At 66.8% G+C, this 57671-nt stretch carries 54 protein-coding genes and 1 tRNA gene (2 of these 55 cut by a window edge); 44 read left to right on the top strand and 11 right to left on the bottom strand.

Going from position 1 to position 57671, the window contains the following annotated elements:
• A protein-coding gene (locus tag IM543_16895; protein QOY93232.1) for an insulinase family protein crosses the window boundary here: on the bottom strand, nt 1-1030 show its 5' portion. The gene continues 383 nt to the left of window position 1, outside the view; 1030 of the gene's 1413 nt are visible here — the first part of the coding sequence; the start codon lies at nt 1028-1030; the stop codon falls past the left edge of the window.
• 11 nt (nt 1031-1041) lie between these two features.
• Complete coding sequence (locus IM543_16890) at nt 1042-2451, bottom strand: insulinase family protein (GenBank protein QOY93231.1); 1410 nt, start codon at nt 2449-2451, stop codon at nt 1042-1044.
• A 362-nt stretch (nt 2452-2813) separates the two neighbouring features.
• On the opposite strand from IM543_16890, the gene IM543_16885 reads away from it, so the two are divergent.
• Nucleotides 2814-3611, top strand: coding sequence for a DUF2807 domain-containing protein (locus IM543_16885; GenBank protein QOY93230.1), 798 nt, complete (start codon nt 2814-2816; stop codon nt 3609-3611).
• A gap of 81 nt (nt 3612-3692) precedes the next feature.
• Nucleotides 3693-4304, top strand: coding sequence for a sel1 repeat family protein (locus IM543_16880; protein ID QOY93229.1), 612 nt, complete (start codon nt 3693-3695; stop codon nt 4302-4304).
• A gap of 158 nt (nt 4305-4462) precedes the next feature.
• Here the strand turns inward: IM543_16880 and IM543_16875 are convergent, their stop codons facing one another.
• Entirely contained in the window at nt 4463-5809 is a 1347-nt protein-coding gene (locus tag IM543_16875) for an SGNH/GDSL hydrolase family protein (GenBank protein QOY93228.1), read from the bottom strand.
• 284 nt (nt 5810-6093) lie between these two features.
• Between IM543_16875 and IM543_16870 the strand changes: the two genes are divergently transcribed.
• The 32 genes from IM543_16870 to phaP all read left to right on the top strand — a co-directional run bounded on the left by IM543_16870 (nt 6094) and on the right by phaP (nt 34589).
• Nucleotides 6094-8412 (top strand): FdhF/YdeP family oxidoreductase, encoded by a 2319-nt coding sequence (locus IM543_16870; GenBank protein QOY93227.1) that lies wholly within the window; start codon nt 6094-6096, stop codon nt 8410-8412.
• Nucleotides 8409-9239, top strand: a complete 831-nt coding sequence (gene fdhD, locus IM543_16865) for a formate dehydrogenase accessory sulfurtransferase FdhD (protein ID QOY93226.1) — start codon at nt 8409-8411, stop codon at nt 9237-9239. The genes IM543_16870 and fdhD overlap by 4 nt, the downstream gene beginning before the upstream one ends.
• 63 nt (nt 9240-9302) lie before the next feature.
• Complete coding sequence (locus IM543_16860; GenBank protein QOY93225.1) at nt 9303-10289, top strand: MYG1 family protein; 987 nt, start codon at nt 9303-9305, stop codon at nt 10287-10289.
• 77 nt (nt 10290-10366) lie between these two features.
• Nucleotides 10367-10585, top strand: a complete 219-nt coding sequence (locus IM543_16855) for a hypothetical protein (GenBank protein ID QOY93224.1) — start codon at nt 10367-10369, stop codon at nt 10583-10585.
• A gap of 80 nt (nt 10586-10665) precedes the next feature.
• Nucleotides 10666-11646 carry an NAD(P)H-quinone oxidoreductase gene (locus IM543_16850; GenBank protein ID QOY93223.1) on the top strand — a complete coding sequence of 327 codons (981 nt, stop codon included), beginning with the start codon at nt 10666-10668 and terminating at the stop codon, nt 11644-11646.
• 105 nt (nt 11647-11751) lie between these two features.
• Nucleotides 11752-12501: a triose-phosphate isomerase gene (locus IM543_16845; protein ID QOY93222.1), complete on the top strand. Its 750-nt coding sequence runs from the start codon at nt 11752-11754 to the stop codon at nt 12499-12501.
• 157 nt (nt 12502-12658) lie between these two features.
• Entirely contained in the window at nt 12659-13144 is a 486-nt protein-coding gene (gene secG, locus IM543_16840) for a preprotein translocase subunit SecG (GenBank protein ID QOY93221.1), read from the top strand.
• A gap of 226 nt (nt 13145-13370) precedes the next feature.
• Nucleotides 13371-13455: transfer RNA gene (locus IM543_16835), tRNA-Leu, on the top strand.
• Nucleotides 13456-13745: 290 nt separating this feature from the next.
• A complete protein-coding gene (locus tag IM543_16830) occupies nt 13746-14105 on the top strand; it encodes an NADH-quinone oxidoreductase subunit A (GenBank protein ID QOY93220.1) in 360 nt (119 codons plus the stop codon).
• A 3-nt stretch (nt 14106-14108) separates the two neighbouring features.
• A complete protein-coding gene (locus IM543_16825; protein ID QOY93219.1) occupies nt 14109-14585 on the top strand; it encodes an NADH-quinone oxidoreductase subunit B in 477 nt (158 codons plus the stop codon).
• Nucleotides 14586-14600: 15 nt separating this feature from the next.
• Nucleotides 14601-15197, top strand: a complete 597-nt coding sequence (locus IM543_16820; GenBank protein QOY93218.1) for an NADH-quinone oxidoreductase subunit C — start codon at nt 14601-14603, stop codon at nt 15195-15197.
• Nucleotides 15197-16450 carry an NADH-quinone oxidoreductase subunit D gene (locus IM543_16815; protein QOY93217.1) on the top strand — a complete coding sequence of 418 codons (1254 nt, stop codon included), beginning with the start codon at nt 15197-15199 and terminating at the stop codon, nt 16448-16450. Before IM543_16820 ends, IM543_16815 begins: the two co-directional genes overlap by 1 nt.
• A 43-nt stretch (nt 16451-16493) precedes the next feature.
• Nucleotides 16494-16970 carry an NADH-quinone oxidoreductase subunit NuoE gene (gene nuoE, locus IM543_16810; GenBank protein QOY93216.1) on the top strand — a complete coding sequence of 159 codons (477 nt, stop codon included), beginning with the start codon at nt 16494-16496 and terminating at the stop codon, nt 16968-16970.
• Complete coding sequence (gene nuoF, locus IM543_16805) at nt 16967-18262, top strand: NADH-quinone oxidoreductase subunit NuoF (protein ID QOY93215.1); 1296 nt, start codon at nt 16967-16969, stop codon at nt 18260-18262. The genes nuoE and nuoF overlap by 4 nt, the downstream gene beginning before the upstream one ends.
• Before the next feature lie 21 nt (nt 18263-18283).
• Entirely contained in the window at nt 18284-20614 is a 2331-nt protein-coding gene (locus IM543_16800) for an NADH-quinone oxidoreductase subunit G (protein QOY93214.1), read from the top strand.
• The gene (nuoH, locus tag IM543_16795) at nt 20614-21705 is read left to right on the top strand and encodes an NADH-quinone oxidoreductase subunit NuoH (protein ID QOY93213.1); all 1092 of its coding nucleotides are present in this window, start codon (nt 20614-20616) and stop codon (nt 21703-21705) included. Before IM543_16800 ends, nuoH begins: the two co-directional genes overlap by 1 nt.
• Nucleotides 21706-21720: 15 nt before the next feature.
• Nucleotides 21721-22209: an NADH-quinone oxidoreductase subunit NuoI gene (gene nuoI / locus IM543_16790; GenBank protein ID QOY93212.1), complete on the top strand. Its 489-nt coding sequence runs from the start codon at nt 21721-21723 to the stop codon at nt 22207-22209.
• A 17-nt stretch (nt 22210-22226) separates the two neighbouring features.
• Entirely contained in the window at nt 22227-22904 is a 678-nt protein-coding gene (locus IM543_16785; GenBank protein QOY93211.1) for an NADH-quinone oxidoreductase subunit J, read from the top strand.
• A complete protein-coding gene (nuoK, locus tag IM543_16780) occupies nt 22901-23209 on the top strand; it encodes an NADH-quinone oxidoreductase subunit NuoK (protein QOY93210.1) in 309 nt (102 codons plus the stop codon). Before IM543_16785 ends, nuoK begins: the two co-directional genes overlap by 4 nt.
• A 40-nt stretch (nt 23210-23249) precedes the next feature.
• Nucleotides 23250-25322, top strand: a complete 2073-nt coding sequence (nuoL, locus tag IM543_16775; GenBank protein QOY93209.1) for an NADH-quinone oxidoreductase subunit L — start codon at nt 23250-23252, stop codon at nt 25320-25322.
• Nucleotides 25323-25358: 36 nt separating this feature from the next.
• The gene (locus IM543_16770; GenBank protein ID QOY93208.1) at nt 25359-26858 is read left to right on the top strand and encodes an NADH-quinone oxidoreductase subunit M; all 1500 of its coding nucleotides are present in this window, start codon (nt 25359-25361) and stop codon (nt 26856-26858) included.
• Nucleotides 26859-26863: 5 nt separating this feature from the next.
• The gene (gene nuoN, locus IM543_16765) at nt 26864-28378 is read left to right on the top strand and encodes an NADH-quinone oxidoreductase subunit NuoN (protein ID QOY93207.1); all 1515 of its coding nucleotides are present in this window, start codon (nt 26864-26866) and stop codon (nt 28376-28378) included.
• Between the two features lie 13 nt (nt 28379-28391).
• Complete coding sequence (locus tag IM543_16760; GenBank protein ID QOY93206.1) at nt 28392-28727, top strand: DUF2818 family protein; 336 nt, start codon at nt 28392-28394, stop codon at nt 28725-28727.
• A gap of 73 nt (nt 28728-28800) precedes the next feature.
• Nucleotides 28801-29358 (top strand): NUDIX hydrolase, encoded by a 558-nt coding sequence (locus IM543_16755; GenBank protein ID QOY93205.1) that lies wholly within the window; start codon nt 28801-28803, stop codon nt 29356-29358.
• 3 nt (nt 29359-29361) lie between these two features.
• Nucleotides 29362-30069: a hypothetical protein gene (locus IM543_16750; GenBank protein ID QOY93204.1), complete on the top strand. Its 708-nt coding sequence runs from the start codon at nt 29362-29364 to the stop codon at nt 30067-30069.
• Nucleotides 30066-30890: a 2-C-methyl-D-erythritol 4-phosphate cytidylyltransferase gene (locus tag IM543_16745; protein QOY93203.1), complete on the top strand. Its 825-nt coding sequence runs from the start codon at nt 30066-30068 to the stop codon at nt 30888-30890. The genes IM543_16750 and IM543_16745 overlap by 4 nt, the downstream gene beginning before the upstream one ends.
• A gap of 6 nt (nt 30891-30896) precedes the next feature.
• Complete coding sequence (locus IM543_16740) at nt 30897-31406, top strand: 2-C-methyl-D-erythritol 2,4-cyclodiphosphate synthase (GenBank protein QOY96726.1); 510 nt, start codon at nt 30897-30899, stop codon at nt 31404-31406.
• 122 nt (nt 31407-31528) lie between these two features.
• Nucleotides 31529-31837, top strand: coding sequence for a hypothetical protein (locus IM543_16735; GenBank protein ID QOY93202.1), 309 nt, complete (start codon nt 31529-31531; stop codon nt 31835-31837).
• A gap of 129 nt (nt 31838-31966) precedes the next feature.
• Complete coding sequence (locus tag IM543_16730; GenBank protein ID QOY93201.1) at nt 31967-32521, top strand: NAD(P)H-dependent oxidoreductase; 555 nt, start codon at nt 31967-31969, stop codon at nt 32519-32521.
• On the top strand, nt 32511-32948 hold the full coding sequence (locus IM543_16725) for a VOC family protein (GenBank protein ID QOY93200.1): 438 nt from the start codon (nt 32511-32513) through the stop codon (nt 32946-32948). The genes IM543_16730 and IM543_16725 overlap by 11 nt, the downstream gene beginning before the upstream one ends.
• Nucleotides 32945-33847, top strand: coding sequence for an ion transporter (locus IM543_16720; protein QOY93199.1), 903 nt, complete (start codon nt 32945-32947; stop codon nt 33845-33847). The genes IM543_16725 and IM543_16720 overlap by 4 nt, the downstream gene beginning before the upstream one ends.
• 133 nt (nt 33848-33980) lie before the next feature.
• Nucleotides 33981-34589 (top strand): TIGR01841 family phasin, encoded by a 609-nt coding sequence (gene phaP, locus IM543_16715; protein QOY93198.1) that lies wholly within the window; start codon nt 33981-33983, stop codon nt 34587-34589.
• Nucleotides 34590-34625: 36 nt separating this feature from the next.
• On the opposite strand, the gene IM543_16710 is transcribed toward phaP, so the two are convergent.
• The 6 genes from IM543_16710 to ribA all read right to left on the bottom strand — a co-directional run bounded on the left by IM543_16710 (nt 34626) and on the right by ribA (nt 41029).
• Nucleotides 34626-35861, bottom strand: coding sequence for an acyltransferase family protein (locus IM543_16710; GenBank protein QOY93197.1), 1236 nt, complete (start codon nt 35859-35861; stop codon nt 34626-34628).
• Nucleotides 35862-35969: 108 nt separating this feature from the next.
• Nucleotides 35970-36683, bottom strand: a complete 714-nt coding sequence (locus IM543_16705) for a response regulator transcription factor (GenBank protein ID QOY93196.1) — start codon at nt 36681-36683, stop codon at nt 35970-35972.
• Nucleotides 36671-37741, bottom strand: coding sequence for a histidine kinase (locus IM543_16700; GenBank protein ID QOY93195.1), 1071 nt, complete (start codon nt 37739-37741; stop codon nt 36671-36673). The genes IM543_16705 and IM543_16700 overlap by 13 nt, the downstream gene beginning before the upstream one ends.
• 70 nt (nt 37742-37811) lie before the next feature.
• Complete coding sequence (locus tag IM543_16695) at nt 37812-38780, bottom strand: FHA domain-containing protein (GenBank protein QOY93194.1); 969 nt, start codon at nt 38778-38780, stop codon at nt 37812-37814.
• On the bottom strand, nt 38777-40243 hold the full coding sequence (locus IM543_16690; protein QOY93193.1) for a trypsin-like peptidase domain-containing protein: 1467 nt from the start codon (nt 40241-40243) through the stop codon (nt 38777-38779). Before IM543_16690 ends, IM543_16695 begins: the two co-directional genes overlap by 4 nt.
• A 123-nt stretch (nt 40244-40366) precedes the next feature.
• On the bottom strand, nt 40367-41029 hold the full coding sequence (ribA, locus tag IM543_16685; GenBank protein QOY93192.1) for a GTP cyclohydrolase II: 663 nt from the start codon (nt 41027-41029) through the stop codon (nt 40367-40369).
• 132 nt (nt 41030-41161) lie between these two features.
• Here ribA and IM543_16680 point away from each other — a divergent pair, with 132 nt between their 5' ends.
• Nucleotides 41162-43456 carry a PAS domain S-box protein gene (locus tag IM543_16680; GenBank protein ID QOY93191.1) on the top strand — a complete coding sequence of 765 codons (2295 nt, stop codon included), beginning with the start codon at nt 41162-41164 and terminating at the stop codon, nt 43454-43456.
• A 94-nt stretch (nt 43457-43550) separates the two neighbouring features.
• Nucleotides 43551-43949 carry a VOC family protein gene (locus IM543_16675; protein ID QOY93190.1) on the top strand — a complete coding sequence of 133 codons (399 nt, stop codon included), beginning with the start codon at nt 43551-43553 and terminating at the stop codon, nt 43947-43949.
• 12 nt (nt 43950-43961) lie between these two features.
• Here IM543_16675 and IM543_16670 read toward each other — a convergent pair whose 3' ends face one another.
• Together IM543_16670 and IM543_16665 are read right to left on the bottom strand one after the other, a co-directional pair.
• Entirely contained in the window at nt 43962-45275 is a 1314-nt protein-coding gene (locus tag IM543_16670) for a cation:proton antiporter (GenBank protein QOY93189.1), read from the bottom strand.
• A gap of 154 nt (nt 45276-45429) precedes the next feature.
• Complete coding sequence (locus tag IM543_16665; GenBank protein ID QOY93188.1) at nt 45430-45642, bottom strand: DUF3820 family protein; 213 nt, start codon at nt 45640-45642, stop codon at nt 45430-45432.
• A gap of 74 nt (nt 45643-45716) precedes the next feature.
• Between IM543_16665 and IM543_16660 the strand changes: the two genes are divergently transcribed.
• The 8 genes from IM543_16660 to IM543_16625 form a co-directional block, all read left to right on the top strand.
• The gene (locus IM543_16660) at nt 45717-46136 is read left to right on the top strand and encodes a DUF1810 domain-containing protein (protein ID QOY93187.1); all 420 of its coding nucleotides are present in this window, start codon (nt 45717-45719) and stop codon (nt 46134-46136) included.
• A gap of 215 nt (nt 46137-46351) precedes the next feature.
• On the top strand, nt 46352-47830 hold the full coding sequence (locus tag IM543_16655; GenBank protein QOY93186.1) for an NYN domain-containing protein: 1479 nt from the start codon (nt 46352-46354) through the stop codon (nt 47828-47830).
• 159 nt (nt 47831-47989) lie between these two features.
• Nucleotides 47990-48418, top strand: a complete 429-nt coding sequence (locus tag IM543_16650) for a hypothetical protein (protein QOY93185.1) — start codon at nt 47990-47992, stop codon at nt 48416-48418.
• Between the two features lie 197 nt (nt 48419-48615).
• Complete coding sequence (locus tag IM543_16645) at nt 48616-50085, top strand: sodium:solute symporter (GenBank protein QOY93184.1); 1470 nt, start codon at nt 48616-48618, stop codon at nt 50083-50085.
• Between the two features lie 31 nt (nt 50086-50116).
• A complete protein-coding gene (gene sppA / locus IM543_16640) occupies nt 50117-51973 on the top strand; it encodes a signal peptide peptidase SppA (protein QOY93183.1) in 1857 nt (618 codons plus the stop codon).
• A 261-nt stretch (nt 51974-52234) separates the two neighbouring features.
• Nucleotides 52235-53533 carry an efflux RND transporter periplasmic adaptor subunit gene (locus IM543_16635; protein ID QOY93182.1) on the top strand — a complete coding sequence of 433 codons (1299 nt, stop codon included), beginning with the start codon at nt 52235-52237 and terminating at the stop codon, nt 53531-53533.
• 190 nt (nt 53534-53723) lie between these two features.
• Nucleotides 53724-56831, top strand: a complete 3108-nt coding sequence (locus IM543_16630; protein ID QOY93181.1) for an efflux RND transporter permease subunit — start codon at nt 53724-53726, stop codon at nt 56829-56831.
• On the top strand, nt 56828-57671 hold the beginning of the coding sequence (locus tag IM543_16625) for an efflux RND transporter permease subunit (protein QOY93180.1). The gene runs 2399 nt beyond the window's last position; only the first 844 of its 3243 coding nucleotides appear in the window; its start codon is at nt 56828-56830; its stop codon lies off the right edge, out of view. The genes IM543_16630 and IM543_16625 overlap by 4 nt, the downstream gene beginning before the upstream one ends.

The raw sequence follows: 57671 nt of genomic DNA, 5'->3' as shown, positions 1-57671 counted from the left end.
CGATCGCGCCGCCCGCGCGGTTCATGCGCGCGCCGGCCGATGCGCCGTAGGTATAGCCCTTTTCCTCGCGCAGGTTGCTGTTGACGCGGCTCGAGAAGCCGCCGCCCAGGATGGTGCTGGCAAGGCGCAGCGGGATCTGCTCGTCCGCGCTGGCGGCGATGCCGGGAGCGCCCAGGCGCACGGCCGACTGCACGCTGCCGTCACGCTCGAGCAGGATGCGCGCCGGCTTGGCGCTGGCCGGCGCCGCGGCGGTCTGCGGGAGCTGCGGGCCGCTGGCCTTCCAGTCGCCGAAGGCGGCTTCGGCCAGCTTCATTGCCTCGGCCGGCTTCACCGGGCCGGTGATCACCAGCAGGGCGTGGTCCGGACGCATGCGCCTGGCGTGCTCGCTGCGCAGCATGCCCTGGGTCACGGCATTGATCGCCACCACGGTCGGCGTGGTGCGGCTGTACGGATGGTCGCCGTAGATCGCCTTGCTGATCGCACGCTCGGCGCGAAAGCCCGGCTGGGTCTCGGACACGCGCAGCGCCTGCAGCGCATTGGCCTTGGCCAGCGCCACTTCGCCTTCCGGGAACGAGGGCGTGCGGGCGACTTCGGCCAGCAACTGCATCATCGGGCCGGCCTGCGAGGCCAGCGCGTTGGCCGAGACCACGATGCCGTCCGACGAGGCGCCGGCGGCGACCGAGCCGCCCATGCCCTGGGCTGCCTCGGCGATCGCGCGCGAGTCGCGCTTGGCGCTGCCTTCGTTGAGCAGGCCGGCCAGCATGTTGGCGAAGGCCGGGGTTTGCGGCGCGTCGGCCGCGAAGCCGGCGCCGCGCACCGCCAGCACGTAGTCCACGCGCGGCAGGCCGTCGCGCGGCACGACCCAGACGGTCAGGCCGTTGGCCAGGGTCTGCTTGGCGATCGTCGGCACCGGGATCGGCTTGTCCTGGCCATAGGCCGGCATCGGCAGGTCCTTGGCGGCGGCGGGCGCGGCGTAGGCGGCCGGTGCGAATGCCAGTGTCACGGCCATTGCGAGCATCAGTTTCTTCATCGATGCGCTCCTTATTTGTTTGCGCCGGCCGGTGCGGCGGCAGGGGTGGCTGGGGCGGCGGCGGGTGCGGCGAGCATCGCGGCCGGCTTGCGGTCAATGACGGTACGGTTGGTCGGCACCAGGTAGGTGCGCACGGCGCGCTGGATGTCTTCCGAGCTCACCGCGTCGATCCAGCCCGGGATCTTGTTGACCACGTTGGCATCGCCCCACAGCACCTGCATCTTGGCCAGCATGTCGGCGCGGTTGATGAAGCTTTCCAGCTGGTTGTTCCAGTCGGCCAGCATGCTGGTCTTGACCCGCTTGAGCGTGGCTTCGTCGACGCCGTCCTTCGCGACCCTGGCCAGTTCCTCGTCGATGGCCTTGAGCACCGCGTCGGCGCTGCTGTTCGGCTTGTACAGCGCGAACACGGTCAGCAGGGTCGGTCCGTCATACTCGAAGGGCCCGGTCAGGCCGAACAGGGTGTCGACGTTGAGTGCGATCTCGCGACCCTTCACCAGGCCCTGGTAGAGCAGCGAGGCGTCGCCGCCGGCCATCAGCTGGCCCAGCACCGCCATGGCGGCCTGGTCGCGGTGGCCGCGTGGCGGCACCTTCCAGGCGGCGGCGATCGCCGGCACCTGGGCCAGGGCGTCGCTCTGCACCACACGCTTCTCGACGGTGTTCAGGCCTTCGCTGAAGTCGGTCGGCTTCGGCGTGGGCCGGGCCGGGATGCCGCCGAAATACTTCTGCGCCAGCGCGAAGCCCTGGGCAGGGGTGAGGTCGCCGGCGATCGCGATCACGGCGTTGTTCGGACCATAGTAGTCGCGGTGGAAGGCGCGCACGTCTTCCAGGCTGGCGTTCTCGAGGTCCTCGAAGCTGCCGTAGCCGTCATGGTTGTTCTCCCACTTCTGGAAGGCCTGCTGGCCGATGTCGATCCACATGAAACCGCCGTAGGGCTGGTTCTTGACGTTCACGCGGATCTCTTCCTTCACCACGTCCTGCTGGTTCTTCAGCGTGGTCGGGTTGAAGTCGAGGGTCTTCATGCGGTCCGCTTCCAGCCACAGGATCGGCTCCAGCGCCGAACGGGGAGCGGTCTCGATGTAGTTGGTGAAGTCGGGGCGGGTCGAACCGTTGTTGCGGCCGCCGCCGGCGGTGATGGTGGTGTCGAACACGCCCTTCTTGGCGTTCGGCGTGCCCTGGAACATCAGGTGCTCGAACAGGTGGGCGAAACCGGTGCGGTTCTTCGGCTCCAGGCGCATGCCCACGTGATAGACGACCGACACGCCGACGGTCGGCGAGCTATGGTCTTCGGTGACGATGACCGTCAGGCCGTTGTCGAGCTTCTTGACTGCGACCGGCAGGGTCCACTGGTCCGCGGAAGCCGCGAAGGCCGACAGCGAGAACGTGAGCCCGGCCAGCAAAACAGGTAATTGGCGCATGCGCATGGGTGACCTCAAAAATGAACTCGGAAAGATGCGTTTTCAGCTTGCTTGTACTGGCAGCGAGGCTGCCATGCGCTGATCTTAGCGCAATGTCATGCCAATAAGTAATCTTTTTTTGCGGAGAAAATTGCGCTAAGTCTATGCCGGACCTGGTGCAGGGACCCGTGATTTTCCGCTCTGGCCTGCGTTTCCTGCAGTTCATCGCAGATCGATGGGCGGCAGCGGGGCCGGGCGGTATAGTTGCAACATGCTAATACAGCGGAGTAGCGATGCTACTTTGCCCTTACTTGCTGGTAATGTTGCGATAGAACCAAGCCACAAGGCTGGCCACAAGCGACAACCAAGAACATGATTCGGAGAATTTGATGAAACACCTTTCCAAGCTCGGCCTGGTCTTCATGGCCCTCTGCGCCACGCTGTTCACCTCGCTGCTGGCGGTCACGGGCATGGCGCGTGCGGCCACCGAAGTGGTCACCGAAACCCGCCAGGTCGATGCGCGCGTGGTGCGCGTCAAGCTTGACGGCGTGGTGGACCTGAAGATCCGCCAGGGCAGCACGCCGCTGCTGGTGCTGACCGGCGATCCGCGCCTGCTTGCCAAGACCACCACGCTGCAGAGCGGCGACACCCTGAGTATCGGTACCGAAACCCGGGGGATCAGCATCAACCTTGGGCGCAGCATGGGCCTGCACGCCGAGTTGACCCTGCCGAACCTGCGCGAAGTGACGTCCGAAAGCGTGGGCGGCACGTCCGTCACCGGGTTCTCGGGCGACGAGCTCGAGCTGAACCTCGATGGGGCCGGCTCAATGAATGTATCATGTAATTACAAGGTGCTGACGGCGAACCTGGGCGGTGTCGGCAGCATGAAGGTGCATGGCATCAATAGCGAAAGCGTGGAACTGAACCTGAGCGGCGCCGGCTACGTGACCCTGTCGGGGCGCAGCCGCCAGCTCAAGGCGGAACTCGGCGGATTGGGCGGGCTCGATGCCCGGTCCTTTGCGGCCGAGAACGTCACCCTCGAGCTGTCCGGCCTGGGCAATGCCACCGTGAATGCCAGGGAAAGCGCCAACCTGAGCCTGTCGGGCCTGGGTTCGGTGACGGTATACGGCAAGCCGCAGAACCGCAAGGTCAGCGTCGACGGCCTGGGCAAGGTGAACTGGAAATAAGCACGGCGGAACCGACAAGAACAAGGTGAGCCCATCACAAGAACCAAGGGTACGCAGAGATCCTGATTCGATGTACGAGACATGAAAAAACTATTCCTAGCGATCGTATGTGCGCTCGGCCTGCAGGCGGGCGCACATGCGGGCTTCGCGGAAGGGGCCAGCGCCTACAACGCGCGCAACTACGCGGCAGCACTGAAAGAGATCGTCCCGCTCGCCAAGGCCGGTCATGCGGATGCCCAGCATTTGCTGGGCCTGATGTATTACATGGGCCGCGGCGTGACGCGCGACTACAAGCTGGCCTTTGCCTGGCACATCAAGGCGGCCCAGCAGGGCAAGGCCGACGCGCAGTACGTGGTCGGCGCCATGTACTACACCGGCAACGCCGTGCCGCAGGACCAGCGCCATGCGGTCAGCTGGTTCCGCAAGGCGGCCGAGCAGGGCCATGCCGAGGCGCAGCACGCGCTCGGCCTGATGTACCGCTACCACCAGGCCGGCATGCCGCAAGACCTGGTGCTGGCCTACATGCTGTGGAACCTGGCCGCGGCCAGCGGCAACCACAATGCGGTCGACCAGCGCGCCGCGATCTCGCGCCAGATGACCCAGGAGCAGATCGAAGAGGCGCAGTCGCTGTCGCGGCTGTGGCGGCCGGGCCGGCCGCTGCCGACGAGTTCGCGCACGGGGAGCAATTCCTGAGAAAACCGCCGGCCGAGCCCGGCGGTTTGTTTTTGTAGGGTGGACGGCTCTGCCGTCCGCGCGTCCAGGCAAATCAAGAAAGGCCGCACATCCCTGCATGCCGGCTTGAACGCCTGGGCGGGGGAAGCGGCTACGCACCCCGGCCCACCCTACGTACGTCATTTCGCGACGAGCGGCAGCTTGGCCGCACTCCGAAACAGCGCCAAGGGCACCGCATTGCCCATCGCCTGGTAGCCCAGGTCGTTCGGATGCAGGTGGTCGCCGCTGTCGTAGGCCGGCAGCAAACGGCTCGGGTGGACCGGATCGCGGGTAGCGCGGTCGAAGTCGATCACGCCGTCGAACTCGTCGTTGTTGCGGATCCAGTTGTTCAGCGCCTGCCGCACCACTTCCTTCTCGGGCGAGTAGTACGCCGCGCCTTCGAACGGCGTCAGGGTGGCGCCGATCACGCTGATTCCCTTGGCACGCGCACGGTGGATCAGCTGGCGGTAGCCGGCGATCAGGTCTTCGGCGGTGACCGGACTGGTGGCCGAGCTGTTGCCGATGTCGTTGATGCCGATCAGGACGACGAGGTAGCGCACGCCGGCGGTGGCCAGCACGTCGCGGTCGAAGCGCTCCTGGGCGCTGCGTCCGGCCAGCGGGTTCGGCGAATTGCTCAGCAGCCGGTTGCCGCTGATGCCGCGGTTGACGATGCCGAAGCGGGCGTTGATGCCGAGGACCGGGTCGCGCTCGGTCTGCAGGCGGCGCGCCAGCCAGTCGGGCCAGCGCTTGTTGCTGTCCGGCGTGCTGCGGGTGCCGTCCGTGATCGAGTCGCCCAGCGTGACGATGGCCGGACCGGCGCTGTCGACCTCGACTTCGGTGAGGAAGGGCCAGACCTGGATGGTGCGCTGTACCGGCAGGGTCGGGGCGGCCGTGAAGTTGCCGGGCAGGGACACGTAGTTGGTCTGCAGGGCGAGCTGGTGCACGGTGCTCGCCTGCACGGTGCCGGGCAGGTACAGGCTCAGCGCCAGGTCGGACAGTGGCGGCACGTTCAGCTCGACCGGGTCGGACAGGGCCGGCGCGCCGGGCGCAATGGTAACGTAGCTGCGCCCGCCGAAGCTCAGCGCGCGGTCGGTGCCGGCCGCCACGTCGGAACCGCCGGCACGCAGGCCGATGCGCGCCGCGCCGATCGTCAGCGGCGTGCTGCCGATCTCGTTCGACACGCGGATGCGCACGCGGTTGCCGCCGATGCTGGTGTGGACGATCAGCCGGACGGTCTGGTCGGAGAAGGTCTGCAGGCTGGCTTGCGGCGGCGGACCTGCCGACGCCGTGCCCCAGATGCCGGTCCAGTGTTCGGTCGTCCAGGGCTGGGCGCCGGCCGGGTGGGGCTGCAGGGCGATGGCGGCAGCCACTATGGCGCTGCCCAGCAGCAGGTGCCGGCGGGGAGGACTCAAGCGTCTGGTGGACAGGGCGATGCCATCCTTGAGGCGGCGGGCGGCATCGAGCAGGAGGGGAAGGAAGCGTTTCATCGCGTGCTCCTTTGGGTGGTGACCATCGGTAAACTCAGGCTTGTACGCTTGAGTTCGTTTGATCAATGTAGCCACCCCCGCAGCCCTGGACAAGAAGGCAACAAGCGCGCAGCTTGCGCGATGTCGAAGCGTGAAAAGATTAATATTCCTACCAGAATTGTTTCTGATGGCCAAGGAAATCCTGTCCGAAGATTGACCCGTCGTGCTGCCTCCACTGTTCGCAGACGCACCGAGGCGCACCCGAAACAGGACTAGCGTGGCTGTTCCACGGATCAGGAGCCGCCATGAGCAAGCATTCACGCGACCTACGCATCGAGAACCCGACCATGCCGGCCGGCGGCTGGGGCTCGGTGCAGGAAGTCACCACCGTCCTGCTGCACCAGCGGGTACCCCTGAAGGACAGCCGGCTGTTGCTCAGGCAGAACAAGCCGGACGGCTTTGCCTGCGTCAGCTGCGCCTGGGCCAAGCCGGCCAATCCGCATCCTTTCGAATTCTGCGAAAGCGGCGCCAAGGCCACCGCCTGGGAAACCACCAGCAAGGCGATTGGCGCGGATTTCTTCGAACGCCACACGGTCACCGAACTCGAAGCCTGGGACGACCACAGCCTGGAAGACCAGGGCCGCCTGACCGTGCCGCTGCGCTACGACCCGGCCACCGACAAGTACCGCGCGATCGACTGGGATGCCGCGTTCGCCGAGATCGGCGCGGCGCTGCGCGGCATCGACCCGAAGCAGGCGGTGTTCTACAGCTCCGGCCGGGCCTCGCTCGAGACCTCCTACATGTACGCGCTGCTGGCGCGCATGTACGGCAACAACAACCTGCCGGACAGCTCGAACATGTGCCACGAAAGCACCTCGGTCGGCTTGAAGAAGACGCTCGGCGTGCCGGTCGGCACCGCGGCGCTGGACGACTTCGAACACACCGACTGCATCTTCTTCTTCGGCCAGAACGTGGGCGTGAACAGCCCACGCATGCTGCACCAGCTGCAGGAGGCGCGCCGGCGCGGGGTGCCGGTCATCACCTTCAATCCGCTGCGCGAGCGCGGCCTGGTCAGCTTCACCAATCCGCAGTCTCCCGGCGAGATGCTGACCGGTTCCGAGACGGCGATCAGCACCCAGTATCACCAGGTACGGCCGGGCGGCGACACCGCCGCCATCATGGGCCTGTGCAAGGCGATCTTCGCGCAGGACGATGCGGCGCGCGCGGCGGGCGCGGGGCGGGTGCTCGACACCGACTTCCTGCAGGCGCATACCCATGGCCTGGACGCTTTCGAAGCGGCGGTGCGCGCCTGTCCGTGGCAGGACATCGAGCGCGAATCCGGCCTGCGCCGCAGCGCGCTGGAAAGCGCGGCCGCCATCTACTGCGCCTCCAGCGCCGTGATGGCGGTCTACGGCATGGGCCTGACCCAGCACCGCAACGGCGTGCAGAACGTGGCGATGGTGGTCAACCTGCTGCTCCTGCGCGGGAACATCGGCAAGCCCGGCGCCGGCGTGTGCCCGGTGCGCGGCCACTCCAACGTGCAGGGCCAGCGCACCGTGGGCATCACCGAGAAACCCGAGCTGGCGCCGCTCGACAAACTCAAGGAGCAGTACGGTTTCGAGCCGCCGCGCGAGAAGGGCATGAACACGGTCGAGGCCTGCGAAGGCATCCTGGCGCGGCGCGTGCAGGCCTTCATCGGCCTGGGCGGGAATTTCGTGCGCGCGGTGCCCGAGCACGCGCTGATGGAAGCGGCCTGGCGCGAGATTCCGCTGACGGTGCAGGTGTCGACCAAGCTCAATCGCAACCACCTCATCCACGGCAAGGCTTCCTACATCCTGCCTTGCCTGGGCCGGATCGAGATCGACCGCCAGCAGGGCGGCGAGCAGGCGGTGACGGTCGAGGACAGCACCGCCTGCATGCACGGTTCGCGCGGCATGGCCGAGCCGGCGGCCGGCACGCTGCTGTCGGAACCGGCCATCGTGGCCGGCATCGCCAAGGCCACGCTGGCGCCGAATCCGCGGGTCGACTGGGATGCCTGGGTGGCCGACTATGCGCGCGTTCGCGACGCCATCGAAATCACCTATCCGGAAATCTTCCACGATTTCAATGCCCGGATGTGGACGCCGGGCGGCTTTCGCAAGCCGATCGCCGCCACCCGCCGGGTCTGGAACACCGACAGCGGCAAGGCCAACTTCACGGTGCCGGAAGCGCTGGAGGGCGATCCCGACCTGCGGGCAGCAGCGCGCAAGACCGGCCCGGCGACGCTGCGCCTGTTCACGGTGCGCAGCGACGGCCAGTTCAATACCACGATCTACAGTCACGACGACCGCTTCCGCGGCGTCTACGGCAGCCGCATGGTGCTGTTCATGGCGCGCGCCGACATGGCCAGGCATGCCCTGGCGCAGGGCGACCTGGTGGCCCTGCGCTGCGCTGCCGACGATGGCGTCGAACGCCGCGTGGCCGGGCTGGCGGTGGTCCCCTACGACGTGCCGGAAGGCTGCATCGCCGGCTACTTCCCGGAACTCAACCCGCTGATCCCGCTGTGGCACCACGCCAAGGAAAGCAAGGTGCCGGCCGCCAAGGCGATCGATGTCGTCCTCGAGCGCGATGGAGGGACGGCATGAACGCGGGCGAGGGCTTCTTCGCCCCGGCCGGCGCCTGCCGCCTGCCGGCCCGGCGCTGGCGCGACGGCGCGCTGGAAGCCGCCACCGAGGTGGTGGCGGACGAGGTGCCGGTGGCCCTGGTCTACAACGGCATCAGCCACGCGGTGATGCTGGCCTCGCCCCAGGACCTGGAGGACTTCGCGCTCGGCTTCTCGCTGGGCGAGCGCATCGTGCGCGATGCGCGCGACATCCACGACATCGAGGTCGAGCAGGCGCCGAACGGCATCGCGATCGGGATGCGTATCGCCGCCGGCGCCATGATGCGCCTGAAGCAGACGCGCCGGGCCCGCCTGGGGGTGACCGGCTGCGGCCTGTGCGGGGTCGAAAGCCTCGACTGTTTCGACGAGGACGCGTTTGCCGACACGCAGGCGCGCCCGGCCGCGCCTTTCGACCCGGAGGCCCTGCACCGCGCGATGGCGGCGATGGCCGCGCGCCAGGAGCTGCACCATGCGACCGGCGCCGTGCACGCGGCCGGGTGGGCGGATCGGCGCGGGGAACTGCTGTGCGTGCGCGAAGATATCGGCCGCCACAACGCGCTCGACAAGCTGGTGGGCGCACTGGCGCGCGCCGGGGGCGATACGGCCGACGGTTTCGCGCTGGTGACCAGTCGCGCCAGCTTCGAGCTGGTGCAGAAGGCGGCGCGGGCGGGCATGCCGCTGCTGGCCGCGATCTCGGCGCCGACCGCGCTGGCGGTGCAGGTGGCCGAGCGGGCCGGCCTGACCCTGGCCGGCTTCGTGCGGGAAGGGCGGCACGTGCTCTACACCCATCCGCAGCGGCTCGCGCGCTAACGGCAACAGGGCGCGGCAGAAGCGGTATCATGCGTGCCTCGACTACAGCATCCTGGAGTTTTCATGGTCATCGTGACCCACAACGGCAAGTTCCATGCGGACGACGCATGGGCGGTGGCCGTCCTGCATATCCTGTTCCCCGACGCCGAGATCGTCCGGACGCGCGAGCCCGCCATCATCGAGGCTGCCGACTACGTGGTCGACGTGGGCGGCGTCTGGGACCCGGCCGCGGGCCGCTTCGACCACCACCAGAAAGGCTTCGAGGGCGCGCGCGCCAGCGGCGTGCCCTATGCCAGCGCCGGCCTGGTATGGCGCGAGTACGGCGCGCGCTGCGTCGCCGCGCTGGCCCTGGCGCACACCGGCCAGCAGCTCGAAGACGACACCGCGCAGCAGATGGCCTACGCCATCGACGCCGACATCGTCCAGTACCTCGACCTGTCGGACGTGGGCGCGGCCAGGAACGCGCCGGGCGGCTACGGCATGTCGGCCGTGGTCTCGGGATTCAATCCGAACTGGCTGGACGAGCAGCGCCTGGGCTACGGCGCGCAGGCCGAAGCCTACCGCCTGGCCCAGTTCCGCAAGGCGATGGCCTTCCTCGCCGATGTCATCGTCAATTCGGTGAAGTACCGCGTCGGCGCCATTCTCGCGCTGGCCCAGGTGCGCCAGGCCGAGACCATGGAAAATGGCCGCCTGCTGTTCCTGAAGAACGCGGCGCTGCCCTGGAGTTCGGTGGTGCGCAAGGAAATGCCGAAGGTGCTGTTCGTGCTCAGCCACAGCCTGTCGGAAGACCGCTACATGCTGCACACCGTGCCGGCCACGACCGACACCTTCGATGCCCGCGCCGACCTGCCGGAAAGCTGGGCCGGCCTGCGCGACGCCGACCTGGCGGCGGTGACGGGCGTGGCGGACGCGAAGTTCTGCCACAACGGCCGCTTTATCGCTGCCGCCAAATCTTACCAAGGCGCCTTGGCGATGGCGAAACAGGCGCTGCAGGCGGTGGATGCGGGCCGCACGCCCATGTTCGTGGCGCGCGAACCGGTCGCGCCCTGAATCGCATCAGCGTTAGGTAAGGAACGGTCGGAGGCGCGCCGACGGCTTATCTTGGTCCCATGGCCAAGATTGTATCGATGAAAAAGCTGTACGCGATGCAGCGCATGTCGGCCGCCTTGAACCGGGCCTCTGCGGCCCGGCCTTTCGGACCGGAGACCGACCGGGCGCTGCGCTGGGCCGCGGCCTGGGGCATGGCGGCCGGGATCCGCAGCCCGCATACCCGGGTGCGCCTGCGCCGCGATACCCTGGTGGGTGTCTGCGCGACGCAGGCGGCGGACCGCCATCTGCGCTCCTGAGCCCGGCGGGGAACGATTCCGGGCGCGCAGCTTTTCTCCCACTCCCGTACAATTGTGGTTTTTTCAACACGGGAGCTTCCATGCGCGCCATCGAAATCACGCAGCCGGGCAAGCCGGACGTCCTGCAACTGTGCGAACGCCCCAGCCCTGCGCCCAAGGCCGGTGAGGTGTTGATCAAGGTACACGCCGCCGGCATCAATCGCCCGGACGTGCTGCAACGCCTCGGCAAGTATCCGGTGCCGCCGGGGGCATCCGATCTGCCGGGCCTGGAAGTGGCGGGCGAGATCGTCGGCGGCGATTATGCCGCGGCCGGCTTTGCCAGGGGCGACCTGGTCTGCGCACTGGTGCAGGGCGGCGGCTATGCCGAATACTGCACCGCGCCCGCCGAGCAGTGCCTGCCCATTCCCCACGGGCTGAGTCCGATCGAAGCCGCCTCGCTGCCGGAGACGTTTTTTACCGTTTGGTCAAATATCTTCGACCGCGCCGCGCTGGCGCCGGGCGAAACCCTGCTGGTGCAGGGCGGCAGCTCGGGCATCGGCGTCACCGCGATCCAGCTGGCCAGCGCGCTGGGCCACCGCGTGTTCGCCACCGCCGGCTCGGATGAGAAATGCCGCGCCTGCGAGGGGCTCGGGGCCGAACGCGGCATCAACTATCGCAGCGAGGATTTCGCCGCCGTGGTCAAGGAGCTGACGGGCGGGAAGGGCGTCGACGTGATCCTCGACATGGTGGCCGGCGACTATATCCCGCGCGAGATCGACTGCCTGGCCGACGACGGCCGCATCGCCCTGATCGCGCTGCTGGGCGGCGCCAGGGCCGAGATCGACCTCGGCCAGGTGCTGCGCCGCCGCCTCTCCATCAGCGGCTCGACCCTGCGCCCGCGCCCGGTCGCTTTCAAGGCGGCGATCGCGCGCAGCTTGCGCGAGCGCGTCTGGCCACTGTTCGAGCAGGGCCGACTCAAGCCCGTCATCCACCGCCGCTTCCCGCTGGCCGAGGCCGCGCAGGCGCATGCGCTGATGGAGTCGAGTACGCACGTTGGCAAGATCGTATTGGAAGTGGTCTAACAGATTGAATCAAAAGGGAAGTGAGGGTCGGCAGTGGCCCAGCCATTGTTTGACCGCCACATATTCGACCGCTAGAATAGCGGGTTAATTTAATGATGGGGTACTATGCGTCCCAAACTCGTCGTAGGTAACTGGAAAATGAACGGCAGCCGCGCGGCCAACGCCACGCTGCTGACCGGCATTCTTGAAGGACTGGGCAATGCCCGGGCCGCCGTCGCGGTCTGCGTGCCGGCACCATACCTGTACCAGTGCGAAGAACTTCTCAAGGGCACGCCGGTCGCATGGGGTGCGCAGGACGTTTCCTGCCACCCGGTCGGCGCCTATACCGGTGAAGTGTGCATGTCGATGCTGCAGGATTTCGGCTGCCGCTACGTGATCGTCGGCCACTCCGAGCGCCGCGCCTATCACGGCGAGGCGGACGCGCAGGTGGCCAGGAAGGCCAAGGCCGCGCTCGAGGCCGGCCTGACCCCGATCGTCTGCGTGGGCGAGACCCTGGCGCAGCGCGAAGCGGGCCAGACCATGGCCGTTGTCGGCGCCCAGCTCGATGCCGTGCTGGAAGCGGTCGGCGCCGATGCCGTCGACAAGATCGTGCTGGCCTACGAGCCGGTGTGGGCAATCGGCACCGGCAAGACCGCCACCCCGGCCATGGCCCAGGAAGTGCATGCCGCCCTGCGTGAAAAGCTGCGCGCGTGCAACGCCGGCGCCGCCGAAAACACGCTGGTGCTGTACGGCGGCAGCATGAAGCCGGATAATGCGGCGGACCTGATGGCGCAGCCGGACATCGACGGCGGCCTGATCGGCGGCGCGGCGCTGAAGGCGGCCGATTTCCTCGGCATCATTCGCGCGGCACCATAAGAATTAAGAGCGCCTGACAAAACCCATGGGGCAAGGCGCATCGTCGCGGACAGTACGCAAGTACGGCAAGACGATGCAACGCAGACATAGGGGAATTGTCAGGCGCTCTCGGAAGCAGCAGCATTTAAAACGTCGTTAACTTGGGAATGGAATTGCAATGAGCACCGTGTTCAATCTGATTATTGTTGTGCAGGTTATTTCGGCCCTGGCCATCATCGGCCTGGTGCTGGTCCAGCACGGCAAGGGCGCCGACATGGGCGCGGCCTTCGGTTCGGGCGCCTCGGGCAGCCTGTTCGGCGCCTCCGGTTCGTCGAACTTCCTGTCGAAGTCGACCGCCGTCGCGGCCGCGGTGTTCTTTGCATCGACCCTGGCGCTGGCCTGGGCCAGTAACGGCCGCACCGCCGCCGGCACCGACGGCGGCGTGATGGAGCGCGTGACCGTGCCGTCGTCGAAGGCGCCGGCCACGGGCATTCCGAGCGACGTGCCGGGCGCCGGTCCGAACGCCGGCCCGACCACGGTCGTGCCCGCGAACGACATTCCGCAAACCCCGGGCGTGGCCATCCCGGCAGCGCCGGGCCAGGCGGCACCGGCGCCGGCCACCGCCGCACCGGCGGCGCCGGCTCCAGCGGCGCCGGCCAAGTAAATCGGGGCGGGCCTGCACGCCTGTTCCGGTTTCGGAGTAGAATGCGGCACGTCTTTCGGGGCGTGTTGCAAGTAGTAAGGGGTGAAAGCCCATTCAATGCTGCCGAGTCTGCCCTCAAGTTTGGCTGGCCTCAAAAGAAATGTTGAGTAATTGCGAAAATTCCTTGTGATGGCGCAATTTGTGCATTGAAAAGTAGTGCTAAAGCAGGGTAAAATACTGGTCTCCAGCCGACGTGGTGAAATTGGTAGACACGCTATCTTGAGGGGGTAGTGGCGCAAGCTGTGCGAGTTCGAGTCTCGCCGTCGGCACCAAGATATGAAAGAGCCAGCAAGGGCGCATGAGCGAACGCTCTCCTGCCTGAGCTGGCTTTTTTACGAGGATCAATCGTACGATCCTGGTTGCAATCTTCGGACGGCCTTGCAGACCGTAGCGAGCGGCGGCAATGCCGGTCGAGAAGCAGCGCCGTACGGGCAGTACGGCGAGCATCGCAGACCGGCAGTGCAACGCGCAGTAGGTTTGCAAGGCCATCCGGCCAGGTTCGCGCGATTCGGCGCTGCAGCCCTGCAGTGTTTCATTAACCGATCGTTCAAATAGGCTTCACGTGAACCTCGAAAATTACCTTCCCGTTCTTCTCTTTATCCTGGTCGGCATCGGCGTCGGTGTCGCTCCGCAGGTGCTCGGCCGTCTGCTCGGCCCGCATCGCCCCGACGCGGCCAAGCTGTCCCCCTATGAATGCGGCTTCGAAGCCTTCGAAGACGCGCGCATGAAGTTCGACGTTCGCTACTACCTGGTGGCGATCCTGTTTATTTTGTTTGATCTGGAAACGGCATTCTTCTTCCCATGGGGCGTCTCGATGCGCGAACTGGGCTGGACCGGTTTCATCACGATGATGGTGTTCATCGCCGAATTCGTCGTGGGCTTCTGGTACATCTGGAAGAAAGGTGCCCTTGATTGGGAATAAGCCATGGCAATTGAAGGCGTATTAAACGAAGGTTTCATTACCACCACAGCCGACAAGCTGATCAACTGGGCGCGCACCGGGTCGATGTTCCCGATGACGTTCGGTCTGGCATGCTGCGCGGTCGAGATGATGCATGTGGGCGCCGCCCGCTACGATCTCGACCGTTTTGGCATTGTGTTCCGCCCGTCGCCGCGCCAGTCCGACGTGATGATCGTCGCCGGCACGCTGTGCAACAAGATGGCTCCCGCCCTGCGCAAGGTGTACGACCAGATGGCCGAACCGCGCTGGGTGATCTCGATGGGGTCCTGCGCCAACGGCGGCGGCTATTACCACTACTCGTACTCGGTGGTGCGCGGTTGCGACCGCATCGTCCCTGTCGACGTCTACGTGCCGGGTTGCCCGCCGACCGCGGAAGCCCTGCTGTACGGCATCATGCAGCTGCAGAACAAGATCAAGCGCACCAACACCATCGCGCGCTAAGAACAGCGAAACACCATGACGACGAAACTCGAAACCCTTGAACTCGCCCTGAAAAACGCACTGGGCGAGGGCGCAGCAATTAGTTCGGCGCTGGGTGAAGTGACTGTGGTGGTCAAGGCCGCCGACTACATCCGCTCGATGCAGGCGCTGCGCGACACTCCGGCGCTTGCCTTCGAACAAATGATCGACCTGTGCGGCGTCGACTATTCCCAATACGGTGAAGGCACCTGGGAAGGTCCGCGCTTCGCGGTCGTGGTGCACCTGCTGTCGGTGCAGCACAACTGGCGCGTGCGCGTGCGCGTGTTCTGCCCGGACGACGACATGCCGCTGGTCGAATCGATCACCGGCATCTGGCGCGCCGCCAACTGGTTCGAGCGCGAAGCCTTCGACCTGTTCGGCATCCTGTTCGACGGCCACGGCGACCTGCGCCGCATCCTGACCGACTACGGCTTCATCGGCCACCCGTTCCGCAAGGACTTCCCGATCACGGGCTATGTCGAGATGCGTTACGACCCTGAACAGAAACGCGTGATCTACCAACCGGTGACGATCGAACCGCGCGAGAACATCCCGCGCGTGATCCGCGAAGAAACCTACGGGACATCGAAATAATGGCTGAGCTTAAGAATTACACCCTGAACTTTGGTCCGCAGCACCCGGCGGCGCACGGCGTGCTGCGCCTGGTGCTGGAGCTGGACGGCGAAGTGATCCAGCGCGCCGACCCGCACATCGGCCTGCTGCACCGCGGCACCGAGAAGCTGGCCGAAACCCGCACCTACCTGCAGTCGGTCCCGTACATGGACCGCCTGGACTACGTGTCGATGATGTGCAACGAGCACGGCTATGTGCTGGCGATCGAAAAGCTGCTCGGCATCGAGGCGCCGATCCGTGCGCAGTACATCCGCACCATGTTCGACGAGATCACCCGCCTGCTGAACCACCTGATGTGGCTGGGCGCGCACGCGCTCGACATCGGCGCCATGGGTCCGTTCCTGTACGCCTTCCGTGACCGCGAAGACCTGTTCGACGTGTACGAGGCGGTCTCGGGCGCGCGCATGCACGCGGCCTACTACCGTCCGGGCGGCGTCTACCGCGACCTGCCGGACCGCATGCCGCAGCACAAGGAATCGCCGATCCGCTCGAAGAAGGCGATCGACGAGCTGAACCGCGACCGCCAGGGTTCGGTGCTCGATTTTATCGCTGCCTTCACGGAGCGCTTCGACGGCTATGTCGACGAGTACGAGACGCTGCTGACCGATAATCGTATCTGGAAGCAACGTACCGTCGGCATCGGCGTGGTGTCGCCGGAAGACGCGCTGGCGATGGGCTTCACCGGCCCGATGCTGCGCGGCTCGGGCATCGCCTGGGACCTGCGCAAGACCCAGCCCTACGCGGCCTACGACAAGGTCGAGTTCGACATCCCGGTCGGTACCAACGGCGACTCCTACGACCGCTACCTGGTGCGTATCGAAGAAATGCGCCAGTCGAACCGCATCATCAAGCAGTGCATCGCCTGGCTGCGCGTGAACGGGGGCCCGGTCATGATCGACAACCACAAGATCGTGCCGCCGAACCGCATGGACATGAAGTCCAACATGGAATCGCTGATCCACCACTTCAAGCTGTTCACCGAAGGCTTCCACGTGCCGGAAGGCGAGGCCTATGCGGCGATCGAGCACCCGAAGGGCGAGTTCGGCATCTACATCGTGTCGGATGGCGCCAACAAGCCTTACCGCCTGAAGATCCGTACCCCGGATTATGTCCACCTGCAGAGCCTCGACGAAATGTCGCGCGGCCACATGATCGCAGACGCCGTGGCCATCATCGGCACCCAGGACATCGTGTTCGGCAGTATCGATAGGTGATGCTCACGTCCGCTAGGCGGACCCAGGTAAGAGGACAGAGAAAATGTTATCGCAGGAATGCTACAAGAAAATCGATCGTGAGCTGGCCAAGTACCCAGCCGATCAACGCCAGTCGGCCGTGATGGCCTCGCTGGCCCACGCCCAGGTGGAACTGGGCTGGCTGTCGCCGGACACCATGCAGGAAATCGCCGACTACATCGGCATGCCGGCCATCGCCGTGCAGGAAGTGGCGACCTTCTACAACATGTACAACCTGAAGCCGGTCGGCCAGTCCAAGATCACGGTCTGCACCAACCTGCCGTGCGCCCTGTCGGGCGGCGAGCGCGCCGCCCAGCGCATCAAGGACGCCCTCGGCATCGACTACCGCGAGACCACCGCGGACGGCAAGTTCACGCTGATGGAAGGCGAGTGCATGGGCGCCTGCGGCGACGCGCCGGTGATGCTGGTGAATAACCACCGCATGTGCTCGTTCATGAGCGACGAGAAGATCGACGCCCTGCTTGAGGAACTGAACAAATGACCAGCCTGCACGACCGTCACATCAATCCGCTGATCCTCAAGGACCTGAACGGCGACAACTGGCACCTGGCCGACTACGTCAAGCGTGGCGGCTATTCGGCGCTGCGCCGTATCATCGAAGAGAATATCTCGCCGGAACAGATCATCGCCGACCTGAAGGCCTCGGGCCTGCGCGGCCGCGGCGGCGCCGGTTTTCCGACCGGCCTGAAGTGGAGCTTCATGCCGCGCCAGTACCCGGGCCAGAAATACCTCGTCTGCAATACCGACGAAGGCGAGCCGGGCACCTTCAAGGACCGCGACATCATCCGCTACAACCCGCACGCGCTGATCGAGGGCATGGCCATCGGCGCCTACGCGATGGGCATCACCGTGGGCTACAACTACATCCACGGCGAGATCTTCCAGGAATACCTGCGCTTCGAGGAAGCGCTGGAAGAGGCGCGCGCCGCCGGCTTCCTGGGCGATAACATCATGGGCTCGCAGTTCAGCTTCCAGCTGCACGCGCACCACGGCTACGGCGCCTACATCTGCGGCGAAGAAACCGCGCTGCTGGAGTCGCTCGAAGGCAAGAAGGGCCAGCCGCGCTTCAAGCCGCCGTTCCCGGCCTCGTTCGGCCTGTACGGCAAGCCGACCACGATCAACAACACCGAGACCTTCGCGGCCGTCCCGTTCCTGCTGAACATCGGCCCGGAAAACTACATGGGTCTCGGCAAGCCGAACAACGGCGGCACCAAGATCTTCTCGATCTCGGGCGACGTCGAGCTTCCAGGCAACTACGAAGTCCCGCTGGGCACCCCGTTCGCCAAGCTGATGGAGCTGGCCGGCGGCATGCGCGGCGGCAAGAAGATCAAGGCGGTCATTCCGGGCGGCTCGTCGGCGCCGGTGATCCGCGGCGAGGTCATGATGGATACCGACCTCGACTACGACTCGATCGCCAAGGCCGGCTCGATGCTCGGTTCGGGCGCCGTGATCGTCATGGACGAGACCCGCTGCATGGTCAAGTCGCTGCTGCGCCTGTCGTACTTCTACTACGAGGAATCCTGCGGCCAGTGCACCCCGTGCCGTGAAGGCACCGGCTGGATGTACCGCATGGTCCACCGCATCGAGCACGGCAAGGGCCGTCCGGAAGACATGGACCTGCTCAACAACATCGCCTTCAACATCAAGGGCCGCACCATTTGCGCCCTGGGCGACGCCGCCGCGATGCCCGTTGAAGCCATGATCAAGAACTTCCGCGAGGAATTCGAATATCACATCGAGCACAAGCACTGCCTCGTGCCCGCATACCTTTAAACCAGGTCAGGTAACGATCAAATGGTTGAAATTGAATTAGACGGCAAAAAAGTCGAAGTCGCACCAGGTTCCATGGTGATGGACGCCGCAAACAAACTCGGGACCTACATCCCGCACTTCTGCTATCACAAGAAATTGTCGATCGCCGCCAACTGCCGCATGTGCCTGGTCGAAGTCGAGAAGGCGCCCAAGCCGCTGCCGGCCTGCGCCACCCCGGTCTCGCCGGGCATGATCGTGCGCACCCACAGCGACAAGGCGGTGCAGGCACAGAAGTCGGTGATGGAGTTCCTGCTCATTAACCACCCGCTGGACTGCCCGATCTGCGACCAGGGCGGCGAATGCCAGCTGCAGGATCTGGCGGTCGGCTACGGCAAGAGCAATTCGCGCTACGACGAAGAGAAGCGCGTGGTGGCCCCGAAAGAGGCCGGCCCGCTGATCTCGATGGAAGAGATGACGCGCTGCATCCAGTGCACCCGCTGCGTGCGCTTCGGCCAGGAAGTGGCCGGCGTGATGGAATTCGGCATGGTCGGTCGCGGCGAGCACTCGGAAATCACCACCTTCGTGGGCAAGACCGTCGACTCGGAAGTCTCGGGCAACATGATCGACCTGTGCCCGGTCGGCGCCTTGACTTCCAAGCCGTTCCGCTACTCGGCGCGTCCGTGGGAACTGCAGCGTCGCAAGTCGATCGCCCCGCACGATTCGCTCGGCTCGAACCTGATCGTCCAGGTCAAGGGCGGCAAGGTCATGCGCGTGCTGCCGCTGGAAAACGAAGCCATCAACGAATGCTGGCTGTCGGACAAGGACCGCTTCTCGTACGAGGCGCTGGACAATGCCGACCGCCTGACCGGCCCGATGATCAAGCAGGACGGCAAGTGGATCGACACCGACTGGCAGACCGCGCTGGAATACGTGGCCCATGGCCTGCGTAACATCCGTCATGAACACGGCGCCGACAGCATCGCCGCCGTCGCCACGCCGCACTCGACCCTGGAAGAGCTGTACCTGCTCAACAAGATGACCCGCGGCCTTGGCTCGGACAACATCGAGTTCCGCCTGCGCCAGAGCGACTTCGCGCTGGACGGCCAGGTCACCCCGTGGCTGGGCATGCCGATCGCGAACTTCTCGCAACTCAAGCGCGCCTTCGTCATCGGCTCCAGGCTGCGCAAGGACCATCCGCTGGTGGCGACCCGCCTGCGCACCGCCACCAAGGGCGGCGCCAAGCTGTCGCTGCTGGGCGCGAGCGACGACGACCTGTTGATGCCGGTCGCACATAAACTGATCGCCGCCCCGGGCGACTGGCTGGCCGCGCTGTCGGAAGTCGTGTCGGCCGTCGCCGCCGCCAAGGGCGTCAGCGCCCCGGCCGGTTTCGAAGGCGTCGAAGCGGGCGAAGCCGCCAAGGGCATCGCCGCCACCCTGGTCGGCCAGGAGAGCCCGGGCGCCGTGCTGCTGGGTAATGCTGCCTCGTACCACCCGCAAGCGTCGAAGATCCACGCTTGCGCCCAATGGATCGCCGAGCAGACCGGCTGCTCCTTCGGCTACCTGGTCGACGCCGCCAATACGGTCGGCGGCCACGTCGTCGGCGCGACGGGCAAGGGCGAGGCTGTGTTCGCCACCCCGAAGAAAGCCTACGTGCTGCTGAACGCGGAACCCGAGCTGGATGCGGCCAACCCGCAGCAGGCCCGCGCCGCGCTCGATGGCGCCGAGATGGTGGTCGCGATGTCGGCCTTCAAGCACGGCATGGACTTCGCCGACGTGCTGCTGCCGATCTCGCCGTTCAGCGAAACCGCCGGCACGTTCGTGAACTGCGAAGGCCGCGCCCAGAGCTTCAACGGCACCGTGCGTCCGCTGGGCGAGACCCGTCCGGCCTGGAAAGTCCTGCGCGTGCTGGGCAACCTGCTGGGCCTGTCGGGCTTCGACTACGAGACCTCGGAGTCGATCCGCGACGAAGCCATCGGCAAGGGCGTGACCGACCTGTCGGCCAAGCTGAACAACGTCGCGCGCCTTCTGCCTTCCGCGGGCCAGACCGCCCCGGCCGGCCAGCTCGAGCGCGTCGCCGACCTGCCGATCTATTTCACCGACGCGCTGGCGCGCCGTTCGGAGCCGCTGCAGCGCACCATGGATGCGAATGCGCCGCTGGTGACCCTGTCAAAGGCCGTCGCCGAGCAGCTCGGCGTGGCGTCGGGCGAGCTGGTGCGCGTGTCGCAGGGGACGGGCAGCGCGGTCCTGGTGGCCGACGTCGATGCACGCCTGCCGTCGAACGCGGTGCGCGTGGCCGCCGGCCACCCGGCCGTGGCGACCCTGGGCCCGATGTTTGGTCAGATCAATGTTGAAAAAGCAGGGGAGGGCAAGTAATGGCAACGCCCGGTTTTATCGATAGTTTTTATGAAATGGGCGCCGCCAGCCCGATCGCACCGGCCTGGCCACTGGTCTGGACCCTGATCAAGATCGTGGTGGTGCTGCTGCCGCTGATGGGCCTGGTCGCCTACCTGACCCTGTGGGAGCGCAAGCTGATCGGCTGGATCCAGATCCGCGTCGGCCCGAACCGCGTCGGTCCCGGCGGCCTGCTGCAGCCGATCGCCGATGCGGTCAAGCTGCTGCTCAAGGAAATCGTCATCCCGACCAAGGCCAACCGCAGCATGTTCGTGATCGGTCCGATCATGACCATCATGCCGGCACTGGCCGCCTGGGCGGTGGTTCCCTTCGGTCCGCAGGCGGCCCTGGCCAACGTCAACGCCGGCCTGCTGTTCCTGATGGCAATTACTTCGATGGAAGTCTACGGCATCATCATCGCCGGCTGGGCCTCGAACTCGAAGTACTCGTTCCTGGGCGCGATGCGCGCCTCGGCCCAGATGATCTCGTACGAGATCCCGATCGGTTTCGTGCTGGTGGTGGTGCTGATGGTCACCGGCAGCCTGAACCTGTCGGACATCGTGTTCAGCCAGCAGATCGGTACTTTCGCCGACATGGGCCTGAACTTCCTGTCGTGGAACTGGCTGCCGCTGCTGCCGCTGTTCGTGATCTACTTCGTGTCCGGCCTGGCCGAGTGCAACCGTCACCCGTTCGACGTGGTGGAAGGAGAGTCGGAGATCGTCGCCGGCCACATGGTCGAGTACTCGGGCATGTCCTACGCGATGTTCATGCTGGCCGAATACGCCAACATGATCCTGATCGCCACCCTGGCCTCGATCCTGTTCCTGGGCGGCTGGTCGGCACCGTTCGGCTTCCTGGAATTCGGCCCGATCGGCGGCTTCTTCTGGCTGTTCCTGAAGATGTTCGTGATGGTCTCGCTGATGATCTGGGTCCGCGGCACCTTCCCGCGCTACCGCTATGACCAGATCATGCGCCTGGGCTGGAAAGTATTCATCCCGCTGACGCTGTTCTGGCTGGTCGTGGTCGCCGTCTGGATGCACTCGCCCCTGAACATCTGGACTGCTGTGAAGTAAGGAAGCAAACACAAAATGAATCGGATTAAAGAAATTGTCGGCAGCCTGATGCTGTCCGAACTCTTCAAGGGCCTGGCCCTGACCGGCAAGTACGCGCTGTCGCGCAAGATCACGGTCCAGTACCCGGAAGAGAAGACCCCGATGTCGAACCGCTTCCGCGGCCTGCACGCCCTGCGTCGCTACCCCAACGGGGAAGAGCGCTGCATCGCCTGCAAGCTGTGCGAGGCAGTGTGCCCGGCAATGGCGATCACGATCGAGTCGGCGCAGCGCGAGGACGGCACCCGCCGCACCACGCGCTACGACATCGACCTGACCAAGTGCATCTTCTGCGGTTTCTGCGAAGAGTCCTGCCCGGTCGACTCGATCGTCGAAACCCATGTGCTGGAATACCACGGCGAAAAGCGCGGCGATCTCTACTACACCAAAGAGATGCTGCTGGCCGTGGGTGACCGCTACGAAAACGACATCGCCAGCGCCCGCGAGGCGGACGCGAAGTACCGATAAGAAGAGGCTGTCAATTCATGGAATTCACCACTTTCCTGTTCTACGCGTTCGCGGCCATCACGGTGCTGGCAAGCCTGCGCGTCATTACCACCAAGAACCCGGTTCACGCCGCGCTGTTCCTGGTGCTTGCTTTCTTCAACGTGGCCGGCATCTGGCTGCTGCTGAAGGCCGAGTTCCTGGCCATCGTGCTGGTGCTGGTCTACGTCGGCGCCGTGATGGTGCTGTTCCTGTTCGTTGTCATGATGCTCGACATTAATATCGACCGCATGCGCGAGGGCTTCTGGGGCTACCTGCCGGTCGCCTCCGGTATCGGCGCCCTGATCGTGCTCGAGATGGCCGCCGTGCTGTACCGTTCGTACAGCCAGACCGACCTGTCGGCCGAGGCCGCCGCCCTGAACATCGGTGGCACCAAGGAATTGGGCCTCTTGATCTACACCAAGTACATCTACGGCTTCGAGATCGCCGCCGTGATCCTGCTGGTGGCGATCATCGCCGCAGTCGCCCTGACCCTGCGCAAGCGCAAGGACAGCAAAGCAATCGACCCGGGCGCCGCCGTCCGCGTCAAGCGTAACGACCGCCTGCGCATCGTCAAGATGGACGCGGTCAACCAGCGCGCCATCGATGCCGCCGCCGCCGAACGCGCAGCAGCAGCAACGGCCGCGGTATCGACCGAAGCACCGAAGGAGGCACCATGACCCTGTCGCTCGCACACTACCTGATCCTGGGCGCGATCCTGTTCGCGATCTCGGTGATCGGCATCTTCCTGAACCGGAAGAACATCATCATCCTGCTGATGGCCGTCGAACTGATGCTGCTGGCGGTGAACCTGAACTTCGTCGCGTTCTCGCACTACCTCGGAGACGCGGCGGGGCAGATCTTCGTGTTCTTCATTCTGACCGTCGCGGCCGCCGAATCGGCGATCGGCCTGGCGATCCTGGTGGTCCTGTTCCGTAACCTGGACACGATCAATGTGGAAGACCTCGACAGCCTGAAGGGCTGATCCGGTCTCGGTTGATAAACAATAACGATTAAGGTTCAACATGGCGGGGCAACTCTCTTCCTCAATGTTACTGGCGGTGCCTCTGGCGCCGCTGGCGGGCTCGGCGATTGCCGGCCTGCTCGGCACCAAGTTCTTCGGCAATGTGGTCGGCCGCAAGGTGTCGCACACGGCGACCATCCTGGGTGTGCTGATCGCACTGATCATCTCGGTGCAAACCCTGATGGCGGTGCTCGGCGGCGCCGAGGTCTTCAATGAAGACATCTACACCTGGATGACCGTCGGCACGCTCAAGCTGGCCGTCGGCTTCCAGATCGACGCGCTGTCGGCAATGATGATGTGCGTGGTGACTTCGGTGTCGCTGATGGTCCACATCTACACGATCGGCTACATGGCCGAGGACGAAGGCTACAACCGCTTCTTCTCGTACATCTCGCTGTTCACCTTCGCGATGCTGATGCTGGTCATGTCCAACAACTTCCTGCAGCTGTTCTTCGGCTGGGAAGCGGTGGGCCTGGTCTCCTACCTCCTGATCGGCTTCTGGTACACCCGTCCGACCGCGATCTTCGCCAACATGAAGGCCTTCCTGGTCAACCGCGTCGGCGACTTCGGCTTCATCCTGGGCATCGGCCTGCTGCTGGCCGCCGCGGGTTCGATGCAGTACACCGACGTGTTCGCCAAGGCCGACCAGCTGTCGCAAATGACCGTGCCGGGCATCGGCTGGCCGCTGCTGACCGCCGCCTGCATCTGCCTGTTCATCGGCGCGATGGGCAAGTCGGCGCAGTTCCCGCTGCACGTCTGGCTGCCGGACTCGATGGAAGGTCCGACCCCGATCTCGGCGCTGATCCACGCGGCAACCATGGTTACCGCCGGCATCTTCATGGTGGCGCGCATGTCGCCGCTGTTCGAACTGTCGGACGGCGCGCTGAGCTTCATCATCGTGATCGGCTCGATCACCGCGCTGTTCATGGGCTTCCTGGGCATCATCCAGAACGACATCAAGCGCGTCGTGGCGTATTCCACGCTGTCCCAGCTGGGCTACATGACCGTCGCGCTGGGCGCCTCGGCCTACTCGGTGGCGGTGTTCCACCTGATGACCCACGCGTTCTTCAAGGCGCTGCTGTTCCTGGGCGCGGGTTCGGTCATCATCGGCATGCACCACGACCAGGACATGCGCAACATGGGCGGCCTGCGCAAGTACATGCCGATCACCTGGATCACCTCGCTGATCGGTTCGCTGGCCCTGATCGGCACCCCGTTCTTCGCGGGCTTCTACTCGAAGGATTCGATCATCGAGGCCGTGCACGCGACCAACATCCCGGGCGCCGGCTTCGCCAACTTCGCGGTGCTGGCAGGCGTCTTCGTGACCGCCTTCTACTCGTTCCGCATGTACTTCCTGGTGTTCCATGGCGAATCGCGCTGGAATCATCCGGTGAAGCACAGCGAAGGCCACGATTCGGACGCGCATCACGAAGAAGACGCGCATGACGACCATGGCGACGATCACCACCACCATGGCCTGCAGCCGGGCGACAAGCCGCACGAGTCGCCGTGGGTCGTGACCCTGCCGCTGGTCCTGCTGGCGATCCCGTCGGTCATCATCGGCTACCTGGCGATCGGCCCGATGCTGCACGGCGATTTCTTCAAGGACGTGATCTTTGTCGGCGAGAACCATACCGCGATGGAAACCCTGCGCGAAGAGTTCCACGGCGCCACCGCGATGGCGATCCATGGCCTGCAGACCATGCCGTTCTGGCTGGCCCTGGCCGGCGTCGTGACCGCCTACTACTGCTACATGGTCAACCCGCGCGTCCCGGCCTGGTTCTATGCCAAGTTCAAGCCGCTGCACACCCTGCTGGACAACAAGTACTACATGGACAAGTTCAACCAGGTAGTCTTCGCCGGCGGCGCGCGCGCCATCGGCGGCGGCCTGTGGAAAGTGGGCGACCGCGGCCTGATCGACGGCCTGCTGGTCAACGGCTCCGCCAAGCTGGTCGGGTGGTTCTCGACGATCACCCGTACCTTCCAGACCGGCTACATCTATCACTACGCATTCGTGATGATCGTCGCCGTGCTGGCAACCCTGCTGTGGTTCGTCCCGTTCTGGCGCGCTTGATCGGGTCAGATAAGAGAAAAAAGCGAAAAGCCAAAAATGATGCAGTCAATTTCTACATTTCCTCCTTACCTGAGCCTGTCGATCTGGCTCCCGATCCTGTTCGGCCTGATCGTGCTGGCCGTGGGCCGCGACAAGAACGCCGGCTTCGTGCGCCTGCTGGCCCTGGCCGGTGCCGTGGTCAGCTTCCTGCCGACCTTGCCGCTCATCATGAACTTCGACAATGCCGCCCACGGCATGCAGTTCTATGAGGCGGCCGCCTGGATCGAACGCTTCAACGTCTTCTACAAGCTGGGCGTCGACGGCCTGTCGCTGTGGTTCGTGCCGCTGACCGCCTTCATCACCATCATCGTGGTGCTGGCGGCGTGGCAGGTGATCGAAGAGCGTATCGGCCAGTACATGGGTTCCTTCCTGATCCTGTCGGGCCTGATGATCGGCGTGTTCACCTCGCTGGACGGCCTGCTGTTCTACTTCTTCTTCGAAGCCACCCTGATCCCGATGTACATCATCATCGGCGTGTTCGGCGGCCCGAATCGCGTGTATGCGGCATTCAAGTTCTTCCTGTACACGTTCTTCGGCTCGCTGCTGACCCTGGTCGCGATCATCTACCTGTACAACATGTCGGGTTCCTTCGACATCCTCGAATGGCACCGCCTGCCATTGAGCATGCACGAGCAGATCCTGATCTTCGGCGCCTTCTTCATGGCCTTCGCCGTGAAGGTCCCGATGTGGCCGGTGCACACCTGGCTGCCGGACGCCCACGTGGAAGCGCCGACCGGCGGTTCGGTGGTGCTGGCCGCGATCATGCTGAAGCTGGGCGCCTACGGTTTCCTGCGTTTTTCGCTGCCGATCACGCCGGATGCCTCGCAGTACCTGGCCCCGGGCGTCATCGCCCTGTCCCTGGTCGCGGTGATCTACATCGGCCTGGTGGCCCTGGTGCAGAAGGACATGAAGAAACTGGTCGCCTACTCGTCGATCGCCCACATGGGCTTCGTCACCCTCGGCTTCTTCATGTTCAACGACATGGGCGTGCAGGGCGGCCTGATGCAGTCGATCTCGCACGGCTTCGTGTCGGGCGCGATGTTCCTGTGCATCGGCGTGCTGTACGACCGCGTCCACTCGCGTGAAATCGCGGATTACGGTGGCGTGGTCAACACGATGCCGAAGTTCGCCGCCTTCGCCGTGCTGTTCTCGATGGCCAACGCCGGCCTGCCGGCCACCTCGGGCTTCATCGGCGAATTCATGGTGATCCTGGGCGCCGTCGAGTTCAACTTCTGGACCGGCCTGGCCTCGGGCACCGCCCTGATCCTGGGCGCCGCCTATTCGCTGTGGATGGTCAAGCGCGTGGTGTTCGGACCGATCGGCAACAAGCACGTCGCCGAACTGACCGACCTGAACGGCCGTGAGTTCGCCATCCTGGGCGTGCTGGCCATCGCCACCCTGTGGATGGGCCTGTATCCGGCGCCGATCGCCGAAACCCTGCAGGTGTCGGTCACCGACCTGCTGCAGCACGTCGCAGCCGGCAAATTGCCTCAATAAAAGCCATGAACGAAATGAACTCCACAATGCTAGCGGCAACCGACGCCAACCTGGCGCCGGTGTATGCCGAAATCTTCCTGCTGATCACCGCCTCCGCGATCCTGCTGATCGACATGTACCTGAAGGCCGGCAAGCGCAACCTGACCTATGCGCTGAGCCTGCTGGCGATTGCCGGTTGCGGCGTGCTGACCTTCGCCGACATGAGCGCCGGCGCCACCGTGTACACCTTCAACGGCATGTTCGTGGCGGACCCGATGTCGAACCTGCTCAAGCTGGTGACCTACGTGGCCACTGCCATGACCATCGTGTACTCGCGCCAGTATGCGCAAGACCGCGACATGTTGTCCGGCAACCTGGGCGGCGAGTTCTACGTGCTCGCGCTGTTCTCGATGCTGGGCCAGATGATCGTGATCTCGGGTAACAGCCTGCTGTCGATCTACCTGGGCGTCGAACTGATGTCGCTGTCGCTGTACGCGCTGGTTGCGCTGCGCCGCGACCACGCCGTCTCGACCGAAGCCGCGATGAAGTACTTCATCCTGGGCGCGCTGTCCTCGGGCTTCCTGCTGTACGGCATGTCGATGATCTACGGCGCCACCGGCTCGCTCGACCTGAACGCCATCAACCTGGCCAGCAGCGCCGTCGATGCCAACCGCACCATCCTGGTGTTCGGCCTGGTGTTCGTGGTTGCCGGCCTGGCCTTCAAGCTGGGCGTGGTCCCGTTCCACATGTGGGTGCCGGACGTGGTGCAGGGCGCCCCGACCGCCGTCACCCTGCTGCTGGGCGGCGCGCCGAAGCTGGCCACCTTCGCCATGGTGATCCGCCTGCTGGTGGAAGGCTTGCCGGCGATGGCCTTCGACTGGCAGCAGATGCTGCTGGTGCTGGGCGTGCTGTCGCTGGCCGTGGGTAACATCACCGCGATCGCGCAGACCAACGTCAAGCGCATGCTGGCCTACTCGACCATCGCCCAGATGGGCTTCGTGGTGCTGGGCCTGATGACCGGCGTGGTCGACGGCGACGCCAGCCGCGCCGCCGCCTCGTACAGCGCCGCGATGTACTACACCATCACCTATGTCCTGACGACGGTCGGCAGCTTCGGCCTGATCATGATGCTGGCGCGCGCCGGCCATGAAGCCGAGACCATTGCCGACTTCAAGGGCCTGGGCAAGCGCGCACCGTGGTTCGCGGTCGTGATGACCATCCTGATGTTCTCGCTGGCCGGCGTGCCGCCGATGGTCGGCTTCATGGCCAAGTGGGCCGTGCTGCAGGCGGTGGCCAACGCGGGCATGGTGTGGCTGGCGGTGGTGGCCGTGCTGTTCTCGCTGGTGGGCGCGTTCTACTACCTGCGCATCGTCAAGACCATCTGGTTCGACGAAGCCGCGGATACTGCCGCCATCCACACCCCGGCCGACATGCGCGTCGTGATGTCGCTCAACGGCCTGGCCGTGGTCGTGCTGGGTATCGTCCCGGGCTGGCTGCTGGCGGTGTGCTACACCGCGATGCAGGCAACCCTGCTCAAGTAAGCAGGCCGCCGAGGTGGATTCCTCCCTCGCCGCCTGGCTGGTCGTCGCGATCTCGATCGCGGCCGCCAACCTGCCTTTCCTCACCGAGCGCGTGTTCGGTGTCATTCGACTGGCACCGAAGCGCGCCGGCGACGGCGCGCCGTCCGGCGGCACCAAGTCCCTCCCGCTGCGCCTGCTCGAGTTAATTGTTTTATACTTCGTCGTCGGCTTCCTGGCGCGCATGCTGGAATCCCGGATCGGCGGCGTGTTCGCGCAGAACTGGGAGTTCTACGCGGTCACCGGCTGCCTGTTCCTGGTGCTGGCCTTTCCCGGTTTCGTCCTGCGTTACCTGCGCAAGCAGCGCCGTTGAACCGTGGGGGGCGGCAAGCCGTGATCGGCCTGGCCGACCAAGCCCCCCACGAAAACCTGTCAACGGAGCGTGCATGACGGTCAACCTGCAAGAAACCCGCCTCGCCGGCGGCGTGGTCTACGATGGCCCCTTCCTGAAAGTCGAGCGCGACCAGATTCGCTTGCCCGACGGTTCCACCTCCCACCGCGAATTCATCCGCCACCCCGGCGCGGTCGTGATCCTGCCGCTGCTCCCTGACGGCCGGGTGCTGCTCGAGCGCCAGTTCCGTTATCCGAACGGCCAGGTCTTCATTGAATTCCCGGCCGGGAAGATCGATCCGGGCGAGGACCACCTGGCCTGCGCCAGGCGCGAGCTGGAAGAAGAGACCGGCTACACCGCCGCCACATGGCGCTTCGTGTGCACCATCCACAACGCCATCGCCTATTCGGACGAGCACCTGGAACTGTTCCTGGCGGAAGACCTTACCGCCGGCGAGCAGAAACTCGACGAGGGCGAGTTCCTCGAAACCTTCAGCGCCACGCTGCCAGAGCTGCTCGAGATGGTCAGGCGCGGCGAGATCACCGACGTCAAGACCATCATCGGTGCGTTCTGGCTCGAGAAGATCCTGTCCGGCGCGTGGAGCCCGGCCTGAGCCATGCTTCGGTTGCCCGTGCTCGCCATCCTGTGCTGGGCGGCGCTCGCCGTGCCGGGTGCCCGGTCGGCTGAGCGCACGCCGTTCCAGGCGCAATGCGAGGACAGCATCGCCGACTCGCTGACGGTGCTGACCGGCACCCGGAACGGTTTCCGTGTCGACAATACGGTCGGCTTTCGCGCGCTGACGGCGATGAAAGGGCGGGCCCGTCCCGGGCAGGTGGTGCTCGGCCTGACCCGCACCGAGTCGATCGTCAGCATCAATGCCGGCGGGCGCCTGCTGAGCGATCCGGCCAGCGGCTACGAATGCATCGCGCCGCATATCGAGATCAAGCTCGACTATCCGCCGATCGTGGTCTACATCGGCCGCGAATTCCGGCCGGGATCCTGTGCCTACGAAGAATTGCTGGCCCACGAGATGCGCCATCTGAACGCCTACCTCGACTACCTGCCCAAGGCCGAGGCGCGGGTGCGCCTGGCGCTCGCGCGGCGCTTCGCCGACAAACCCCTGTACGCCCGCATCGGGCAGGCGCAGCGTCTGCTCCAGCGCGAAATCGACCGCGGCTGGATGCCCTATATTAAGCGTGAAATGGCGAAAGTCGAAGCCCTGCAGGCGGCGATCGATTCGCCGCGGGAGTATGCCCGCCTCGGCAAGGTTTGCGCAGGTGAGGTACAGTCGCTGATTCGACCTGTACAAAAACGCAAGACATGAGTGATTACACAGCAGCACCGCGCCCGGCAGCCAGGTATGTCGCCCTGATCCCGGCCGCCGGGGTCGGCGCCCGCATGGCGGCCGGCAGTCCCAAGCAGTACCTGCAGATCGGCGGCAAGCCCATGCTGCGCCACGCCCTCGACGCCTTCCGGGCGAGTGCGCTGATCGCACACACCTATGTCGTGGTGAGCCCGGACGACCCCTGCATCGACGCCATCGTCCCGTCCGATGGCGTGAGCGTGCTGCGCTGCGGCGGCGCCACCCGCATGGAGTCGATCCGCAACGGCCTGCACGCGCTGCGGCAGGGCGTCTCGGGCGACGACTGGATCCTGGTCCACGATGCCGCGCGGCCGGGACTGGACGCGGAACTGATCGCGCGCCTGATCGTCGAAACGGGTGAGCACCCTGCCGGCGGGCTGCTCGCGCTGCCGGTGGTCGACACCGTCAAGCGCAGCGTGGCAGGCGAGACGACGACAAGCGGATGCACCATCGCCCGCGACGGCCTGTGGCTGGCCCAGACGCCGCAGATGTTCCGCTACGCGCTGCTGGTGCGGGCACTTGCCGCCGTGACCGATCCGGCGGCGATCACCGACGACGCCAGCGCGGTTGAAGCGCTGGGACTGGCCCCCAGGTTGGTGGAAGGGCATCCCCGTAACCTCAAGGTGACGCTGCCGGCCGACATCCGGATCGCCGAGATGTACCTGGCGGCCTTCCGCGCCGCATCGACACACCACGCATCGACACATGACGCATCGACCCACGACGCATCGACACACAACGCATCGACACACAACGCATCGACATATCACGAACCGAGCTGAATGATTATGGTACAAGCATCCTTCAATCCTACTCCGCCGTTCCGCATCGGAACCGGCTATGACTGCCACGCGCTGGTCGAGGGGCGCAAGCTCATCGTCGGCGGGGTGACCATCCCGCACCGTCTCGGCCTGCTCGGCCATTCGGACGCCGACGTGCTGCTGCACGCGATCATCGATTCCTTGCTGGGCGCCGCGGCGCTGGGCGACATCGGCAAGCACTTCCCGGACACCGACCCGATGTTCGCCGGCGCCGATTCGCGGACCCTGCTGCGCGAGGTGGCGCACCGGGTCGTGGCCACCGGCTACACCATCGGCAACATCGACGCGACCATCATCGCCCAGCAGCCGAAGATGGCGCCGCACATCCCGCACATGGTGTCGCGCATCGCCGAAGACCTGGGCGTCTCGCCGCAGCAGGTCAACATCAAGGCCAAGACCAACGAAAAGCTGGGTTTCCTCGGGCGCGAGGAAGGGATGGCGGCGGAAGCGGTGTCGCTGCTGCTGCGCGCCGCCTGATGCAGCGCCGCCGGCGGGCGTCCAGCCATCCGCGAGCAAGGAAGCGCAGCATGCACACCCCGAATCCCCTGACGCCAGGCAGGTCCTGGAAGTCGCCTCCCGCCGCGGCCGGGGGCTGAGCCATGGCACGCGAAGCCTGGGCCTACCGCGAGGTCGCGGTCGAATCCTTCCTGGACCCGCGTAGCGGACAGCCGCGCATCCGTCCGGTCTCCGGCCAGGCCTACGCGACCTCGCTGCGGGTGCAGTGCGCGCGTCGGCTGTGCGACCCGGAGCGCTATCCGGTCGGCACCCGCTTCCTGATTCGCGCCAAGTTGACCGACCGCCAGGGCGGCGAGCCTTACCTGTACGCCTGGCATGGCGATCCGGTGGCGGTGTTGAGCAAGGCGGCGCTCAAGCGCTTCGTGGAAGAACGCAGGCGCCTGCGAATCTGAACACCTGTCGCGATAGGGTTGCGCCGCCACCAATGTACATGGATTTCTTGCCATGTATTTCGCGGGTGCAGCGCAATATTGTGAAAATGGTTACTATCGGGTTTTGAGACCGAACCCGAAAGGAATACCATGGCCACACGGAACATCGCCGTCCTCGTCGGCAGCCTGCGCAAGGACTCGTTCACCCGCAAGGTGGCGCAATCGATGATCGAACTGGCGCCCGCCGGGCTGAACATGGAAATCGTCGAGATTCGTGACTTGCCGCTGTACAACCAGGATGACGAGACCGACGATCCGCCGGCCGCTTTCACGGCGTTTCGCGCGCGCATCCGCCAGGCCGACGGTATCCTGTTCTGCACGCCCGAATACAACCGCTCGGTACCCGGCGCCCTGAAGAATGCGATCGACGTCGGGTCGCGCCCCTACGGCAAGGCGGCCTTCGCCGACAAGCCTTGCGCGGTCGTCAGCGTGTCGCCCGGCGCGCTGGGCGGCTTCGGCGCCAACCACCACCTGCGCCAGATGCTGCCCTTCCTGAACATGCCCTGCATGCCCGCGCCGGAAGCCTATGTCGGCATGGTGGCCGGCAAGTACGAAGGCGAGCGCCTGGTCAACGATGCCTCGCGCGATTTCTTCCAGGCCTTCATCGACAGCTTTGCCGCCTGGGTCGAGCGTCATGCGAAATGATCAAGGCGTCCGGCCGCAGCCGATCGCGGTGCGCGGAATCGACCACATCGTGCTGCGCGTGGCCGACCTCGACGTCATGATCGCCTTCTACGGCAAGGTGCTCGGTTGCCATGTGGAGCGCCGCGTCGAAGAGATCGGCCTGATCCAGCTGCGCGCCGGCCACGCCCTGATCGACCTGGTGCCCGTCAGTAGCAAGCTCGGGCGCGAAGGCGGCGCGGCGCCGGGCGTGGGCGGGCGCAACCTCGATCACCTGTGCCTGCGGGTCGAGCCGTTCGACGAGGCGGCGATCCGGCGTCACCTGGACGCGCATGGCGTCGCCGCCGGCCCGGTCGAGTCGCGCTATGGCGCCGAAGGCGAGGGACCGTCGATCTATCTGCTCGATCCCGAGCGCAACACTGTCGAGCTCAAGGGGCCGCCGTACCAATGACGCAGCAGACGCAGCAGAAGCGCAAGCGCGACTCGTTCACCCCGGCGGATTACGCCGGCCCTCCCGGCGGATGGCGCGCGCGGCTGCACGAGGTCATCTTCGGCATCGACACGCGGGCCGGACGGGCCTTCGACATCGGGCTGGTGGTGGCGATCCTGCTCAGCATCCTGGTCGTCGTCCTCGACAGCGTGGCGGAGATCCGTGCCCGCCACGGCGCGCTCATGCACGTGCTCGAGTGGGTGTTCACCCTGATGTTCACCGTCGAGTACCTGGCGCGCCTGGCGACGGTGCGCCATCCCTTGCGCTACGCGCTGAGTTTCTACGGGCTGATCGACCTGTTGTCCGTGCTGCCATCCTATGTGTCCCTGCTGGTGCCGGGCAGCAAAGCCCTGCTCGACATCCGGATCCTGCGCCTGCTGCGCGTGTTCCGTATCTTCAAGCTGACGCTGTATATCGAGGAATACACCCGACTTGGGGAGGCGCTGGGCGCCAGCCGGCGCAAGATCATGGTGTTTCTCTCGGTAGTGCTGATGGCGGTGCTGATCCTCGGAACGATCATGTACGTGGTGGAAGGGCCGAAGCACGGTTACACCAGCATCCCGACCGCCATGTATTGGGCAATCGTCACCATGACCACGGTCGGCTACGGCGACATCACCCCGCAGACCCAGCTCGGCAAGGGCATCGCCTCGTTCATGATGCTGCTTGGCTGGGGCATCCTGGCGGTGCCCACCGGCATCGTGACCGCCGAGATGACGGCGCGTCGCAGCGACCGCCGGCATGGGCTGCCGCGCGCCCTGTTCGCCTGCGCGGAGTGCGGCGCGACCGGCCATGATGCCGACGCGCGTTTCTGCAAGAATTGCGGGGCCGAACTGCCTGCGGCCACGACGGGGCGCTGAACGCGGGCACGCGCACGTTTGGCCCATATCAAATCTGCGCATGATCGCGTGGTTAGCCTTCTAGCTTCGTGCCGCGTCCCGCCCAAGCGGGCCGTGGCGGCCCTTCTTTTCCATAACGCAACGAGGTCAAGGCATGTTTCCCTTTTCGCAAACCGCGGCGGTGCGCACCCACATGGACGCGCAGACCGCCTTCATCAACGACGTGTCCAGATCGATGTTCCGGTCCTTCCAGCAGATATGGGACCTGAACATCCAGCTGGTCCAGACCCTGGTCGAGGAAAGTACGCTGGCCGGCCAGCAGATGCTGAGCGCCGACCGCCGGGGGACCGAGCTGTTCACTGCCGCCTCGGCGCGGGCCCAGCCCACCACCGAGAAGCTGCGCGCCTACCAGCACCACATCGCGCGCCTGGCCGCCGACGCCCAGGTCGAACTGGCGCGGGTGGCCGAGCAGCACGTGCAGAACACGAGCCGCACCGCCCGGGCCCTGGCCGACGAGGTGGCACGCAGCGCCGCCGAGGAAACCGAGCGCAGCATCCGCAACCAGCAGGAAGCGATGCGCAGCGCCGCCGATCCGTTCGTGCGCCCGAATGGCGACGCCCGCGCCTCGGCCGGCAGCGCGGCGGCGAGCGGCGGCGGCGGCAGCGGCAGCGGCGAAGCTTCGCGCGGCCAGCAGGGGGCAGGGCAGGGGGCGCAGCAGTCGGGCGGCCAGGGGGCGCGCCCCGCAGGCGCCCAGACACACTGAACGCACTGAGCGCACTGTCGAACCATTGCCTGCCGCTCAGACCTGCGCGATGGCGCCGGGGTGCCGGTCCGGCGCGGCCGCCGGCAAATCGCCCGGCACCTGCGCGCGACGCAGCGGGCCAAGCCCGAACAGCGGCCGCAGCCGGCGGACGCGCCGCACCATGTCGAACAATCCGAAGCTCAGGGTCACCGTCAGCACGACCAGCAGCACCGCCTCCAGACCCGGCGCGATGCGCAGCGGCTGCATCGCGTGCGCCATCGTGACGATCAGGGTCTGGTGCAGGATGTACACCGGGAAGACGGCCTCGTTCAGGTAGCGCCTGGCCGGCCCGTCGCGGTTCAGGTGGCGCGCAGCGAAACCGCAGGCGGCCACCATGGCGCTCCAGGCCAGCAGCGCGTACATGGCGAGCATGAAAGGCCGCAGCACCGCCACCACCGGGCGCGGAATCACCTCGTAGGTCACCGCATCCCACATGACGAGCAGCGTCCAGCCGGTGGCGGCAATGCCGAGCGCGTGCCAGCGCAGCGGCGGCAGCCGCGCCCAGAAGCCCGGGACGCGCGCCACCAGGGCGCCCAGCAGCAAGGGAAGGAAGGACATCGCATGGTTGTACCAGTCGCCGACCACGCTGTGATTGGTCGGGAAGTGGTCCACCAGCGCGAGGCGCGCAGCCGCCAGCACGGCCGCCGGCAGGACGATGATCCGCCAGCCTTGCAGCAATGCGCCCAGCTGCGCCGCGATCCGGTCGAAGCGCGCGCCCAGCGCGGCGACCAGGCCGCCCAGCAGCATCGTGTAGATCCACAGGTAGGCGACGAACCACAGGTGGTTCCAGGTCGGCAGGTCGAGGCAATCTTCCCGGCAGAAACCGTGATAGGCCTGCAGGTAGCGCTGCATGAAGGCGCCGTAGCCATCGGCATAGGCGAGCTTCTCGACCACTTCGAAATAGGGCTGCGGCGGCACGATCACCAGCATCCCGAATACCAGCGGCAGCAGCAGGCGCGTACTGCGCCGGCGCAGGAACGTGGCCGCGCCGGTCTTGCGCAGCATGAGGCTCGCGCCGGCGCCGGCGACGAAGAACAGCAGGCCGAGGCGCCATGGCGAGGAAAGCATCATGAAGGCTTCGGGACCGGTGCCGGCGAACGGACTCTTCACGTGCCAGTCCCAGGTGACGTAATACATGCCGACGTGGTAAAGGATCAAGATAAAGAAGACAATGATGCGCACCCAGTCGAGGAAGTACAGGCGTGCATTGGGGGAGGGGAGATCACGGGTCATGGCGCACTTTCGTTGACGACGATGGCGCCAGCATGGCGCGCAGGGCCGCATGGCACGAGCGTTTTGTGGCGAAGCGGGTCCACGCCGGGGCGGACCGGAACGCCTGCGCTAGGCGGGATCGAGCGTGGCCATGAGCGCGGCGCGGTACTGGCGGCTGCAGGGCACGCGTGCGCCGCTGCGCAGCAGCAGCTCGCAGTCGCCCTTGTCGAGCGGGACGATGCGTTCGATGGCTGCGGGCCGCACCGCGGCGCGCCGGTGGCAGCGAACGAAACCCGGCCCGAGCTGCTCCAGCAGGCCGGACAGGGTCTGGCGCAGCAGCGGCGCTCCTTGCGCCATGTGCAGCACCACGTAGTTGTCGGCGGTCTCGAGCCACTCGATGTCGGCCACCTGCACCACCCGCGTGGCGCCGCGCTCGGTGACGAGCAGGCGGCGCGGCGGCAGCCCGCGCATTGGCGCCGCCGGCTGGGCCGCGAGGCGTTCGCGCAGGCGTTCCAGCGCCCGCCGCAGGCGGGCCTGGTCGAAGGGCTTGAGCAGGTAATCGATGGCGTTGGCATCGAAAGCGCGCAAGGCGTAGGCGTCGTAGGCGGTCACGAATACCACCAGCGGCGCCGGCTGCGGCAGCGATGCGGCCAGGTCGATGCCCGAGAGCTCGGGCATCTCGATGTCGAGCAGCAGTGCGTGCGGCTGGAACTGCTGCAGGCAGCGCAGGGCCTGGTGGCCGTCGGCGGCTTCTTCGACGGCCTCGATGCCGGGTTCCAGCGCGAGCATGCGGCGCAAGCGTTCACGCGCAGGAAGTTCGTCGTCGACGATCAGGATGCGCACGGAATCCTCAACTGTGCGCGCACCCCGGCAGGGGCCAGTTGAACCAGCGACAGGCTGGCATCGCTTCCATGCAGCGCGGCCAGGCGTGCGCGCAGGTTGGCCAGGCCGAGGCCGGAACTGGAACCGGCGCCCGCCGGATCCGGGCCGAGTGCGCCGCGGTCGTCCTCGATGCCCAGCACCAGGTCGGCGCCTTCGCGCGCCGCGCTGACCGTGATGCGGGTCGGTCCGCGCTGGCGTTCGACGGTGTGCTTGAACACGTTTTCCAGCAGGGGCTGCACGCTCATCGCGGGCAACTGCACGCCCAGCAGGTCCTCGTCGATGCGCCATGCGAGCTGGGCGCGGCCGTCGAAGCGCTGCGCCATGACGCCCGCATAGGCGCGCGCCAGGCGCAGCTCCTGGGCGAGCGTGGCCTGGGGCTGCTCGCCCAGGGCCAGCGCCGCGCGCAGCAGGTCGGCCAGTTGCACCAGGGTGGCGTCGGCACGCGCCACGTCGGTATGCATCAGCGAAGAAATGGTGTTGAGCGCATTGAACAGGAAGTGCGGCTGCATCTGCCGCGCCAGCGACTGCAGCTGGGCTTCGCGCAGCAGCGCGTGGGCCTGCTCGGCCCGCATGCGGGCGCCAAGCAGCTCGCGGTAGGACAGCAGGCCGAAACCGATGACGGTAAACAGGCCGGCGAACACCGTGATCTTCAGCGACTCGTAGACGAAGACCTCGGGCCAGGCTTCGTGCTCGTAGCTGGCGCCGGCCAGCGCGTACACGGCGTGGCGGATGCCGAATACCAGCGGCACGAACACGATCCAGTACACGGGCAGCATGCGCGCCTGCAGCGCGAACCAGCGCCGGGGCGTGGCGACCAGGTGATCGTGGCGCGCATGAAGGCGGCGTTGCAGGAACAGCAGCCCACTGGCGACCAGCGCCGACGAGCTCTCCCACAGCACCGGCTGCCAGTAGGCGGTGCCGCCGTCGCGCCGGTAGTCCTCCAGCGCGACCAGCACCATCAGGATCCAGAACAGGAGCCAGGCGATGGCGAAGGCGGTCTTGCTGCGGGACGGGTTCATGCGGCACCGGCGGTTGGGATGCCCGATCATCCTGCATCCGGCGGCGCTTGTCAAAGCACCATGGATGGCCTCAGTTGGCGCCCGACGCCGACGCCGGCGCCGCGCCGCGCTCGGCGTCCAGCTGCGCGCGCATCTGCTCGACGTCGGCCATGTAGTCGGCCACCGTCGCGTCGGGGCTGGCGCGCAGTTCCGGCGGGAGCAGCACCGCCATGTACAGTTCGTCCGCGAGGCGGCCGTGGCGCTGCTGGTTGACGATCAGCACCAGGCTCGATGCCAGCAGGGCAGCCATCGTGCACAGGGCGCGCAGGCGCCGCCGCGAGGACGGCTTGATGGTGGCCAGGTGGAAGTAGATGATGCCGGCCACCGTCGCCACCGCCACGTGCGAGCCGTAGCGGGTGAGCCACTCCAGCGAGTAGGCGTAGGCGACGACGGCCGCCAGCAGGCGAAAACCCACCAGGGCCGCCAGGCCGCAGCCGAAGATGAACAGGTGCCGGCCCAGGCGTGCATAGCGCCCGAACAGGCGGTTCAGGAAGGCCCACAGGCTGCTCCACAGCAGCGCCGCACCGATGCCCGCGGCCGGCGCCAGCACGTAGTTCAGCAGCTCGAACGGCTGGGCGTCGAGCAGCCAGGTCACCAGCAGGGCCACCAGCGCCGCCAGCAGCACGCCGATGATGCCGGGCAGCAGCCCCTCCCAGCCGTGCATGGTGCGGTCGCGCAGTTCGGCCGGGACCGGGAAGTCGGCGGCGCGCACCCGCAGCGAAGTGTGGCCCATGCGCACCACGGTGTCGCCGCTGAGCGCAATCTGCTGTACCCGCTTGCGCCGATGGTTGATGCCGTTGCGCGTGCCGAGGTCGCGCATCAGGAGCCCGCCGTCGGGGCCTTCCTCGATCAGCGCGTGGTGCGCAGCCGCGTATTCGTCGTCGAGGATGAAGTCGTTGTCGTAGGCGCGTCCGACCCGGATCGGCAGGCCGGCCGCCCGGTGCCGGTGCAGCACCTCGCCGTTGCGGGCCAGAATCTCGACGGTCCAGGGGCCGCTCATGGCGGACTCCCCGCAGCCGGCGGGCGCCGCACGCTGCGCCCGAACGAGCCGAGGAAGGCGCGGGTGACGCGCATGCCGTTGTCGTACGATACGCCGGAGACGTCCAGGCGGCTCTGCAGGCTCGATTCGGCGGCGTTGGTGCTGGCCGTCAGCAGCGTGAAGTTGTACAGGCCTTCGAACTTGCGGTAGGCGCGCACGCAGGTCACCGCGCGCAGCGGCAGGGTGCGGGTGTGCACGAAGCGCTCGGTGCACATCGGCTTGGTCAGGCGCCGGTCGTTCGCGCCGCCCCGCTGGCCGGCCGCGAACAGGCGGCTGGCCAGGGCCGCGAAGGGCAGCCGGGCCAGGTTGTCGGAACGGATGTAGCGGTGCGACATCGACACGTGCCCGGTCTGCTGCGAGGCCGAGACGTAGATGGCGGTCTCCATCGCGCAACTCATCGCATCCAGGGTGTAGGCGGTTTCCGCCTTCACGTTGGAGCGCCCCCAGCAGCGCAGCTGGCCGGATTCGCGCACCGGCACCAGGTAGGGGCCCATGCTCTTGATCGCCAGCGGCTCGTCGAGCAGGCGGTCGACCATGGCGCGCTGGTGCGCCAGCAGCTGGGCCGCGATCAGCGGGTTGAAATCCTTCGGCGGCGCCGGCTGGCTGTCCACCTTGCGCAGCAGTTCCTGCACATACTTCACCGGCACCAGGAAGCTGACCGATTCGCCGTCGCGCCGCTTGGACACGTTCACGCCGGCCACGGTGCCCTTGCCGGTGACGCTGGGCCCGCCGCTCATGCCGGAATTGATCGGACCGCCGAACATGAGCTGGTCGTAGAAGCTGCGCGTGACCACGCCGTTGTAGGCGCCTTCCGAAATCGCAAAGCCGAGGTCGAGCGGATTGCCGAGCGAGTACAGGCGCTGGCCCTGGGTCAGGCGTACCGGGCGCTCGGGCACCTTGAAGAAGCCGCTGCCTTCGCGGTCGACGCGCACCACCGCCAGGTCGTGCAGCACGTCGACCGCCAACAGCTCTACCGGGCCGCTGTTGCCGTCGGTGTCGACGAACTCGGCGGTGTAGACGTCGGGGTCGAGCGCCATCTGCGACACCACGTGATAATTGGTCACGACCAGCTTGCCGGTGCCGACCAGGAAGCCCGATCCGACGGTGGACTGGGTACGGCCGTTCTTGAGCAGCATGCGGATCTGCAACAGGTCGCCGCGCGCCGCCGCGTACAGGTCCTGCGCGGCCGAGGAGGGGGGCGGCAGGGCGTCCTGGGCGTCGACTTCACCCGGCGCGGGGGCGGGCGGCGTCGTGCCGGGTGACGCAGATGGTGGCAACTGAGGTGACAACTGCGGCGCCAGTTGCGCAGGCGCGGCCGGGACGGCGCCGGCACGCGCCGTCGCGGCCGCCTGGTCGGGTGGCGGCGCCGTGGCGGCGCCCGCCGTCAGGCAGAAGAGCAGCAAGGCGGCGGCAGTCCGTTTCATGCAATTCGATCATGGCAAGAGGGAATCACTATCTTGCCACCGGACGGGGTGTCCGTGCGCGCGTTTGCCCGGCGCCTGCTCAGCGGGTGCTCAGTGGATGCTCAGTCGATGCTCAGTCGATGCTCAGCGGGTGCCGGGTTCCGCCAGCATGTCGGCGGCGGCGGAATCCGCCGACCCCATCATGTGGCCCAGCTTGGCCTGCTTGGTGTTCAGGTAGCTGTTGTTGAAGGCATTGCGGTTGACCAGCAGCGGCACGCGTTCGGCCACCGCGATCCCGAGGCGGGTCATGGCGTCGATCTTGCGCGGGTTGTTGGTCATCAGGCGCAGCGTGCCCACGCCGAACTGCTCCAGCATCGGCTTGCACAGTTCGTAATTGCGGGCGTCGGCATGGAAGCCCAGTTGCAGGTTGGCTTCGACCGTGTCGGCGCCGGCTTCCTGCAGGCGGTAGGCGCGGATCTTGTTGACCAGGCCGATGCCGCGTCCTTCCTGGCGCAGGTACAGCAGGATGCCGCGCCCTTCCTCGGCGATGCGCCGCAGCGCCCCTTCGAGCTGGGCGCCGCAGTCGCAACGCTGCGAGAACAGCACATCGCCGGTCAGGCATTCGGAGTGCACGCGCGCCAGCACCGGTTCGCCGTCCGCGAGGTCGCCCAGCACCATCGCCAGGTGCTCCTTGCCGGTGCCGTGCTCGACGAAGGCATGCAAGGTGAATTGCGCCCAGGGGGTCGGCAGGGCGCACGAGGTGACGTAGTCGAGCAACTGCTCGCCGGCAGCGGATGTGGTGGGCATGGCGTTTCTCTTGGTTAAAGCATATTGCAGTAGCCGGATAGTTTACCGGAAATCCCACACTGCCGTGCGGCCGGCCCAGCCCGAAGCCTAAAAAAGTTACCCTGGTGTAATTGTTTCGGGTACGATTCGAGCATGGACACTTTTCCCCTTTCTTCCGGCCGCGCCCGCCGGCGCGGCCTCGGGGCCTGGCTGGCGGGGGCGTTTTCCTTGCTGAGCGTGGTCCTGACCCTGCTGTTGGTCGGGGTCGTCGAGCAGTCGTCCACCGAGCAGGTCAAGGACAGCATCGGCCACGGCCTGGAAGAGATGGCGCGCCAGACCGCGGACAAGCTCGACGGCGGCATGGCCGAGCGTTACCGCGAGGTGAGCCTGATGGTGCGCCGGCGCACGCTGCGCGATGCCGGCCTGCCGCTGGCGGAGCGCCGCCAGGTCTTGCGCGACATGCGCGAGAGCTACGGTTACTACGACTGGATCGGCTTGACCGGCCTGGACGGCAAGGTGATCGTCGAGGCGCGCGGCCTGCTCGAAGGTGTCGACGTGTCAAGCCGTCCGTGGTTCACGCAGGCCCTGCGGGGCGTGCACGTCGGCGACGTGCACGAGGCGGTCAAGCTGGCCAGGCTGCTGCCGCGCGAAAGCGGCGAGCCGCGCCGCTTCGTCGACGTCGCCTTCCCCTATGCCGACCTGTCCGGCGCGACCGCCGGCGTGCTCGGCGTGCACCTGTCCTGGCAATGGGCGCGCGAGGTCGAGCGCTCGATCATCGCGCCGGTGGAGGAGCGCGGCCGGGTCCAGGCGCTGATCGTCAGCCGCCAGGGCGTGGTCCTGCTCGGGCCGCCCGGCCTGCAGGGCAAGACGATCGCGCCAGAGAGCCTGCGCCTGGCGCAGCAGCATCGCAGCGGCTACCGGGTCGAGGCGTGGCCCGACGGGCAGTCCTACCTGGTCGGCTACGGCGCCACGCTTGGACGCGGCCAGTACCCGGGCCTGGGCTGGACGGTGCTGGTGCGCCAGAACGTCGAGGATGCCTACGCGCCGGTGCGGCGCCTGCGCGAGCAGGCCTTGTGGAGCGGCGCCGCGCTGGCGGTGCTGTTCTCGGTGGCCGGCGTGCTGGTGGCGCGCCGCATCACCCGCCCGCTCGGGGCGCTGGCCGAGTCGGCCGAGCGGCTGGGACGCGGCGAAGCCGTCCAGCTGGTGCCGAACCAGAAAGACTACTTCGAGGTGCAGGCGCTGTCCGGCACCCTGAACCGGCTGGTGACCGACCTGGTGCGAAAGCAGGCCGAACTGCGCGACCTGAACGCCACGCTCGAACAACGGGTCGAGCAACGTACCCGCGAACTGGAGCGGGCCCTGGTGGCGGTGCAGGCCAACGAACAGCGCATCAATGCGATCGTGGAAGCGGCCCAGGATGCCTTCATCGCGGTCGACCGGCGCGGCATCGTCCTCGACTGGAACGGCGCCGCGGAGCGCATGTTCGGCTGGCGCCGCAACGAGGCGGTGGGCTGGCCCCTGGGCGAGCTGGTGTTGCCGGAACGCTACCGCGCCAGCCTGGGCCGGGCCTTGCATGCGTTCCGCCAGACCGGTCGCCTGGACATGCTCGACGGGCGCATCGAGCGCGTGGTGGCGGACCGCGAGGGTCACGAATTCACCATCGAGATGACCGCCGGCCTGGCCGGCCGCGGCGAAGACGCCTTCTTCAGCGTCTTCCTGCACGATATCTCGGAACGCAAGCGCGTCGAGCAGATGAAGAACGAATTCGTCGCGACCGTCTCGCACGAACTGCGCACGCCGCTGACCGCGATCCAGGCCACGCTGGCGATGTTGGCGGACGGCATGGCCGGCGAGCTGCCGCCGGAGGCGGCGCGCTTGGCCGCCACCGCCGGCCAGAGCAGCGAACGCCTGGTGCGCATGGTGAACGACCTGCTCGACATCCGGAAGATCGAGGCCGGCGCCATGCATGTCGCACGCTCGCCCCAGCCCCTGCTGCCGGTGGCCGAGCGCGCGCGCGCCGCGATGGAAGGACACGCGCGCCAGGCCGGTGTAGTGCTGCGCACCGATTGGGCGGCGGACGCGGCGCAGCTCGCGGCCAGCATCGACCGCGACCGCATGGAACAGCTGCTGGCCAGGCTGCTGTCGAACGCCATCGAGTTCACGCCACGCGGAAAAACCGTCACGCTGGGGCTGGCGCAGTTGCCCGGCAGGGTGCGCCTGTCGGTCGCCGACGAGGGACCCGGCATTGCGCCGGAATTCCAGCAGCGGCTGTTCCAGTGCTTCGCCCAGGCCGGCGGGGTCGATTCGCGCGCGCGCGGCGGCGCCGGGCTGGGCCTGGCGATCTGCAAGGCCATCATCGACGCGCACGGCGGCACGATCGGCTTTGCCACCGCGCCCGGCCAGGGCACGCGCTTCGTGGTGGAGCTGCCGGCCGTGACGCCGGCATGAAGGGAGCGTTGCGCGCGCCTGTCGATATCGGGCCGCCCCGTTCGTCGTCCGGGTGCACGATCAGCACCCCACCACCATGTCACGCGAGGATGTCATGAAGAAGCAAATCATTGTTAACCTGGCGGTCAGCGACCTGGAGCGGTCGCGGGCTTTCTTCAGCGCGCTCGGCTTCGGCTTCGATCCGCGCTTCAGCAGCGAGAACAGCGCCTTCATGGTCATCGCGGAGGACAGCATCCACGTCATGCTGATGAGCGAAGCCCTGTTCGCCTCGCTCATCGACAAGCCGCTGGTCCAGGCGAAGAAAGGCAACGAGGCCATCCTGTGCCTGAGCTGCGACAGCCGAGACGAAGTGGACAGCCTGGTCGCGCGGGCCGTCGCCGCCGGCGGCCGCACCCCGCACCCGCCCGAAGACCATGGCTTCATGTACGACCAGGGCTTCGAGGATCTCGACGGCCACCTGTGGAACCTGGTCTGGACGGCGCCCTCCGCTTGACGCTGCGGCGGCTCAGCCCGGCTTCTCGTCGCGCTTGTGCTTGCGCCTCCAGAAACGGTTCAGCAGCGGTGTGACGCTGGTGCCGTGCAGGAAGATCGAGCCGATGATGACCGCCAGGGTGGCGTTCACCAGCTCGCGTGCGATCGGCGGCGGTACGCCGTGGTTGATCGCATAGGTCAGATAATAGATCGACCCGATGCCGCGTACGCCGAACCAGGCGCAGATGGCGGTGGCGCGCCCGCCGATGCCGGCGCCGGCCATGCTGACCAGGACGCTGAACGGGCGCACCAGGAAGAACAGGAACACGGCCAGGGCCCAGGGTTTCCAGTCGAGCAGGTACCAGGAGGCCGCGCCGCCGAGCAGCAGGACCAGCGTCAGTTCGGACAGCCGTTCCAGGTGTTCCTTGAAGACCAGCGAACCGCCGCTGACCGTCGGTTCGGCCGGCACCGCGGCCGGCGCCTCGTCCTTGTCGATCTCCGGCTCGAGCAGGCCCGCGCGGTTGGTGCGCGCGCCGATCAGGCGCATCTCGGTCTGGCGCAGGGCGACCCCGGCCGCGAAGACCGCCAGGAAACCATAGGTATGCAGGGACAGGGCGATCCCGTAGGACAGGCCGATCAGGCCCAGGCCCAGCAGGTCGTCGAGCACCTCGTGCTTGGCGAAGCGGGCGTGCATGGCGACGCCGATCCAGGCCAGCGCGGCGCCGCAGGCGGCGCCGACGCCGGTCCCGCCCAGGGTCGCCCAGGCCACGTCGACCAGCAGCCAGCGCGAACCGCCCGGGCCGATCTCGTGCAGGCCGAGCAGGCCCAGTCCGAGCATGATGAACGGAAAGGCGCTGCCGTCGTTCAGGCCCGCTTCGCAGGTCAGGGTGAAGCGCAATGGGTCGTCGTCGCCGGCATACCGGACCTGGACGTCGGTCGCGAGCACGGGGTCGGTCGGGGCCAGGACCGCGCCCAGCAGGATCGCCGCGCCGGCAGGCAAGCCCAGCACCAGCCAGCCGAACGCCGCAATCAGCCCCACCGACAGCGCCATCGCCAGCCAGGCCAGCCGAACGGCGGGCATCCAGCGACGCAGAGAAAAGGGTACCGGCATCTTGATGCCGGCGGAAAACAGCGAGATCAGGACGGCGATCTCGGCGACCGGTTCGATCACCTTGGCTCCATCGAGCGGGTCGAAGCTGAACAGGCCGAGGAACAGCGGTCCCAGCAGCAAGCCGACGGCGAGGTAGATCATTGCCGACGTGAACGGCAGCTTGGCGATGGTCTGCCCCCACAGGCCGCGCACCAGCATCAGGCCGCCGACCAGCATAAACCACTGAAAATTCTCCACTACACGCTCCTGGTTCCGGTTGGGCCAGCCTGATCCCAAGGCGGACCGGCAGGGGTCGATTCTAGCGAGGACGGCGCTGGCGCTGTGTTGAGTGACGCACGCATCCGCGCAGCCGGCAGCACCGCGGTCGTGCCCGGCGTGGCGCGGCACCCGGTCAGCGGGTCCGTAGCGGATCGAGCAGGGAGCGCAGATTGTTGTGGTCGAGTTCGTACATCAGGGCCAGTAACTGGCCCAGTTCCCCATGGGGAAAGCCTTCCCGGGCGAACCAGCCCAGGTAGTGGCCGGGCAGGTCGGCGATTTTCCGGCCTTTATATTTGCGATACGGCATGTCACGCATGAGCAACAGGGAGAGGTGATTGGTGTCCATTGGTGCGTCCTATGGAACGCACTTTAGCAAACAATCTCAAAGTTGTAGCATGGATGCCAGCAGGAGGATGGAATATGGACAATGAATTCGACCTCGAGCGTTTCATCCGGGCCCAGGAGCCGGTGTACGCCACGGTGCTCGCCGAACTGCGCGCGGGCCGCAAGCACAGCCACTGGATGTGGTTCGTTTTTCCGCAGGTCGCCGGGCTCGGCCGCAGCGACATGGCGCGGCGCTATGCGATCGCCTCCGCCGACGAAGCGGCGGCCTACCTGGCGCACCCGGTGCTCGGTGCGCGCCTGCGCGAATGCGCTTCGATCGTGGCGGCGCTCGACGGTCCGTCGGCCGACGAGATTTTCGGTCAACCCGACGCGCTCAAGTTCCGTTCGTCGATGACCCTGTTCGCCGACGTCGCGCCCGACGAAGCGGTATTCCAGGCATGCATCGACAAGTATTTCGACGGACAGGCGGACGAGGCCACGCTGGCGCGGCTCTGAATCGGCAATGCTGCCGCCTGGCGAGTCCTGGCATCGCCTGCCTGCCGGGCCTGTTCGGCACGCAAGCCGTTTCCAGTCGGCGCTGATCCGGTACGCCACCTGGCTGGCCGTGTTCGAGCGGCGCACCGGCTTTGCGCGGCGCGTGCCGCCCGGGAGCGGCGGGTTGCGTATAATCGCGGTCAGTTTGTCCCTTTATTATCTGAAAGCAATAGCTCATGGCTTCTTCCGACAACATCAGCATGGCGGTGTTCTGCGACTTCGAAAACGTCGCGCTCGGCGTGCGCGACGCCAACTACGAAAAATTCGATATCAAGCCGGTGCTGGAGCGCCTGCTGCTCAAGGGCAGCATCGTGGTCAAGAAAGCGTATTGCGACTGGGACCGCTACAAGGCTTTCAAGGCCCCGATGCACGAGGCGAATTTCGAGCTGATCGAGATCCCGCATGTGCGCCAGTCGGGCAAGAACTCGGCCGACATCCGGCTGGTGGTCGATGCACTCGACCTGTGCTACACCAAGTCGCACGTCGATACCTTCGTCATCATCTCGGGCGACTCCGACTTTTCGCCGCTGGTATCGAAGTTGCGCGAGAATGCCAAGCGCGTGATCGGGGTGGGCGTCAAGCAGTCCACCTCCGACCTGCTGGTGGCCAATTGCGACGAATTCATCTTCTACGACGACCTGGTGCGTGAAGTGCGCCGCGCCGCCGCCAAGCGCAAGGAAGAACTCGACGCGCGCCGCGGCCAGCCGGCGACCCGGCGCCCGAGCGACGACAAGCGCCGCGAAGAACTGGAAGCGCGCAAGGCCCAGGCCCTCGAAATGGTCGTCGAGACCTTCGATGCGCTGGTGTCCGAGCGCGGCGACACCGGCAAGATCTGGGCTTCGCTGCTGAAGGACACCCTGAAGCGCCGCCGTCCCGACTTCTCCGAGACCTATTACGGCTACCGCACCTTCGGCAACCTGCTCGAAGAAGCGCAGAGCCGCGGCCTGTTCGAATTCGGCCGCGATGAAAAGTCCGGCACCTATGTGTACCGCAGCGCCGCCGCGCCGGTGACGATGCCGGCGCCTGAACTGGTGGTGATGCCCGAGGCGCCGGAGAACGAGGAAGCGGCGACCGAGGAGCCGGGCGGCGAGGAAGCGCCGGCGCTCGAGGCCAAGCCGGAACGCAGCCGCCGCGGCCGCGGCGGACGCCGGGGCGGGGGGCGCGATGCGGCGCCGGCCGTGCCCGAGCTGACCGCAACGGACGCGGACCTGGCCGTGCCGCCGCCTGCGGTGGACGAAGCGGCGGTGCCGGCGGCGCCGGAAGCGCCCGAGGCGTCCACTGCGGCCGAGCCGGCGCAAGCGGTGGCCGAGGAAACCGTGGCCGAGCCGGCGCCGGCGCCGGTCAAGGAACGCCGCCGCGCGCCGCGCAAGCCGGCTGCCAAGAAGGCGCCAGCGCCGGCAGCGGTCGTGGAAGCGCCGGCCGAGTTGCCGGCGCCGGCCGGGTCGCCGGACAGTGCTGCGGACACGGCGCCGCCGGCGCCGGCGGTGGGGCCGGATAGCGATGCCGTGGCCGGCGAGGCGCCCGCCGAAACCGATGCGGACGCGAAAACGGCCCGCAAGCCGGGCGCGCGCCCGGCCCACAAGGCGCCGGCCCGCAAGGCCGCGCCGCGCAGCCGCCGTCCGGCCAAGCCGAAGACCACGCCCGAGAACGGCTGAGGCAAGTACCGCAGGCTGGGCGGGTTCCCCGCCCAGCCTGCGCCACCCGTGGCGGCGCGTGCGCCGCGCGCGCGCCGCCCCTGCAATAATGGCATCGTCCGCATGGGCGGGCCTGCCGCGGCGCCCGCCCGGCTGTCGCGACGTGCGAAGGAGCCTGCCATGCGTGTGCCTGCCGCGGTGTTGACTGGGGCCTTGCTGATCTCCCTATTGCCCGGCGCGCAGGCGGCGCCGCCGGCCGCCCATCCCATCCTCGGTATCTGGAAGCTGAGCCTGCCCGATCTGGGTTGCTCGGAAACCTACCGCTTCCGCGCCGACGGTACCACCCTGGTCACCAGCGCCCAGGAAGTGTCGGAAAGCGAATACCGCATCCCCGCCAAGCCCAGCGCCAAGGGCTTCTACCGGCTGGACGACCGCATCGTCAAGGACAACGGCAAGAAGGATTGCTCGGGCGCCATCATGAAGGTGGGCACCACCGTGACCAACTTCATCCGCTTCCACCCGTCCGGCGCGCTGTTCCTGATGTGCGCGGACGAGAGCATGAACACCTGTATCGGGCCGTTCGAGCGGGTGCAGGGCGAGGAGGCGTAACGCGCCTGACAGTGCTTCGATGACTGTTTTGCATGCGCGCGCGGGTCCCGCTGCGGCGAGCCTTCCTGCCCGGGAAGTTCGTCGCTCGTGCCGCCGGGGCATAACCAGGACTCATGTGCGGTGCCGTTTACCGGCGTTCACGCTCGCAACGCTTCAGTGTATATTGCTGGGCGAAACGACAACCGCATTGGAATTTCATGTCCCCGGCACTCCTCTTCGCAATCCTCATCGGCTATTTCGCGCTCCTGCTCGGCGTGGCCTGGGCCACCTCCCGCAACGCCAACAACGACAGCTTCTTCATCGGTAACAAGAGCAGCAACTGGATGCTGGTCGCGTTCGGCATGGTCGGCACCACGCTGTCCGGCGCCACCTTCATCAGCGTGCCCGGCGCGGTAGGAAACGACGCCTTCGGCTACGCCCAGATCCTGATCGGCTACGTGATCGGCTACATCGCCGTGGCCTACATCCTGCTGCCGCTGTACTACCGGCTCCAGCTGACCTCGATCTACCACTACCTCGACGTGCGCCTCGGGCGCCGCTCGTACCAGAGCGGGGCGGGCTTCTTCATCATCTCGCGCCTGCTCGGCGCCACCGCGCGGCTCTACCTGGTGGTGAACATCCTGCAGGCGATCATCCTCGACAGCCTGGGAATCCCGTTCTGGATCACGACCCTGGTCATCCTCGGCATGATCCTGATGTACACCTACCAGGGCGGCGTCAAGACCATCGTCTGGACCGATACCCTGCAGACCACCTGCATGCTGTTCGGCCTGTTCGCCTGCGTCTGGTTCCTGCTGGGCGAGCTGGGCATGTCGGTCCCCGACAGCCTGAACGCGATGCAGTCGCAGGGCCTGGCGCGCATCTTCACGACCGACTTCGACAGCCCCAACTTCTTCCTCAAGCAGATCGTGGCCGGCATCTTCATCGTGCTGACCATGACCGGCATGGACCAGGAGATGATGCAGAAGACGATTTCCGTCAAGACCCTCAAGGATTCGCAGAAGAACCTGCTGAGCCTGACCGCCGTGCTGGTGGTGGTCCTGATGAGCTTCCTGTTCCTGGGTGGCCTGCTCTACCTGTACGCGCCGATCGCCGGCGTGAGCGCCACCGGCGACAAGATCTTCCCGGCCGTGGTCATGGGCCATCTGCCTGCCACGGTGCAGATCATCTTCCTGATCGCCCTGATCTCGGCCCTGTTCCCCAGCGCGGACGGCGCGATCACGGCGCTGACATCCTCGTTCTGCATCGACATCCTCGGCATCAAGCGCCGCAACGACCTGACGGAAGCGGGCAAGGAAAGCCTGCGCCGCCGCGTGCACCTGGGCTTCGCCGGGCTGTTCCTGTTCCTGGTGCTGGGCTTCAAGGCGGCCGACAACCCGAGCATGATCGTGGTCATCCTCAAGCTGGCGGCCTACACCTACGGTCCGCTGCTGGGCCTGTTCGGCTTCGGCATGCTGACGCGACGCATGCCGACCGACCGCCTGGTGCCGTTCGTTACGATCGGCGCGCCGATTCTTTGCGCACTCCTTGAGTACAATCAGGAACACCTGCTCGGTTCTTACCGCCTCGGGCTGGAATTGCTCATGGTAAATGGCATACTCGTGTTTGCCGGCCTGTTCGCGATCTCGCACAAGGAGCGGACCGGCGCCGCGACGATCGCGGCCTGAGCCCCTGTACTTATTGACTGACGGAGTTTCGATGGCTTTCAAACCCCTGAGTGCGCTGCGCCGCGGCGCCGGCATGCTGTGGCGCGCGGTCGACGCTTCGCGTCGCACCGTCATGAACCTGCTGTTCCTGCTGATCGTGATCCTCATCGTCATGGCCGTGTCGTCGGGCGGCGTCAAGCCGATCGGCGACAAGACCGCCCTGGTGCTGGAACTGAGGGGCGACCTGGTCGAGCAGTACCAGTCGAGCTTCCAGGACACGCTGCTCGATACCGTCGGCGGCGACAGCAAGCGCAGCGTGCGCCTGCGCGACCTGCTCACCGTGCTCGATGCGGCCAGCAAGGACAAGAGCATCAGCACCGTCGTGCTGCTGCTCGACCGGATGGACGGCGGCGGCCTGGCCCAGCTGCGCGAGGTCGGCGCCGGCATCGACCGCGTCAAGGCCGCCGGCAAGCGCGTGATCGCCTGGGGCGGCATGTACGACCAGAAGCGCTACCTGCTGGCCTCGCACGCCGACGAAGTCTATGTGCACCCGATGGGCATGGTGATGATCGAAGGCTTCGGCGGGCGCCGCAACTACTACCGCGATGCGCTCGACAAGCTGGGCGTGACCGTCAACCTGATCAAGGTCGGCACCTACAAGAGCTTCGCCGAACCCTACATCGCCAACGGACCTTCCGAGGCGGCCCAGGAAGCCGACAGCTTCCTGTACAACGGCTTGTGGCAGGACTACACCAGCCAGGTCGAGAACAACCGCAAGCTCCCGGCCGGCAGCGTGGCGAAGTGGATCGAGACCCTGCCGCAGCAGATGGAAGCGGCGGGCGGCAGCGCGGCCAGGGTGGCCCAGGCGGGCAAGCTGGTGGACGGGCTCAAGACCCAGGACGAGGTGCGCGCGCTGCTGGTCAAGCGCGGCGTCTGGGAAGAGCGCATCAAGTCCTTCCGCCAGATCGGCTTCCACGATTACCTGGGGCGCCACCAGCAGAGACCCTTCGGCGACGCGGTCGGCGTGATCACCGCTTCCGGCAATATCGTCGACGGCACCAGCGGCCCGGACACGGTCGGCGGCATCACCACCGCCAACCTGATCCGCCAGGCGCGCGAGGACCAACACATCAAGGCCGTGGTGCTGCGCGTCGATTCGCCCGGCGGCAGCGCCTACGCGTCGGAGCTGATCCGGCGCGAGCTGGAGCTGACGCGCGCGGCCGGCAAGCCGGTGGTGGTCTCGATGGGCAACGTGGCCGCCTCCGGCGGCTACTGGATCTCGATGGCGGCCGACGAAGTGATCGCCGATCCGGCCACCATCACCGGCTCGATCGGCGTGTTTACCATCCTGCCGACCGCCGAGAAGGTGAGCGACAAGCTCGGCATCCACACCGGCGGCTACACCACCACCTGGCTGGCCGACGCCTACAACCCGCTGCGCCCGATCGATCCGCGCTTCTCGCGGCTGGTTCAGAGCAGCATCAACCACGTGTACAGCGAGTTCACCACCAAGGCCGCGGCCGCGCGCAACACCACCGCCGCCAGGATCGACGAAGTGGGCCAGGGCCGCGTCTGGACCGGCAGCCAGGCCAAGGAACGCGGCCTGGTCGACCGCCTGGGCAACTACCGCGACGCGCTGGCCTCGGCCGCCAGGCGCGCCAGGCTCGATGCGGATTACCGCGTGGCCTATATCGAGCGTCCGGTCAGCCGCATCGAGCGCTTCCTGAACCTGATGGGCGCCTCGACCGCGCAAGCGATCAATATCCAGGTCAAGCTCGGCCTGATGGAAGCGGCCCTGCCGGCCGGCCCGATCACCCAGGTAGCCGAGGACATGGCTTGGCTGAAAGATGTTGCCGAGGGTCGCACACCGTTCGCCGCGGTCACGCACTGCATGTGCGCAACGCCATGAGGACAGGTGGAGATTTGTAGCAGTTTTGTAACTGACTGCGACAAGGGGAAGACGGGTGCGGAAGCGATTTCGCACCCGTTTTCCGTTTACCGGGCGTAAATGTCGGGCAACGGTGTAAATCGGTGTTAAGCCTGTCCCGCCCATGTAACAGGATCGAGAGCGCAATGTACGTTACGAAACATATCAGGCCGGGAGCGCATGCTAACCTTTTCGGCACAACGTTAGCTGAATAACACTCTGGCCACAATAACAAGGTTGAGCATGGACCCGCATTCGCCTCCGACTTCCGCCCCGACGAGCCCACCGCCGTCCTCTCCCCAGACCAGGCGCCGCAAGCGACTGATCGGCACCGTGATCGCCGTGCTGGCGATGATCGGGCTGGCCGCGCTGGTCTGGCACCTGACCCATCGCCCGGCCGGCGGTCCGGGCGGGGAGCGCGCCCAGGGCGGCGGCGGATCCGGCGGCGGCGCGGGCCGGGGCGGGCGCGGCAGGCCGGCGACGACGGTCGGCGTGGCCACGGCCGAGCAGGCCGACATTCCGGTCAACATCGATGCCCTCGGCACCGTGGTGGCGGCGGCAACGGCTACCGTGCGGCCGCAGGTCGCGGGCGTGGTCCAGAAGATCCTGTTTACCGAGGGGCAGATGGTCAAGCAGGGCCAGGTGCTGGCGACCATCGATCCGCGTCCCTTCGAGATGGCGCTGTTGCAGGCGCGCGGCCAGCGTCAGCGCGACGAAGCCCAGCTGGAAAACGCGCGTCTGACGCTGAGCCGCTACCGCACCCTGCTCGAGCAGGAATCGATCGCGCGCCAGGAAGTCGATACCCAGGCGGCGCTGGTCAAGCAGCTTGAAGGCACCGTGATGACCGACCGCGCATCGGAAGGCGTCGCCCAGCTCAATGTCGGCTACACCAAGGTCAAGGCGCCGATCGCCGGCCGGGTGGGCCTGCGCACCGTCGATATCGGTAACCTGGTCAGTACCGGCGACGCCAATGGCGTCGCGGTGATCACCCAGCTGGCGCCGATCGACGTCGAGTTCACGGTCCCGCAGGACGGGGTGCCGGCCCTCCAGCAGCGTATCGCGCAGGGCGCGAAGCTGCCTGCCACCGCGCTGGACCGCACCCGCACCGATACCCTGGCGACCGGCAGCTTCATCGCGCTCGACAACCAGGTCGACGTGCAGACCGGCACCGTGCGTGCCAAGGCGCGCTTCGCCAACAGCGACAACAAGCTGTTCCCGAGCCAGTTCGTCAACCTGCGCCTGGTCCTGGACACCATCGAGGACGCGGTCGTGGTGCCGGTGACGGCGCTGCGCCACGGCGCCGACGGCGATTTCGTGTACGTACTGAACGCGCAGGACAAGACCGTGTCGCAGCGCGCTGTGACGCGCGGCCAGGCCACCGTCGACAAGGTGCAGATCACCTCCGGCCTGAAGCCCGGCGAGCAGGTGATCACCGAGGGAGCGGACCGGCTGCGCGATGGCGCCACGGTGACGCTGCCCGGCGACCGGCCGCGGGGCGCGCGCGGCCAGGGCCAGGGCCGGCGCCAGGGAGCGCAGCAATGACGAGCGTGTGCAGGACGCGTGGGCGGCAACGCCGCCCACGCTACGATGAATTCGGTCCCGCAGGGTGGGCGGGAATTGCGCCGGGAATTGCGCCGGGTCTTGCGCCGGGTCTTGCGCCGGGTCTTGCGCCGGATCTCGCGCCCGCGCGTTCAGACCGCGCTTGCGTCGACGCGCCCCGAGGGAGCGCTTGATGAGCCCCTCCGCGCCGTTCATCCGCCGCCCGGTCGCCACGGCCCTGCTGATGCTGGCCATCGTGCTGGCCGGCCTGGTCGGCTACCGCTTCCTGCCGTTGTCTGCGCTGCCGCAGGTCGACTTCCCGACCATCCAGGTGCAGACCCTGTATCCGGGCGCGAGTCCGGAAGTCATGGCGCGCACCGTCACCGCGCCGCTGGAACGCCAGTTCGGCGAGATGTCCGGCCTGACCCGCATGAGTTCCACCAGCGCGGCCGGGGTCTCGGTGATCACCCTGCAGTTCGGGCTCGGCCAGACCCTGGACGTCGCCGAGCAGGAAGTGCAGGCCGCGATCAATGCCGGCGGCTCGCTGTTGCCGACGGACCTGCCGGCGCCGCCGGTCTACGCCAAGGTCAATCCGGCCGACGCGCCGGTGCTGACCCTGGCCATCACCTCCGATACGCTGCCGCTCACCGAAGTGCAGAACCTGGTCAACACCCGCCTGGCGCTGAAGATCAGCCAGGTCTCGGGCGTGGGCCTGGTGACCCTGTCCGGCGGCCAGCGTCCGGCGGTGCGCATCCAGGCCGATACCGGGGCGCTGGCCTCGTACGGTCTGGGCCTGGACACCCTGCGCAGCGCCATCGCGGGCGCCAACGCCAACAGCGCCAAGGGCAATTTCGACGGGCCGACCCGTTCCTACGCGATCAACGCCAACGACCAGCTGCTGGCCGTCGAAGACTACAGGAACCTGATCGTCTCCTACCGTAACGGCGCGCCGGTACGCCTGGGGGAGGTGGCGCGCGTGGTCGACAGCGCCGAAAACGTGCGCATCGGCGCCTGGGCCAACCTGAAGCCGGCCATCATCCTGAACGTCCAGCGCCAGCCCGGGGCCAACGTGATCGCCACCGTGGACGGTATTCGCGAGCGCCTGCCCGAACTGCAGGCCGGCCTGCCTGCCTCGGTGCGCATGGACGTGCTGAGCGACCGCACCGCCGGCATCCGGGCCTCGGTCGAGCACGTGCAAATGGAACTGGTGCTGGCCGTGGTGCTGGTGGTGCTGGTGATCTTCGCCTTCCTGCACAGCCTGCGCGCCACCGTGATCGCGAGCCTGTCGGTGCCGATCTCGCTGATCGGCAGCTTCGGCGTCATGTACCTGATGGGCTACAGCCTGAACAACCTGTCGCTGATGGCGCTGACGATCGCCACCGGTTTCGTGGTCGACGACGCCATCGTCATGATCGAAAACATCGCGCGCTACATCGAGGAGGGCGAGCAGCCGATGGCCGCGGCGCTCAAGGGCGCGACCCAGATCGGCTTCACCATCATCTCGCTGACCGTGTCCCTGATCGCCGTGCTGATCCCGCTGCTGTTCATGGGCGACGTGGTCGGACGGCTGTTCCGCGAGTTCGCGGTCACGCTCGCGGTCACCATCCTGATCTCGATGGTGGTTTCCCTGAGCCTGGTGCCGATGATGTCGGCGCGCTGGCTCAGGAGTCATGAAGAGGAGCGCCCGGGCCGCTTCGCGCAACGGAGCCAGGCATTTTTCGATCGGGTGATCCGGCGCTACGACGTGGCGCTGGGATGGGTACTGGCGCGCCAGGGCCTGACCCTGCTGGTGGCGCTCGGCACCCTGGTGCTGACCGCGCTGCTGTGGGTGGTCATCCCGAAAGGCCTGTTCCCGACCCAGGACACCGGCCAGTTGCAGGCGCGCTTGCAGGCACGCCAGTCGATCTCGTACGCCGAGATGGCCAGGCTGCAGCAGGCCGCCGCCGCCGAGATCCTGAAGGACCCGGCGGTCGCCTCGCTCAGCTCCTACGTGGGCGTGGACGCGGCCAACAACACGATGCTCAACACCGGCAGCATGCTGATCAACCTGAAGCGCGAGGGGCGCGGCGACCAGGACCAGATCATGGACCGGCTGCGCGGCCGTGTGGCCAACGTCGCGGGCGTGACCCTGTACCTGCAGCCGACCCAGGACCTGACCATCGACGCCGAGAGCGGCCCGACCCAGTACCGCCTGTCGATCGAGGGCGCCGACGGCGCCACGGTCGACGAATGGGCCGGGAAGCTGGTCGCCCGGATGGCCACCAGGAAGGAGGTGCGCAACGCCACCACCGACGCCGGCGCGGTCGGCAGCGCCGCCTACGTCGACATCGACCGCGATACGGCCTCGCGCCTGGGTATCACCGCGGCCTCGATCGACGACGCGCTCTATAGCGCCTACGGCCAGCGCATCGTCTCGACCATTTTCACCGAAACCAACCAGTACCGCGTGATCCTGGAAGCGGGGCAGAAGGAAGGGGACGGGACGATGTCGCTGGCCGACCTGAGCCGCCTGCAGCTGCGCACCAGTTCCGGGCAGCCGACCCCGCTGTCCGCGGTGGCCACCATCCGCGAAGCGCAAGCGCCTTTGCAAATCACCCACGTTGCCCAGTATCCGGCCGCCGTCGTCGGTTTCGACACCGCCGAAGGCGTTTCGCTCGGCACCGCGGTGGACGCGATCCGTACGGCCGCCGAGGAGATCGGGATGCCGAACGCGGTCAGCATGAGCTTCCTGGGCGCCTCCGGCGCCTACCAGGCTTCGCTGTCGAACCAGCTGTGGCTGATCCTGGCCGCCGTGGTCTGCGTCTACATCGTGCTGGGCGTGCTGTACGAAAGCTACGTGCATCCCCTGACCATCCTGTCGACCCTGCCGTCGGCCGGCGTGGGCGCCCTGCTGGCGCTGTGGGTGACCGGGCAGGGGCTCGGGGTGATCGGCATCATCGGCATCATCCTCCTGATCGGCATCGTCAAGAAGAACGCGATCATGATGATCGACTTCGCCATCGAGGCCGAGCGCGACCAGGGCAAGGCCCCGCTGGACGCGATCCGCCAGGCCGCGCTGCTGCGCTTCCGCCCGATCCTGATGACGACCCTGGCCGCGCTGTTCGCCGCCATCCCCCTGATGCTGGGCTGGGGCGAGGGCGCCGAGCTGCGCCGGCCGCTGGGCCTGGCCATCTTCGGCGGCCTGATCGTCAGCCAGTTGCTGACCCTGTTCACCACGCCGGTGATCTACCTGGCCTTCGACCGCCTGGCGCGCCGGCGCTCGGGCAAGGCGCCGGCCAGGCCGGAAGAGGTCGGGGCATGAACCTGTCCCGGCCCTTCGTCGAGCGCCCGATCGCGACCGTCCTGCTGACGATCGGGCTCGCGCTGGCCGGCATTGCCGCGTTCTTCGTGCTGCCGGTGTCGCCGCTGCCGCAGGTGGACTACCCGACCATTTCGGTCTCGGCCTCGCTGCCCGGCGCCAGCCCGGAAACCATGGCGTCGAGCGTGGCCACGCCGCTGGAGCGGCGCCTGGGCGTGATCGCCGGGGTCAACGAGATGACCTCGAACAGCGGCAGCGGCTCGACCCGGATCAGCCTGCAGTTCGAGCTGAACCGCAAGATCGATTCGGCCGCGCGCGAGGTGCAGGCCGCGATCAATGCATCGCGCGCCGACCTGCCGGCCACCCTGCGCAGCAACCCCACCTACCGCAAGGCGAACCCCTCGGACGCGCCGGTGATCATCCTGGCGCTGACCTCGAAAACCCGCTCCCCCGGCCAAATCTACGAGTCGGTGTCTAACCTGGTGCAGCAGCGCCTGGCCCAGGTGAAGGGCGTGGGCGAAGTCGAGATCGGCGGCGGCTCGCTGCCGGCGGTGCGGGTCGAGTTGCTGCCGTACGCGCTCAACAAGGTGGGACTGTCGAGCGAGGACGTGCGCGCCGCGATCCAGGCCACCAATGCCAACCGGCCGAAGGGCGCGATCGAAGGCGGCGGCAACCGCTTCCAGATCTATTCCCAGCCGGCCGGCGATACGCCGGGCAGGCCGCAGGCGGCCGACTATCGCGACCTGGTGGTGGCCTGGCGCGACGGCGCGGCGGTGCGCCTGCGCGACGTGGCCGAAGTCATCGACGGCGTCGAGAACGTCAACACCCTGGGCCTGTTCAACG

The organism is Massilia sp. UMI-21 (genome assembly GCA_015277795.1).
Classification (GTDB): Bacteria; Pseudomonadota; Gammaproteobacteria; order Burkholderiales; family Burkholderiaceae_D; genus Telluria.
The sequence above is the reverse complement of the archived record's forward strand: the minus strand, read 5'-3'. Positions and strand labels throughout refer to the sequence as shown.

Excerpts from the sequence above, each read along its gene's own strand:
- IM543_16890 (QOY93231.1), bottom strand. The coding sequence starts at position 2,451 with ATGCGCATGCGCCAATTACCTGTTTTGCTGGCCGGGCTCACGTTCTCG.
- IM543_16885 (QOY93230.1), top strand. The coding sequence starts at position 2,814 with ATGAAACACCTTTCCAAGCTCGGCCTGGTCTTCATGGCCCTCTGCGCC.
- IM543_16880 (QOY93229.1), top strand. The coding sequence starts at position 3,693 with ATGAAAAAACTATTCCTAGCGATCGTATGTGCGCTCGGCCTGCAGGCG.
- IM543_16875 (QOY93228.1), bottom strand. The coding sequence starts at position 5,809 with ATGAAACGCTTCCTTCCCCTCCTGCTCGATGCCGCCCGCCGCCTCAAG.
- IM543_16870 (QOY93227.1), top strand. The coding sequence starts at position 6,094 with ATGAGCAAGCATTCACGCGACCTACGCATCGAGAACCCGACCATGCCG.
- fdhD (QOY93226.1), top strand. The coding sequence starts at position 8,409 with ATGAACGCGGGCGAGGGCTTCTTCGCCCCGGCCGGCGCCTGCCGCCTG.
- IM543_16860 (QOY93225.1), top strand. The coding sequence starts at position 9,303 with ATGGTCATCGTGACCCACAACGGCAAGTTCCATGCGGACGACGCATGG.
- IM543_16855 (QOY93224.1), top strand. The coding sequence starts at position 10,367 with ATGAAAAAGCTGTACGCGATGCAGCGCATGTCGGCCGCCTTGAACCGG.
- IM543_16850 (QOY93223.1), top strand. The coding sequence starts at position 10,666 with ATGCGCGCCATCGAAATCACGCAGCCGGGCAAGCCGGACGTCCTGCAA.
- IM543_16845 (QOY93222.1), top strand. The coding sequence starts at position 11,752 with ATGCGTCCCAAACTCGTCGTAGGTAACTGGAAAATGAACGGCAGCCGC.
- secG (QOY93221.1), top strand. The coding sequence starts at position 12,659 with ATGAGCACCGTGTTCAATCTGATTATTGTTGTGCAGGTTATTTCGGCC.
- IM543_16825 (QOY93219.1), top strand. The coding sequence starts at position 14,109 with ATGGCAATTGAAGGCGTATTAAACGAAGGTTTCATTACCACCACAGCC.
- IM543_16820 (QOY93218.1), top strand. The coding sequence starts at position 14,601 with ATGACGACGAAACTCGAAACCCTTGAACTCGCCCTGAAAAACGCACTG.
- IM543_16815 (QOY93217.1), top strand. The coding sequence starts at position 15,197 with ATGGCTGAGCTTAAGAATTACACCCTGAACTTTGGTCCGCAGCACCCG.
- nuoE (QOY93216.1), top strand. The coding sequence starts at position 16,494 with ATGTTATCGCAGGAATGCTACAAGAAAATCGATCGTGAGCTGGCCAAG.
- nuoF (QOY93215.1), top strand. The coding sequence starts at position 16,967 with ATGACCAGCCTGCACGACCGTCACATCAATCCGCTGATCCTCAAGGAC.
- IM543_16800 (QOY93214.1), top strand. The coding sequence starts at position 18,284 with ATGGTTGAAATTGAATTAGACGGCAAAAAAGTCGAAGTCGCACCAGGT.
- nuoH (QOY93213.1), top strand. The coding sequence starts at position 20,614 with ATGGCAACGCCCGGTTTTATCGATAGTTTTTATGAAATGGGCGCCGCC.
- nuoI (QOY93212.1), top strand. The coding sequence starts at position 21,721 with ATGAATCGGATTAAAGAAATTGTCGGCAGCCTGATGCTGTCCGAACTC.
- IM543_16785 (QOY93211.1), top strand. The coding sequence starts at position 22,227 with ATGGAATTCACCACTTTCCTGTTCTACGCGTTCGCGGCCATCACGGTG.
- nuoK (QOY93210.1), top strand. The coding sequence starts at position 22,901 with ATGACCCTGTCGCTCGCACACTACCTGATCCTGGGCGCGATCCTGTTC.
- nuoL (QOY93209.1), top strand. The coding sequence starts at position 23,250 with ATGGCGGGGCAACTCTCTTCCTCAATGTTACTGGCGGTGCCTCTGGCG.
- IM543_16770 (QOY93208.1), top strand. The coding sequence starts at position 25,359 with ATGATGCAGTCAATTTCTACATTTCCTCCTTACCTGAGCCTGTCGATC.
- nuoN (QOY93207.1), top strand. The coding sequence starts at position 26,864 with ATGAACGAAATGAACTCCACAATGCTAGCGGCAACCGACGCCAACCTG.
- IM543_16755 (QOY93205.1), top strand. The coding sequence starts at position 28,801 with ATGACGGTCAACCTGCAAGAAACCCGCCTCGCCGGCGGCGTGGTCTAC.
- IM543_16750 (QOY93204.1), top strand. The coding sequence starts at position 29,362 with ATGCTTCGGTTGCCCGTGCTCGCCATCCTGTGCTGGGCGGCGCTCGCC.
- IM543_16745 (QOY93203.1), top strand. The coding sequence starts at position 30,066 with ATGAGTGATTACACAGCAGCACCGCGCCCGGCAGCCAGGTATGTCGCC.
- IM543_16740 (QOY96726.1), top strand. The coding sequence starts at position 30,897 with ATGGTACAAGCATCCTTCAATCCTACTCCGCCGTTCCGCATCGGAACC.
- IM543_16735 (QOY93202.1), top strand. The coding sequence starts at position 31,529 with ATGGCACGCGAAGCCTGGGCCTACCGCGAGGTCGCGGTCGAATCCTTC.
- IM543_16730 (QOY93201.1), top strand. The coding sequence starts at position 31,967 with ATGGCCACACGGAACATCGCCGTCCTCGTCGGCAGCCTGCGCAAGGAC.
- IM543_16725 (QOY93200.1), top strand. The coding sequence starts at position 32,511 with ATGCGAAATGATCAAGGCGTCCGGCCGCAGCCGATCGCGGTGCGCGGA.
- IM543_16720 (QOY93199.1), top strand. The coding sequence starts at position 32,945 with ATGACGCAGCAGACGCAGCAGAAGCGCAAGCGCGACTCGTTCACCCCG.
- phaP (QOY93198.1), top strand. The coding sequence starts at position 33,981 with ATGTTTCCCTTTTCGCAAACCGCGGCGGTGCGCACCCACATGGACGCG.
- IM543_16710 (QOY93197.1), bottom strand. The coding sequence starts at position 35,861 with ATGACCCGTGATCTCCCCTCCCCCAATGCACGCCTGTACTTCCTCGAC.
- IM543_16700 (QOY93195.1), bottom strand. The coding sequence starts at position 37,741 with ATGAACCCGTCCCGCAGCAAGACCGCCTTCGCCATCGCCTGGCTCCTG.
- IM543_16695 (QOY93194.1), bottom strand. The coding sequence starts at position 38,780 with ATGAGCGGCCCCTGGACCGTCGAGATTCTGGCCCGCAACGGCGAGGTG.
- IM543_16690 (QOY93193.1), bottom strand. The coding sequence starts at position 40,243 with ATGAAACGGACTGCCGCCGCCTTGCTGCTCTTCTGCCTGACGGCGGGC.
- ribA (QOY93192.1), bottom strand. The coding sequence starts at position 41,029 with ATGCCCACCACATCCGCTGCCGGCGAGCAGTTGCTCGACTACGTCACC.
- IM543_16680 (QOY93191.1), top strand. The coding sequence starts at position 41,162 with ATGGACACTTTTCCCCTTTCTTCCGGCCGCGCCCGCCGGCGCGGCCTC.
- IM543_16675 (QOY93190.1), top strand. The coding sequence starts at position 43,551 with ATGAAGAAGCAAATCATTGTTAACCTGGCGGTCAGCGACCTGGAGCGG.
- IM543_16665 (QOY93188.1), bottom strand. The coding sequence starts at position 45,642 with ATGGACACCAATCACCTCTCCCTGTTGCTCATGCGTGACATGCCGTAT.
- IM543_16660 (QOY93187.1), top strand. The coding sequence starts at position 45,717 with ATGGACAATGAATTCGACCTCGAGCGTTTCATCCGGGCCCAGGAGCCG.
- IM543_16655 (QOY93186.1), top strand. The coding sequence starts at position 46,352 with ATGGCTTCTTCCGACAACATCAGCATGGCGGTGTTCTGCGACTTCGAA.
- IM543_16650 (QOY93185.1), top strand. The coding sequence starts at position 47,990 with ATGCGTGTGCCTGCCGCGGTGTTGACTGGGGCCTTGCTGATCTCCCTA.
- IM543_16645 (QOY93184.1), top strand. The coding sequence starts at position 48,616 with ATGTCCCCGGCACTCCTCTTCGCAATCCTCATCGGCTATTTCGCGCTC.
- sppA (QOY93183.1), top strand. The coding sequence starts at position 50,117 with ATGGCTTTCAAACCCCTGAGTGCGCTGCGCCGCGGCGCCGGCATGCTG.
- IM543_16635 (QOY93182.1), top strand. The coding sequence starts at position 52,235 with ATGGACCCGCATTCGCCTCCGACTTCCGCCCCGACGAGCCCACCGCCG.
- IM543_16630 (QOY93181.1), top strand. The coding sequence starts at position 53,724 with ATGAGCCCCTCCGCGCCGTTCATCCGCCGCCCGGTCGCCACGGCCCTG.